Annotated in this window: 52 protein-coding genes (2 of these 52 running past the window's edge); 24 read left to right on the top strand and 28 right to left on the bottom strand. The window is 68.2% G+C overall.

Annotation, left to right across the window (positions count from 1 at the left end):
* Positions 1-1,196: the 3' portion of an iron-containing alcohol dehydrogenase family protein gene (locus tag DVH23_RS06520; protein WP_114576627.1), read on the top strand. 25 nt of this gene lie to the left of the window's left edge; the window shows 1,196 of its 1,221 coding nt (coding positions 26-1,221); the start codon falls outside the window, past its left edge; the stop codon is at positions 1,194-1,196.
* Between the two features lie 23 nt (positions 1,197-1,219).
* On the opposite strand, the gene gcvH is transcribed toward DVH23_RS06520, so the two are convergent.
* Both gcvH and gcvT read right to left on the bottom strand, forming a co-directional pair.
* Positions 1,220-1,603, bottom strand: coding sequence for a glycine cleavage system protein GcvH (gene gcvH, locus DVH23_RS06515; RefSeq protein ID WP_114576626.1), 384 nt, complete (start codon positions 1,601-1,603; stop codon positions 1,220-1,222).
* Complete coding sequence (gene gcvT / locus DVH23_RS06510) at positions 1,600-2,697, bottom strand: glycine cleavage system aminomethyltransferase GcvT (RefSeq protein ID WP_114576625.1); 1,098 nt, start codon at positions 2,695-2,697, stop codon at positions 1,600-1,602. Before gcvT ends, gcvH begins: the two co-directional genes overlap by 4 nt.
* Positions 2,698-2,811: 114 nt before the next feature.
* Between gcvT and DVH23_RS06505 the strand changes: the two genes are divergently transcribed.
* Positions 2,812-3,630 carry a nucleoside phosphorylase gene (locus DVH23_RS06505; RefSeq protein ID WP_114576624.1) on the top strand — a complete coding sequence of 273 codons (819 nt, stop codon included), beginning with the start codon at positions 2,812-2,814 and terminating at the stop codon, positions 3,628-3,630.
* 357 nt (positions 3,631-3,987) lie between these two features.
* Positions 3,988-5,295, top strand: a complete 1,308-nt coding sequence (locus DVH23_RS06500; RefSeq protein WP_114576753.1) for an alpha-glucosidase/alpha-galactosidase — start codon at positions 3,988-3,990, stop codon at positions 5,293-5,295.
* A gap of 27 nt (positions 5,296-5,322) precedes the next feature.
* On the opposite strand, the gene DVH23_RS06495 is transcribed toward DVH23_RS06500, so the two are convergent.
* From DVH23_RS06495 to DVH23_RS06455, 9 genes are all read right to left on the bottom strand, one after another.
* Entirely contained in the window at positions 5,323-7,965 is a 2,643-nt protein-coding gene (locus DVH23_RS06495; protein WP_114576623.1) for a glycoside hydrolase family 2 protein, read from the bottom strand.
* Between the two features lie 42 nt (positions 7,966-8,007).
* Positions 8,008-10,674 (bottom strand): sugar-binding domain-containing protein, encoded by a 2,667-nt coding sequence (locus tag DVH23_RS06490; RefSeq protein WP_114576622.1) that lies wholly within the window; start codon positions 10,672-10,674, stop codon positions 8,008-8,010.
* 32 nt (positions 10,675-10,706) lie between these two features.
* Entirely contained in the window at positions 10,707-12,629 is a 1,923-nt protein-coding gene (locus DVH23_RS06485; RefSeq protein ID WP_114576621.1) for a glycoside hydrolase family 127 protein, read from the bottom strand.
* Between the two features lie 51 nt (positions 12,630-12,680).
* Complete coding sequence (locus DVH23_RS06480) at positions 12,681-13,823, bottom strand: ABC transporter ATP-binding protein (RefSeq protein ID WP_114576620.1); 1,143 nt, start codon at positions 13,821-13,823, stop codon at positions 12,681-12,683.
* 88 nt (positions 13,824-13,911) lie between these two features.
* Positions 13,912-14,544: a hypothetical protein gene (locus DVH23_RS06475; RefSeq protein WP_114576619.1), complete on the bottom strand. Its 633-nt coding sequence runs from the start codon at positions 14,542-14,544 to the stop codon at positions 13,912-13,914.
* Complete coding sequence (locus tag DVH23_RS06470; RefSeq protein ID WP_114576618.1) at positions 14,541-15,410, bottom strand: carbohydrate ABC transporter permease; 870 nt, start codon at positions 15,408-15,410, stop codon at positions 14,541-14,543. The genes DVH23_RS06475 and DVH23_RS06470 overlap by 4 nt, the downstream gene beginning before the upstream one ends.
* Complete coding sequence (locus DVH23_RS06465) at positions 15,407-16,312, bottom strand: carbohydrate ABC transporter permease (protein ID WP_114576617.1); 906 nt, start codon at positions 16,310-16,312, stop codon at positions 15,407-15,409. Before DVH23_RS06465 ends, DVH23_RS06470 begins: the two co-directional genes overlap by 4 nt.
* Before the next feature lie 2 nt (positions 16,313-16,314).
* Entirely contained in the window at positions 16,315-17,622 is a 1,308-nt protein-coding gene (locus DVH23_RS06460; protein WP_114576616.1) for an extracellular solute-binding protein, read from the bottom strand.
* An 83-nt stretch (positions 17,623-17,705) separates the two neighbouring features.
* Entirely contained in the window at positions 17,706-18,476 is a 771-nt protein-coding gene (locus tag DVH23_RS06455; RefSeq protein ID WP_114576615.1) for an SDR family NAD(P)-dependent oxidoreductase, read from the bottom strand.
* 103 nt (positions 18,477-18,579) lie between these two features.
* On the opposite strand from DVH23_RS06455, the gene DVH23_RS06450 reads away from it, so the two are divergent.
* Positions 18,580-19,623, top strand: coding sequence for a zinc-binding dehydrogenase (locus DVH23_RS06450; protein WP_114576614.1), 1,044 nt, complete (start codon positions 18,580-18,582; stop codon positions 19,621-19,623).
* A 94-nt stretch (positions 19,624-19,717) separates the two neighbouring features.
* On the opposite strand, the gene DVH23_RS06445 is transcribed toward DVH23_RS06450, so the two are convergent.
* Positions 19,718-21,211 (bottom strand): alpha-N-arabinofuranosidase, encoded by a 1,494-nt coding sequence (locus DVH23_RS06445; RefSeq protein WP_114576613.1) that lies wholly within the window; start codon positions 21,209-21,211, stop codon positions 19,718-19,720.
* 170 nt (positions 21,212-21,381) lie between these two features.
* Here DVH23_RS06445 and DVH23_RS06440 point away from each other — a divergent pair, with 170 nt between their 5' ends.
* The gene (locus DVH23_RS06440; protein WP_114576612.1) at positions 21,382-23,451 is read left to right on the top strand and encodes a helix-turn-helix domain-containing protein; all 2,070 of its coding nucleotides are present in this window, start codon (positions 21,382-21,384) and stop codon (positions 23,449-23,451) included.
* 315 nt (positions 23,452-23,766) lie between these two features.
* On the opposite strand, the gene DVH23_RS06435 is transcribed toward DVH23_RS06440, so the two are convergent.
* A complete protein-coding gene (locus DVH23_RS06435) occupies positions 23,767-24,543 on the bottom strand; it encodes an SDR family NAD(P)-dependent oxidoreductase (protein ID WP_114576611.1) in 777 nt (258 codons plus the stop codon).
* Between the two features lie 672 nt (positions 24,544-25,215).
* On the opposite strand from DVH23_RS06435, the gene DVH23_RS06425 reads away from it, so the two are divergent.
* Positions 25,216-27,429: a PQQ-dependent sugar dehydrogenase gene (locus tag DVH23_RS06425; RefSeq protein ID WP_114576609.1), complete on the top strand. Its 2,214-nt coding sequence runs from the start codon at positions 25,216-25,218 to the stop codon at positions 27,427-27,429.
* A gap of 86 nt (positions 27,430-27,515) precedes the next feature.
* Positions 27,516-28,211: a plastocyanin/azurin family copper-binding protein gene (locus tag DVH23_RS06420; protein ID WP_114576608.1), complete on the top strand. Its 696-nt coding sequence runs from the start codon at positions 27,516-27,518 to the stop codon at positions 28,209-28,211.
* A 4-nt stretch (positions 28,212-28,215) separates the two neighbouring features.
* Here DVH23_RS06420 and DVH23_RS06415 read toward each other — a convergent pair whose 3' ends face one another.
* A complete protein-coding gene (locus DVH23_RS06415) occupies positions 28,216-28,464 on the bottom strand; it encodes a hypothetical protein (RefSeq protein ID WP_114576607.1) in 249 nt (82 codons plus the stop codon).
* Positions 28,465-28,546: 82 nt separating this feature from the next.
* Here DVH23_RS06415 and DVH23_RS06410 point away from each other — a divergent pair, with 82 nt between their 5' ends.
* Positions 28,547-28,747, top strand: coding sequence for a hypothetical protein (locus DVH23_RS06410; RefSeq protein WP_114576606.1), 201 nt, complete (start codon positions 28,547-28,549; stop codon positions 28,745-28,747).
* 49 nt (positions 28,748-28,796) lie between these two features.
* Positions 28,797-29,453 carry a TrkA family potassium uptake protein gene (locus tag DVH23_RS06405; protein ID WP_114576605.1) on the top strand — a complete coding sequence of 219 codons (657 nt, stop codon included), beginning with the start codon at positions 28,797-28,799 and terminating at the stop codon, positions 29,451-29,453.
* A 151-nt stretch (positions 29,454-29,604) separates the two neighbouring features.
* Here DVH23_RS06405 and DVH23_RS06400 read toward each other — a convergent pair whose 3' ends face one another.
* Positions 29,605-30,687, bottom strand: a complete 1,083-nt coding sequence (locus tag DVH23_RS06400) for a DNA methyltransferase (RefSeq protein ID WP_114576604.1) — start codon at positions 30,685-30,687, stop codon at positions 29,605-29,607.
* Between the two features lie 31 nt (positions 30,688-30,718).
* On the opposite strand from DVH23_RS06400, the gene DVH23_RS06395 reads away from it, so the two are divergent.
* On the top strand, positions 30,719-31,702 hold the full coding sequence (locus DVH23_RS06395) for a calcium/sodium antiporter (protein WP_342764181.1): 984 nt from the start codon (positions 30,719-30,721) through the stop codon (positions 31,700-31,702).
* Positions 31,703-31,760: 58 nt separating this feature from the next.
* Positions 31,761-32,762, top strand: coding sequence for a glutathione S-transferase family protein (locus tag DVH23_RS06390; RefSeq protein WP_114576602.1), 1,002 nt, complete (start codon positions 31,761-31,763; stop codon positions 32,760-32,762).
* A 21-nt stretch (positions 32,763-32,783) separates the two neighbouring features.
* On the opposite strand, the gene DVH23_RS06385 is transcribed toward DVH23_RS06390, so the two are convergent.
* Together DVH23_RS06385 and DVH23_RS06380 are read right to left on the bottom strand one after the other, a co-directional pair.
* A complete protein-coding gene (locus DVH23_RS06385) occupies positions 32,784-33,551 on the bottom strand; it encodes an NAD(P)-dependent oxidoreductase (RefSeq protein ID WP_114576601.1) in 768 nt (255 codons plus the stop codon).
* 52 nt (positions 33,552-33,603) lie between these two features.
* Positions 33,604-34,863, bottom strand: coding sequence for a Tat pathway signal protein (locus DVH23_RS06380; protein WP_114576600.1), 1,260 nt, complete (start codon positions 34,861-34,863; stop codon positions 33,604-33,606).
* Between the two features lie 85 nt (positions 34,864-34,948).
* On the opposite strand from DVH23_RS06380, the gene DVH23_RS06375 reads away from it, so the two are divergent.
* Positions 34,949-35,404, top strand: a complete 456-nt coding sequence (locus DVH23_RS06375) for an SRPBCC domain-containing protein (protein ID WP_114576599.1) — start codon at positions 34,949-34,951, stop codon at positions 35,402-35,404.
* 24 nt (positions 35,405-35,428) lie between these two features.
* On the opposite strand, the gene DVH23_RS06370 is transcribed toward DVH23_RS06375, so the two are convergent.
* Positions 35,429-36,082: an HAD family hydrolase gene (locus DVH23_RS06370; protein WP_114576598.1), complete on the bottom strand. Its 654-nt coding sequence runs from the start codon at positions 36,080-36,082 to the stop codon at positions 35,429-35,431.
* A gap of 57 nt (positions 36,083-36,139) precedes the next feature.
* Here DVH23_RS06370 and DVH23_RS06365 point away from each other — a divergent pair, with 57 nt between their 5' ends.
* The 6 genes from DVH23_RS06365 (at position 36,140) to DVH23_RS06335 (ending at position 42,842) form a co-directional block, all read left to right on the top strand.
* The gene (locus DVH23_RS06365) at positions 36,140-36,595 is read left to right on the top strand and encodes a DUF6735 family protein (protein WP_232833707.1); all 456 of its coding nucleotides are present in this window, start codon (positions 36,140-36,142) and stop codon (positions 36,593-36,595) included.
* 517 nt (positions 36,596-37,112) lie between these two features.
* Positions 37,113-38,279, top strand: a complete 1,167-nt coding sequence (locus DVH23_RS06355; RefSeq protein ID WP_114576595.1) for a BMP family protein — start codon at positions 37,113-37,115, stop codon at positions 38,277-38,279.
* A 4-nt stretch (positions 38,280-38,283) separates the two neighbouring features.
* On the top strand, positions 38,284-39,864 hold the full coding sequence (locus tag DVH23_RS06350) for an ABC transporter ATP-binding protein (RefSeq protein ID WP_114576594.1): 1,581 nt from the start codon (positions 38,284-38,286) through the stop codon (positions 39,862-39,864).
* The gene (locus tag DVH23_RS06345; protein ID WP_232833706.1) at positions 39,861-40,991 is read left to right on the top strand and encodes an ABC transporter permease; all 1,131 of its coding nucleotides are present in this window, start codon (positions 39,861-39,863) and stop codon (positions 40,989-40,991) included. Before DVH23_RS06350 ends, DVH23_RS06345 begins: the two co-directional genes overlap by 4 nt.
* Positions 40,988-42,040 (top strand): ABC transporter permease, encoded by a 1,053-nt coding sequence (locus DVH23_RS06340; RefSeq protein ID WP_114576593.1) that lies wholly within the window; start codon positions 40,988-40,990, stop codon positions 42,038-42,040. Before DVH23_RS06345 ends, DVH23_RS06340 begins: the two co-directional genes overlap by 4 nt.
* Before the next feature lie 283 nt (positions 42,041-42,323).
* Positions 42,324-42,842 (top strand): DUF21 domain-containing protein, encoded by a 519-nt coding sequence (locus DVH23_RS06335; RefSeq protein ID WP_114576592.1) that lies wholly within the window; start codon positions 42,324-42,326, stop codon positions 42,840-42,842.
* 129 nt (positions 42,843-42,971) lie between these two features.
* Here the strand turns inward: DVH23_RS06335 and DVH23_RS06330 are convergent, their stop codons facing one another.
* Positions 42,972-43,259, bottom strand: a complete 288-nt coding sequence (locus DVH23_RS06330; RefSeq protein WP_114576591.1) for an amphi-Trp domain-containing protein — start codon at positions 43,257-43,259, stop codon at positions 42,972-42,974.
* Between the two features lie 217 nt (positions 43,260-43,476).
* On the opposite strand from DVH23_RS06330, the gene DVH23_RS06325 reads away from it, so the two are divergent.
* Positions 43,477-44,115, top strand: coding sequence for an NAD(P)-dependent oxidoreductase (locus tag DVH23_RS06325; RefSeq protein WP_114576590.1), 639 nt, complete (start codon positions 43,477-43,479; stop codon positions 44,113-44,115).
* Position 44,116: 1 nt separating this feature from the next.
* Here DVH23_RS06325 and DVH23_RS06320 read toward each other — a convergent pair whose 3' ends face one another.
* Positions 44,117-44,743, bottom strand: coding sequence for a metalloprotease (locus DVH23_RS06320; protein ID WP_114576589.1), 627 nt, complete (start codon positions 44,741-44,743; stop codon positions 44,117-44,119).
* Positions 44,740-46,494: a TraB/GumN family protein gene (locus DVH23_RS06315; protein ID WP_114576588.1), complete on the bottom strand. Its 1,755-nt coding sequence runs from the start codon at positions 46,492-46,494 to the stop codon at positions 44,740-44,742. The genes DVH23_RS06320 and DVH23_RS06315 overlap by 4 nt, the downstream gene beginning before the upstream one ends.
* Before the next feature lie 91 nt (positions 46,495-46,585).
* Here DVH23_RS06315 and DVH23_RS06310 point away from each other — a divergent pair, with 91 nt between their 5' ends.
* Positions 46,586-47,029: an acyl-CoA thioesterase gene (locus tag DVH23_RS06310; RefSeq protein WP_114576587.1), complete on the top strand. Its 444-nt coding sequence runs from the start codon at positions 46,586-46,588 to the stop codon at positions 47,027-47,029.
* On the opposite strand, the gene DVH23_RS06305 is transcribed toward DVH23_RS06310, so the two are convergent.
* Both DVH23_RS06305 and DVH23_RS06300 read right to left on the bottom strand, forming a co-directional pair.
* The gene (locus DVH23_RS06305) at positions 47,026-48,084 is read right to left on the bottom strand and encodes a S66 peptidase family protein (RefSeq protein ID WP_114576586.1); all 1,059 of its coding nucleotides are present in this window, start codon (positions 48,082-48,084) and stop codon (positions 47,026-47,028) included. The genes DVH23_RS06310 and DVH23_RS06305 overlap by 4 nt on opposite strands.
* A gap of 55 nt (positions 48,085-48,139) precedes the next feature.
* Complete coding sequence (locus DVH23_RS06300) at positions 48,140-48,922, bottom strand: HAD-IIA family hydrolase (protein ID WP_114576585.1); 783 nt, start codon at positions 48,920-48,922, stop codon at positions 48,140-48,142.
* A gap of 81 nt (positions 48,923-49,003) precedes the next feature.
* On the opposite strand from DVH23_RS06300, the gene DVH23_RS06295 reads away from it, so the two are divergent.
* Positions 49,004-49,483 (top strand): hypothetical protein, encoded by a 480-nt coding sequence (locus DVH23_RS06295; RefSeq protein ID WP_114576584.1) that lies wholly within the window; start codon positions 49,004-49,006, stop codon positions 49,481-49,483.
* Here the strand turns inward: DVH23_RS06295 and DVH23_RS06290 are convergent, their stop codons facing one another.
* Together DVH23_RS06290 and DVH23_RS06285 are read right to left on the bottom strand one after the other, a co-directional pair.
* On the bottom strand, positions 49,484-49,627 hold the full coding sequence (locus tag DVH23_RS06290) for a rubrerythrin-like domain-containing protein (RefSeq protein ID WP_114576583.1): 144 nt from the start codon (positions 49,625-49,627) through the stop codon (positions 49,484-49,486).
* Positions 49,628-49,823: 196 nt separating this feature from the next.
* Entirely contained in the window at positions 49,824-50,906 is a 1,083-nt protein-coding gene (locus DVH23_RS06285) for an LLM class flavin-dependent oxidoreductase (RefSeq protein ID WP_114576582.1), read from the bottom strand.
* Between the two features lie 179 nt (positions 50,907-51,085).
* Here DVH23_RS06285 and DVH23_RS06280 point away from each other — a divergent pair, with 179 nt between their 5' ends.
* Together DVH23_RS06280 and DVH23_RS24155 are read left to right on the top strand one after the other, a co-directional pair.
* A complete protein-coding gene (locus DVH23_RS06280; RefSeq protein WP_114576581.1) occupies positions 51,086-52,426 on the top strand; it encodes a metallophosphoesterase in 1,341 nt (446 codons plus the stop codon).
* Positions 52,427-52,492: 66 nt separating this feature from the next.
* The gene (locus DVH23_RS24155) at positions 52,493-52,669 is read left to right on the top strand and encodes a hypothetical protein (RefSeq protein WP_198667861.1); all 177 of its coding nucleotides are present in this window, start codon (positions 52,493-52,495) and stop codon (positions 52,667-52,669) included.
* Here DVH23_RS24155 and DVH23_RS06275 read toward each other — a convergent pair.
* Entirely contained in the window at positions 52,662-53,618 is a 957-nt protein-coding gene (locus tag DVH23_RS06275) for a transcription initiation factor IIB family protein (protein WP_114576580.1), read from the bottom strand. The genes DVH23_RS24155 and DVH23_RS06275 overlap by 8 nt on opposite strands.
* Positions 53,619-53,992: 374 nt before the next feature.
* Here DVH23_RS06275 and DVH23_RS06270 point away from each other — a divergent pair, with 374 nt between their 5' ends.
* Positions 53,993-54,589, top strand: a complete 597-nt coding sequence (locus tag DVH23_RS06270) for an ArsR family transcriptional regulator (RefSeq protein ID WP_114576579.1) — start codon at positions 53,993-53,995, stop codon at positions 54,587-54,589.
* A gap of 382 nt (positions 54,590-54,971) precedes the next feature.
* Here DVH23_RS06270 and DVH23_RS06265 read toward each other — a convergent pair whose 3' ends face one another.
* Both DVH23_RS06265 and DVH23_RS06260 read right to left on the bottom strand, forming a co-directional pair.
* Positions 54,972-56,096 carry a Gfo/Idh/MocA family protein gene (locus DVH23_RS06265; RefSeq protein ID WP_114576578.1) on the bottom strand — a complete coding sequence of 375 codons (1,125 nt, stop codon included), beginning with the start codon at positions 56,094-56,096 and terminating at the stop codon, positions 54,972-54,974.
* A 148-nt stretch (positions 56,097-56,244) separates the two neighbouring features.
* Positions 56,245-56,547, bottom strand: partial view of a hypothetical protein gene (locus tag DVH23_RS06260; protein WP_114576577.1) — the final stretch only. Its footprint extends 1,545 nt past the window's final position; only the last 303 of its 1,848 coding nucleotides appear in the window; its start codon lies off the right edge, out of view — the gene reads right to left on this strand; the stop codon is at positions 56,245-56,247.

Genomic DNA, 56,547 nt, shown 5'->3' with positions numbered 1-56,547 from the left:
CGCGGGCCGGCCGGTTCGCCTACGACCCGCCCGCGATCCGCTTCGGCAGGGGCTCCGCCGACGATCTGGCCGAGGAACTCCGAGAGCAGGATCTCGGGCGTGCGCTCGTGGTCTGTGGCTCGACCGTCGGCGAGACGGAGGCGGTGATCGGCCCCGTTCGGGAGGGCCTGGGCGACCGGCTCGCGGGCGTCTTCGCCGAGACTACCCCCGAGAAGCGCCTCTCGACTGCCGCCGCGGCGGCCGAGGCCGTCAGCGAGGTCGGCGCCGACGTCCTCGTCGGGCTGGGTGGCGGGAGCAGCCTCGACGTCGCGAAACTCGCGAGCGTCCTCGCGGCCGACGCCCGTCCGTTCGAGACGGTCGCCGACGAGCTCGAAGAGCGCGGAACGATTACAGTCCCCGACCGCGACCTCCTCCCGATCGTCTCCGTTCCGACGACGCTCGCCGGCGCCGACCTCTCCCAGGGGGCAGGAATCACCGTCGAGACCGACGACGGCTCCGCAACTGGCGGCGTCTCCGACCCCCGACTGATGCCCGCGGCGGCGGTCTACGATCCCGAACTGGTGGCGACCACCCCCAGGAGAGTGCTCGCGGGATCGGCGATGAACGGCTTCGACAAGGGGATCGAGACGCTGTACGCCCCCGACCGGACCCCGATCACCGACGCGACCGCCATGCGGGGGCTCTCGCGGTTCCGGGAGGGCCTCGAGGGGATCGGCGAGGCCGAGAACCCGCCGATCGAAGCGGTCGCGGCGGCCCTCGAGGGCGCGCTCCTGGTTCAGTACGGGATCTCCCGACCCGGCGGCTCGACGCTGTCGGTCGTCCACGCCTTCGGCCACGCGCTGCGCGATCACGGGAACGTCCAGCAGGGCGTCGCCCACGCGGTCGTCGTCCCCCACGTCCTCGCGTACCTCTTCGAGCATACCCACGCCCGCCGGGACCTGCTCGCGGAGGCTCTCGGCGTCCCCCGGGAAGGACGTTCGGAGGAGGCGATCGCGGAGGAAGTCGTCGATCGGGTCGCGAGCGTCCGGGACGCCCTCGGGTTACCGAGTCGGCTCCGGGACCTCGAAGGCGTCTCCCGGGAGACGTTTCCCGGGATCGCGCGGGCGACCCTCGAGGACCGGTTCATGGCGAACGCGCCGCCGGGCCTGGAGCCGACGGCCGGGGGGGTAGAGGAGGTCCTCGAGCGGGCGTGGTAACCGGCCGAGACCGGTTCCCGGAGTCAGGCGATCTGTTTCTCGTACTCCTCGGCCGAGAGGAGGTCGTCGGACTCCGCTTCGGTCTCGACCTCGAGCATCCAGCCCTCCCCGAAGGGGTCGTCGTTGACGAGTTCCGGCGAGTCGAACAGCGTTTCGTTGACGGCCACGACCTCGCCGGAAACCGGCGCGTAGAGATCGGAGACGGCCTTGATCGACTCGATGACGCCGAACTCCTCGCCGGCCTCGATCGTCTCTCCCTCGTCGGGGAGTTCGACGAAGACGACGTCGCCGAGTTCGTCCTGGGCGAAGTCCGTGATTCCGATCCGGACGCGTCCGTCGGCCTCGGCGGGCGCGGCCCACTCGTGCGATTCCAGATACCGTCTGTCGGTTGGTGGTTCGAAGCTCATTGTGTCTCGATAAAGGGCAGCGGTTCGACGCGTGCTTTCTTCGACTGACCCCGGACGACGACCCGGAGCGTCGTGCCGGGGTCGGCGTACTCGACGGGGACGTAACCCAGCCCGATGGCGGCCTCAAGGGTGGGACTCATCGTCCCGCTCGTGACCGCGCCGATCACGCGTCCGTCGGTGTTCGTGATGTCGTAGCCGTGGCGCGGGACGCCCCGATCGACCAGCCGGAAGCCGGCGAGTTCCTCCTCGACGCCCTCCTCTTTGGCTCGCTCCAAGGCGTCCCGGCCGACGAACTCGGTGTCGAGTTTGACCGTGAATCCGAGGCCGGCCTCGTAGGGCGTTCGGGGATTCGACTCGTGGTCGAAGTCCTGGCCCGCGAGCACGAGGCCGGCCTCCAGGCGAAGGGTGTCGCGGGCGCCCAGGCCGCAGGGCTGGCAGTCGAACGCGCCCCAGACCGTCGTCGCCTCCCGCCAGGGCGCGAGGATCTCGAAGCCGTCCTCGCCGGTGTAGCCGGTGCGGGCGAGCCAGCACTCGATCCCTTCGATCTCGAGCTCCCTGGCCTCGAACCGGCCGATGTCGGCGACCGACCCCGTCGAAACCTCGCCGACGAGGTCGGGGGCGTCGGGCCCCTGGACCGCGAACATGGCGTACTCGTCGGTCCGGTTGTCGATCGTCGCGTCGAGTTCCCACTCGTTTCGGTGGTCGATCCAGCGCTCGTGGGTCGCCTCGTCGTTGCCCGCGTTGGGGACGAACAGATACGCCGCCTCGCCGTCCTCGTCGGGAAAGCGGTAGACGACGGTGTCGTCGATCAGGAGCCCCTCCTCGTCGGTGATCGTCGTGTACTGGGCGTCGCCGACCTCGAGGACCGTCACGTCGTTGGTCGTCAGCCGGTTCATCAGCCGGGTCGCGTCCGGTCCCGTGACGTGGATCTCGCCCATGTGGGAGACGTCGAAGATCCCTGCTTGCTCCCGTACCGCCTCGTGTTCGGCGCGGATCGAGTCGAACTCGACCGGCATGTCCCAGCCGCCGAACTCCGTGAATTTCGCGCCCCGCTCGGCGTGGAGCCCGCGCAACGGCGGCGTCTGAAGCGGCATACCCCCACTCACTCCCTCGGGGTAGTAATGTCTTTTCGTCGGGAGCGATTCGCCCGGTCGCCCGGCGGATCGACGTCCCGCACGTATATGCCGCCGCCGCCGCAAGTCATCTCCATGCCAGGCGACAGCGAGGACCCGAACGCGGAGGTACAGTACCATCTCGAGGTCGGCCCCGAGGACGTCGCCGATAGCGTCCTCCTGCCGGGCAACCCCGAGCGCGTCGAAAAGATCGCCGGCTGCTGGGACAACGGCGAGGAACGGGCTCACCACCGGGAGTACCGCACCGTCACCGGCAGCCACGAGGGAACGCCGATCTCGGTCACCTCGACGGGGATCGGCAGCCCGTCGGCGGCGATCGCCGTCGAGGAGCTCGCCCGGGTCGGCGTCGACACGCTCATCCGGGTCGGCTCCTGTGGATCGATCCGCGAGGAGGCGTCGGTCGGCGACCTCGTGATCACCACCGGCGCGGTCCGCCAGGAGGGAACCAGCGAGGAGTACGTCCGCGAGGACTACCCCGCGAGCGCCGATTACGAGGTCGTCTCGGCGCTCGTCGCCGCCGCCGAACGACTGGGATACGACTACCACACCGGGATCACGATGAGCGCCGACTCCTTTTATCCGGGCCAGGGACGACCTGGCTTCGAGGGCTTTTCGGCCGCCGGAAGCGACGACCTCGTCTCCGATCTCCGGGAGGCCAACGTCACCAACATCGAGATGGAGGCCAGCGCCATCCTCACGCTCGCGTCGATCTACGGTCTGCGGGCCGGCGCGGTCTGTAGCGTCTACGCCAACCGCGAGACCGGCGAGTTCCGGACGGAAGGCGAACTCCGGGCCGCAGAAACCGCCTCGCTGGCGGTTACCCTTCTGGCCCGGATGGACGAAGTGAAACGAGAGGCCGGCGTCGATCGATGGCACGCCGGCCTCTCGGTCTGAGATACGAAATCGGACTATTCCCAATTCCATCCTGATTTCGTATACTTCGTTCGTCCGGGTGGCCTGATTCCGTTTTCCCGAGATACGGACCCATACGGCGAGAAAGCGGTCGATATCGAGCCTGGACCGAAACAGACGAATATTGGCCTCGACACGGCAGTATGTGCCCACTGACGTTCCATAATGCTCTGTATCCGAAACAGGATCGATCCCATACGGAACCATAGACATACTTAGACCATCTATTAACCCATACTGGTAGTTATGGGGTGGTCGCTTTCGACCACCCGTCCCGAAACGCCGGTCGAGACGGACAACGACGGTACCTTTATGCACGCCAACTCAGAGGGAACTCACATGCCACGGATCGTGTTTATCGGAGCCGGAAGCATGGTGTTCGCGAAGACGCTCGTCGGCGATCTCCTCTCGTTTCCGGAACTCGCCGACAGCGAGATCGTCCTGATGGACGTCGACGAGCATCGACTCGAGCAGACGGCCCGCGTCGCCCGCGCGATGGTCGATAACGGCGACGTCGGGGCGACGATCGAGGCGACGACCGACCGCCGGGCGGCTCTGGAGGGTGCCGACTACGTCCTCAACATGATCAACGTCGGCGGCACCGAGCCGTTCGAAAACGAGATCCGCATTCCCGAAAAATACGGCGTCGAGCAGGCGATCGGCGACACGTTAGGGCCGGGCGGGATCTTCCGTGGACTGCGGACGATCCCGACGATGCTCGACATCGCGGCGGACATGGAGGAACTGTGTCCCGACGCGCTCCTCCTCAACTACACGAACCCGATGGCGATCTGCTGTGGAGCGATCCACGAGGCGACCGACGTCGAGACCGTCGGCCTCTGTCACAGCGTTCCCCACACGGCCGAAGCGATCGCCGACTATCTCGGGGTGGCCCAGGAGGAACTCGACTACTGGGTCGCCGGCATCAACCACATGGCGTGGTTTCTCACCCTCGAGCACGACGGCGAGGATCTCTATCCCCGACTCCGGGAGGCGATGGCCGACGACGAGATCTACGAGCGCGACACGGTGCGCTTCGAGATGCTGAAACACTTCGGCGCGTTCGTCACCGAGTCGAGTCACCACATGAGCGAGTACGTCCCCTACTTCCGGACCGATCCCGACACGATCGAGGCGATGACGGGGACCGACTACGCCGGACGCATGGAGACCGCGACCTACCTCGAGGGCTGGAAGGAACGCTCAGACGACCGGGACGGTGCCCTCGCCGACGTCGATACGGAGGACGTCACGATCGAACGCTCCGAAGAGTACGCCTCCCGGCTGATCCATTCGCTCGAGACCGACACCACCCGCCGGCTGAACCTGAACGTCTCCAACCGGACGGGCGCGATTTCGAACCTCCCCGACGACGTCTGTGTCGAGGTCCCCTGCCTCGTGGACGGGACCGGCGTCCACCCCTGCTCGGTTGGCGACCTCCCGACCGAACTCGCCGCACTGGACCGGACGAACGTCAACGTCCAGCAACTCGCGGTCCAGGGCGCCGTCGAGAACGACCGCGACGCCGTCCACCGGGCGGTCAAGCTCGACCCGCTGACCGCAGCCGAGCTGTCCTTGGGCGAGATCCACGAAATGACCGAGGAGCTGCTCGAGGCGAACGCGGCGTACCTCCCGGAGCTGGACTGAACGAGGGCGCCGCGGGACCGATGCGGACTAAGGGGGGCCTTCGAGGAGGTCCGCGAGCAACGCCCGTCCGACCGGCTGGCTCCCGGAGCCGGTCCGGAGCGTACACGCCGTGACGGTACCGTCGCCGACCTCCCGGGTAGAGACCGCCGCCGCCCGGTTCGAGAGCCAGCCCTCGACGTAGCCGAGGCGAATCTCGTCGTCGTCGGCCCCTTCCGCTACCGCGTATGGATAGCAGCCCTCGAGCTCCCAGCCCGGGACCCGGTCGACGTACTCGGGGAGGTCGACGGCGTAGAGAAGCGAGGCCACCAGGTTCCAGCTCTCGGTTTCGGGCAGCTCCCGGTAGGCGAAGAACTCGTCGTCGGCCATCGAGCCGTCGGCGTCGGGGACGACGACGACCCGGCCGCCGCTCTCGGCGAACTCCCGAACACCCTCGTCGGGATCGACGACGACGGCGACGTCGCTCTCCGCGAGCGCGTCGGCCGTCTCGAAGCCGAGGCCGGCGACCCGCGAGGCGAGAGCCTCCCCGTCGGCGTAGACCGCGAGATCGCCCCCGGGAGCCGGCTCGGGAACGGCAGTGACCGGCTCGTCGTTGTCCGGGGCCCCCGGATGGGAGACGCGAACCTGGTCGCACAGCGGTGCCTCCGTCGGCGGGACCGCCGTTGAGATCGCGCCCTCGATCCGCTCGGTGGCGAATCCCGGAACCGAGACCGGGATCGTTCCCGACTTCTCGAAGACCGACCACTCGACTTCGCCCTCGAGGGGCTCCGCCGAGTCGTTGACGATGACGAGATCCGCCTCTAGCTCCCCGCCGGTCTCGAGGGTGTGGGCGCCGAGGTCGATTCGGAGCAGTCTCTCGCTGTTGACCCGGGCGAACTCCTCGGCGAAGGCCTTCGGCTCGCGGCGGTAGTCCAGAATTCCGTTGAACTCCCACTCGATGTCCGAGAACTCCGTGATGACGTAACCGTCCACTCCGTCGTGGACCCGCATCCGCTCGATGACGTCTTTGATCGAGCGGTACTCCCGGTACTGCCAGGCCGTCGCGAGATCCGACCAGTCGTCGAAGACGTCGGGAAGCGGCGATTTCTCGAAGCGGTCGCGGTAGCCCGCGGGCCGTTTGAGCCCATCCAGGAACTCGTGGTCGTACCACGGCGGCCGTCCTCGATAAAACTCCTCGATCGCGGGCGCGTCGCACATCCCCCAGGTGCCGAACTCGGAGACGATCAGGGGGGCCGCGGCGGGATCGGTCCCGGTCGCTGCGTAGTTCTCCTCGGGCGAGGTCGCGAGCGCCTCGAGGCGGTCGTCCCACGCGCCCGCTCGATCGGGACTGACGAAGTACTCGTGGTAGTCGTTGACGTCGGTCGCGACGTGGGCCCAGCCGGAATTATCGCAGACCAGCCGCGTCGGATCGCACTCGCGGGTCTCCTCGTAGAGGTCCACGAGGTACTCCTGTTTGGCTTCGTCCTCCCACAGCGAGGTCTCGTCGTCGAGTCCCTGGGGGTTGCCGATCCCCCACTCCTCGTTGTAGAGGCTCCAGATGGCGACGCTCGGCCGGTTGTAGTCTCTGTCTACCATCCCGAACAGCTGATCGCGGACCTCGCGGCGCGAGCGCTCGGTGTGGACCGTCGGGTTCGCGGGCTCCTCCCAGACGAGCAGCCCCTGGCGGTCTGCGGCCTCCAGAAAGTCGGGATGAGCCGGCTTGATGTGTTTTCGCAACAGATTGAAACCCAGATCCTTCGCGAGTTCGACCTCGCGGGCGAAAAGGTCGGGCTCGAACGGCCGGTAGAAGGTTTCGGGATAGTAGCCCTGGTCCAGAGCACCCCGGATCGGGTAGGGCTCGCCGTTCAGGTGGACCTGGCCGTCGTCCACGTCGACGCTTCGCATCCCGAAGTAGTCCTCGTAGCGGTCGACGACCTCTCCCTCGCGCTCGAGGGCGACGCCGACGTCGTACAGTGCGGGCTCCTCGGGCGACCAGTAGTCGGGGTCTGCAAGCGCGATCGTCGTCGAGCCCTGGCCCCGCTCGATCGGCGCGTCGGCGCTCGCGACGACGTCCCCCTCCCGGCGGAGTTCGATCGCCGCCGACAGCGCCGTCGTCCCCGTCGCTCCGGACCCGATCACGTCGACGGCGACCGAAACCGAGTCGTACGCGAGGTCGGGCGTCGCCCGGAGACCGGCGACCCGCAGTGCCGGGACGACCTCGAGGGAGACCGGCTGCCAGATCCCGCTGACGCGGGTGTACCAGGGTTCGCCCTGTTTCCCGTGGGGGATCTCGCTCAGGTCATCGGGGTCGACCACCTCGACGACGAGCTCGTTCTCCCCGGCGGTCGCGGCGTCGGTGGCGTCGACGGCGAACGGGAGGTACCCCCCGCGGTTCGAGCCGACCTCCTCGCCGTTGACCCGGACCGTCGCCTCGTAGTCGACCGCGCCGAACCGGAGGAGCACGCGCTCGCCCGCTCCGGGGTCGGCCGCGAACGTCCGGCGATACCAGGCCCGCCCGGTGTACTCCCGATAGGCGTCCAGTTCCTGCCAAGCGTGGGGAACCTCGACGGTCGTCGCGCGGTCGGGCCAGTCGGCCCCCGGCTCCGACCAGCCCGCCGTGCGGCCCTCGTCGTCGGGATCGGTGACGAACTCCCAGCTCCCGGTAAGCGGCGTCTCCCGCCGGTGGTTGCTCATGAACGACCGTCGGTTGTACGGGGTCCCCAAAGAAGGTCCCGATCAGTCAGCCCCGGCGAGGTGGGAAATCAGTCCGAGGGTAAGCGCCGTCACGACCGGGTGGGTGCCGACCTCGCCGCGGAACGTACAGGCGATGAGCCGGCCGTCGCCGACCGGCCGTTCGACCAGCGACCCGCCCCAGTCGGCCAGCCACCCCCGGACGTGGCCCGCGTGGACGACGTCCTCGTCGGGGTCCGGCTCCGAGACGACCGCGTAGGGGTACGCGTCCTCGAACTCCCAGCCCAGACGGGCCTCCGGAGAGAGCCCGTCGAGCAGCGGTGAGTCCTGGTAGAAAAAGGAGGCCGTGCTGGCCCGGCCGTCCGTCCGGGCCAGCTCCCGGAACTCGAAGCAGTCGCTGTCGGCCATTCCACCGTCGTCCCGGGGGATTTGGATGGCGGCCCCGCCGCGTTCGACGAACTCCCTCACCTCGCCGGCGTCGCTCGTGAACGCGACGTCGGCCCCCTCGAGCCGGTGGGTGACCGAAACCCCCGCCCGCGAGAGCGCGGCCGCGAGCCCCCCCTCGGCGTAGACGACAGGCTCCCGGGGGACCGGAAGCGACGAGGGGACGACCGTGATCGGCTCCTCGCAGGCGAGGTCCCCGCCCGCTCCGTCCTCGACGACGACCGGCTCGGTCCGGGGCTCCTCGAGAGCGGGAACCGGGAGGGCGATCGGATCGCTCTCGGCGACCGAGTGGGCGGGTGCCGTCAGCCGACAGGTTCCCTCGGCTTCGCCGAACCGCCACTCGAACTCGCGGGCGACCTCGCTGTCCGTGTCGTTGACGAGCGCGAGCTCGAGTCGGCGGCTCCTCCCGCCCCAGGCGACGTGGGAGTCGACGGTCGCCACGAGGGCGACCTCGCGGTTGATTGCGGCGAGGCGGTCGGTGAACCCCTTTGGCGCCCGGCGGTAGTCGAGGAGCCCGTTTGCCTCCCACTCGACGTCGGTAAGCTGGGTCAGGACGTACCCCGAGACCTCCTCGCGCCGGCGGAACTCGCCGATGGCGTGTGAAAGCGAGTCGAGCGCACGGCGCTCCCAGGCCTTCCGCAGCGCGTCGAGCGAGCCGAAGACGCTTTCGAGGCCGGTCCGCTCGAAGCGGGCCTCGACGTCGCTGGGTCGTTTCCTCGCTTCGGCGGGGAACTCACCGGCGAACCAGGGCGGCTCCCGGCCGTAGTGCTCTGCGAGCGCCTCGACGTCGGGCAGGGCCCAGCACCCGAACTCCGAGATCACGACCGGGGCGTCGGGCTCGGCCCACCGGCGGGTCGCGTAGTTGTCCCCGCGGTGGTGGAGCAGGTGTTCTAAGGCCCCGCTCCACTCGGTCGCCCGGTCGGGGCTCGCGACGTAGCGATGGTAGTCGTTGAGGTCGGTGTCGACGTGGGCCCATCCGGAGTTATCGCAGACCAGCCGCGTCGGGTCACGCTCCCGGACGGCGTCGACGGTCGAGGCGAGGGCCGCCTGCTTTGCCTCGTCGGTCCAGAGAGGCTCCTCGGCGGGGTCGTGGCCGATCCCTCGCTCCTCGTCGTAGACTCCCCAGAGCACGACGCTCGGGCGGTTGTAGTCCCGGTCGATCAGCCCGAACAGCTCTTCTTCCGTGGCCTCCCGCGACCGGTCGGTGTACCGCGTCGGGCCCGCGGGTTCGGCCCAGACGAGCAGTCCCTGGCGGTCTGCGGCCTCCAGAAAATCGGGACGGGCCGGCTTTCCCTGTGTCCGGACGAGATTGAAGCCGAGGTCCCGGATCCGCTCGACCTCGCGCTCTGCACTCCACCCCGCCGGCGGCCGGTAGAGCGTCTCCGGGTAGTAGCCCCGGTCGACGACCCCTCGAAGCCGGATCGGCTCGCCGTTGAGGAGGAGTCCGCCCGCACCGTCGCGCTCGAGCGCCCGCATCCCGAACGTGTCGGCGTAGCGGTCGACGACCGCTCTCCCGGCCCGCAGCGTGACCTCGAGGTCGTAGAGCGCGGGCGCGTCGGGCGACCAGTAGTCGGGGTCGTCGAACTCGAGCGTCACGCTCCCCTCCGGGCCGGCGCTCGCCAGGGCCGCGACCGATCCCCCCCGGGTCGCCCGGACGATCGCCCGAAGGTCCTCCCCGTCGCGTCCTCCGGGATCGACCTCGAGGGAAACGGTCGCCGTGTCGCTCTCGAGGTCGGGCGTGACCCGGGCGTCGACGACGTGGCTCTCGGGACGGAGCGAGAGCGAGACCGACTGCCAGATCCCGCTGACGCGGGTGTACCACGGCTCGCCCTGGTTCCCGTGGGGGATCTCGCGTAGGTCCTCGGGGTCGTGGACGGCGACGGTGACGGTGTTCTCGCCGGCTCCGAGCGCCTCGGTCACCTCGAACTCGAAGGGGAGGTAGCCGCCGCGGTGGTCGCCGACCCGCTCGCCGTCGACCCAGACCGTCGCCCAGTAGTCGACCGCGCCGAACTCGAGGAACGCCCGGCGGGAGTCGAGGGCGCCCTCCTCGAGGTCGAACGAGCGGTGGTACCACGCGGTCCCCGCGTACCCCCGCAGGTCGTCGGTCTCCTGCCAGACGTGGGGAACGTCCACGGGATTGGCCTCGGTCACCCAGATCGCGGGCTCGGTTCCCCATCCCGCGGACATCCCGACTGCGTCGGGGTCGACGTCGAACAGCCACTCCCCGTCGAGCGATCGCGACCGTCGGGGATCGCCGTCCTCTCGCATACCACGTCCTCCGGCCCGGGACGGTTAAGTGTTCACTCCCCGGTGCGCGGACTCGTCGTTCGGAGCCAGACGGCCATCTCGCCGGGTTCGCGCTCGTCCCACGCGTAGTAGGGGACCGCGGTGATCGGCTTCCGGACCCGCTCGGTCGGCGCCTCGCGGTAGAGTTCGCCCTCCCATCCCCCCATCTCCGGCGCGCTCGCGTCGGCCTCGACGGCCACGACGCCGCCGAGGAGGTCGGGCCGGTAGTCGGGGTCGAACGTCGTCTCTCCGTCGAGGACGTACTGCGAGAGCGGCCGGTCGTGGTCCGCGCCCTCAAGACAGTAGACCAGCGGCCCGCGGGCGAGCGCGACCCGGCCGGCGTCCGCTTCGACCGCGGGGTGGGCCTCGAGCCGGCGAACGGGCTGACCGAAGACGATTTCGACCGTCTCTCCGGACCACTCCCGGTCGATCTCGGCGTAGCCCGCCCCCTCGACTCCCACGGGCTCGCCGTCGACCGCGACCTCCACCTCCCGACACCAGCCGGGGACCCGGACGGCGAGGGTGAAGGCGGTCGGTTCGGCCGTCTCCACCGCCAGGGTTACCTCGCCCTCCCAGGGGTAGTTCGTTCGCTGAGTCACGGTCACGTCGCGTCCCCCGATGTCGGTCTCGAGTTCGCTGCCGACGAACTGGTTGACGTACACCGTCCGGTCGTCGGTCGCGTAGAGGTAGTCCTCGAGGGAGGCAAACAGCCGCGCGAGGTTCGGCGGACAGCAGGCACACTCGAACCACCCCTCGCGGTGGTGGTCGCCCGCGCTCTCGAGGCGGTTGTCGTAGAAGAACTCGGTGCCGTCGAGCGAGATCCCCGCGAGGACGGCGTTGTACAGCGTCCGCTCGATCAGATCCTGATACTTCGCCTCGCCCGTCAGTTTGAACAGCCGGTGGTTCCAGAAGACGCTCCCGATCGCCGCACAGGTCTCGGCGTAGGCCGTGTCGTTCGGCAGGTCGTAGTCGTCGGTAAAGCGCTCACCCTCCCGGCTGGATCCGATCCCGCCCGTGACGTAGGTGCGTTTGTGGGCCATGTTCTCCCAGAGAGCCTCGAGATGGGCGAGATACTCCTCGTTCCCGGTTTCTGCGACCACGTCGGCGACCCCCGCGAGGAAGTACGTCGCGCGGACCGCGTGGCCCTCGACGGCCACCTGGTCTAGGAACGGGGCGTGGGCCTGGGCGTAGCTGCCGTCGTAGGCGCCGTCCTCGTAGAACACGTCCCGCGCGTCGGTCGCGATCCCCGCCTCGTAGCCCGCGATCTCCTCGATGGTCTCGAACTCCTCCTCGAACCGCCCGCGGCCTCGTTGCTCGACGAAGTACTCAGCGAGGTCGACGTACCGCTGCTCGCCCGTGACCCGGGCAAGGGAGACGAGCGCGAGTTCGATTCCCTCGTGGCCCGGCGGCCCCTCGACCTCGTCGCCGAACGTCGAATCGACGTGGTCGGCGAGCCGTATCGCGACCGCCAGGAACTCCCGGGAGCCCGTCGCGCGGTGGTGGGCGACCGCAGCCTCGATCAGGTGGCCCGCACAGTAGAGCTCGTGCATCGTGTTGAGGTTGGTCCACCGCTTGTCAGGGTCTTTCAGGGCGAAGTAGGTGTTCAGGTAGCCGTCGTCGTCCTGGGCGTCGGCGACCAGCCCGACACAGTCCTCGACCCGTCGCGCTAGGTCGGGGTCGTCCTCGCTCGCCAGGACGTAGCTCGCGGCTTCGATCCACTTGTAGAGGTCCGAGTCGGCGAACCACATCCCCTCGAACCCGCCCGCTTCGCCGGCGGCCGCCCGCCGGAAGTTCTCGAGACAACCCGTCTCTACGAGCTGGTCGTACTGGTACTCGAGGGTCCGCTCGCGATTGGTCTCGAGACGGGGGTTCCAGAACGGATCGTCGATCGTCACGGCCGGGAGCGCCGGCGCCGTCGGTCCGGAAGCGTCTGCCATCGTCGGAAAAACCGTCCGCGGGCCTAAAGCTCTTCGCGACGAACGCCCGGTTCAGGTGGCTTCCTCGGTCCGCGGGGCAGCCTCGCGTTCGCGTTCGCGCTCGACCAGCAGGTTCTCGCCGGTCCGGCGGTCGAAGAGGTGGATGTCGTCGGGGTCGAACGTGATCTCGACCCGGTCGCCGACCGACGGCTTGATCGCGCCGCTCACCCTGACACAACACTCCTGACCCTCGATGTCGAGGTAGACGAAGTTGTCGCTGCCCGCGACCTCGACGACGTCGACGGTCGCGGCGATCGCGTTCTCGCCGCCCCCGAGGGTGATGTCCTCGGGACGGATCCCGAGTTCGAGGTCGTCGGCCCCGCGGGCCGTCTCCGCGATCGAGGCCGGAAGCTCGTAGGTGAAGCCGTCGCCGACGAGCCGGGAACCCTCGAGACTGACGTCGAAGAAGTTCATCGAGGGGCTCCCGATGAAGTCCGCGACGAACCGGTTTGCCGGGTTGTCGTAGATCTCCTCGGGGGTCGCGAACTGCTGGAGTTCGCCCGCGTTCAGCACGACGATCCGGTCGCTCATCGTCAGCGCCTCGTGTTGGTCGTGGGTGACGTAGATCGTCGTCGTCCCCAACTCCTCCTGGAGCCGTTGGAGCTCGGTGCGCATGTGGACCTTGAGCTTGGCGTCGAGGTTCGACAGCGGCTCGTCCATCAGGAAGATCTTCGGGTCCCGGACGATCGCCCGCCCGGTCGCGACGCGCTGTTGTTGGCCCCCCGAGAGCTCGCTCGGCTTGCTGTCTAGCTGGTCGCCGATCCCCATCATCTCGGCGGTCTCCTCGACGCTCCGGTCGATCTCCTCGTCGGACATGTCCGTCGTCAGCTTCAGGCCGTAGGACATGTTCTTCCGGACGCTCATGTGGGGGTAGAGCGCGTAGTTCTGGAACACCATCGCGATCCCCCGGTCCTGGGGTTCGACCCCCTTGATGCTCCGGTCGCCGATCCGGATGTCGCCGCCGGTGATCGACTCGAGGCCGGCGACCATCCGCAACAGCGTCGACTTCCCCGATCCCGAGGGGCCGACGATGGTGATGAACTCGCCGTCCTCGATGTAGGCGTCGAAGCCGTCGATCGCGACGAAGTCGTCGCTGTAGACCTTCCGGACGTTCTCGAACGTTACGGACGCCGTCTCGTTGGTACTGTTGCTCATTGTCGTGTCTCCGTCTGATTCCGCCTGCACTGGCGCTGGTTCGCCCGCGTTCGGGGAGTCCATGCGTGGCCGCTCGTCCGATCACCGGTCACTGTCGGACACCTCCCTCGAGGGAGTCGGTCCCGGAGACTGTCGCGACGAACTCGACGTGGAGCGCGCCGGCGACGCCCGCGAACAGCAGGGCCACGGCGACCATCAGGACCGACGTGAACGCGAACAGCGCGACCGTCACGGTGCCGAGTGCGGCCGCGCCGACCGCGTGGCGGGCCGTCCAGAGGTAGCCCTCCCGGACGGCCGCGAGCGCCGATTTCCCCTCGGCCAGTCCGAGCAGCGTCGGGATCGAGACGAGCCAGGCGTACAGCCCGGCGTAGCCACAGCCCAGCGCGAGCAGGCCCGTCGCGACCGTCCCGCTCGCGAGGTAGGCGAGCGCGTAGTTCGCCGCGAGCGCGACCAACACGACCGGGACGAGCCCCAGCAGCGTCGCGTGGACGAACTGGCCCCGGACGGTCGCGAGGACCGCCGGCCGGTCGACGCGGCCGTTCTCGCGAAGCGACAGGACGGCGCGGTAGGCGCCGACGGTCGCCGGACCGATCGTGACGACCGGCAGGGCCGCGAGGAACCAGCCGACGCTGATCGCGACCACCGCGGGGAGGTTCTCCCAGGTCAGGCGGGTCGTCCGCCGGAGGGAGGCGTACATCGGGTCGAGTTCCGCCCCCGTCATTTCGTCGTCCCCTGCATTTCGACCGCCTGGACGAGCTGTTTTTGCATCACCAGAAAGACCAGGAGCAACGGCACCGACGCGATGACCGCCGAGGTCATGATGACGCCGGGCTCGGTGACCCCGAGGTTGTCCTGGAGGGTCACCAGCCCGATCGGGAGCGTGTACATCGTCTCGCGCTGGAAGATCAGCAGGGGCCAGACGAAGGAGTTCCACGTCCAGATGAAGATGAACAGCCCGAGTGCCGCAAGCGGCGAACGCATCAGCGGCAGGACGATGTGGCTGAACACCCGCAGGCGCGAGAACCCGTCGAGGCGTGCTGCCTCCTCGAGTTCCTCGGGGATGTCCTTGAAGAACTGGACGAGCATGAAGACCCCCAGCGGGTTGGCGGCGCTGGGAAGCACCACGCCCCACACCGAGTTGACCAGCCCGAGTTCGCTCGCGATGATGTAGACCGGAACGAGGTTGATGATCCCCGGCACCATGAAGCTGGCCACGATGACCCCGAAGATGACCCGGCGGCCGGGCCACTCGAGGCGGGTCAGCGAGTAGGCGATCATCGCGTCGACCACGATCACGAACAGCGTCGTGACCCCCGCCAGGATGAGCGTGTTGACCGTCCACATCCCGATCAGGGAGTTGTCGATCAGGTACTGGTACCAGTAGGTCGTCACCTCCCAGGGGATCAGGTAGGGCGTTTCCGAGTAGACCAGCTCGCGAGTCATAAAGGACGTCGCGAACATGTACCAGTAGGGGATCAAGAACAGCGCGGCCGTTCCGTACAGACCGACGTACAGCGCGATGGTCCGCAGTCGGGTGTTCGTGAGCGAGACGCCGTCGAGCAGGCCGCCGCGTGTATCGGTACTCATCGTCTATCACCCGCGAGGAAGTAGTAGTTGGTCGCCGAGATGGCGATCAGGATCATGAAGAGGACGTAGCCGACGGCGGCGGCGTAGCCGAACTGCCGGCTGGTAAAGGCCGTCTCGTAGAGGTAGAGGACGACCGTCGTCGTCGAGCTGGAGGGGCCCCCGTCGGTCATGATGTAGGGCTGGCCGAACACCTGAAAGGAGCCGACGAACGTCACGATCACGACGAACACTAACGGATTTCGCATCTGCGGGATCGTGATGTCGCGCATCATCCGCCAGGTGCTCGCGCCGTCGAGTTTCGCCGCCTCGTACAGCCGGTCGGAGACGTTCTGGCGGGCGGCCAGCAGGATGATGAAGTTGAAGGCGAGTTGCCACCAGACCGTCGCGATGGCGATCGCGGGCATCGCGAGATCGTAGGAGGTCAGCCAGTTGCCCCCGCCGATGTAGTAGGCGACGAGCCCCGAGGCGTTGAAGATCTCCGTCCACAGCAGGCCGACGACCGCGACCGTCAGCACGTACGGGCTGAAGAAGATCGTCCGCAACAGCCACTTGCCCCGCACGTCGCGGTTGACCCCGAGGGCCAGAAGCAGGGAGCCGACGATGATCGGCGGCACCGTGAGCACGACGAAGTAGACGGTGTTTCGCAGCGCCGTCCAGAAGTCGGGGTCCCCGACCAGCGTCCGGTAGTTCTCAAGGCCGACGAACTGCGACTGGGCCGGCGCGAGGGCGTTCCAGTCGTGGACGCTCATGTAGAGTGCAATCGCGAGCGGACCGAACAGGAACAGGAGCGCGGTCACCAGATACGGGATCGCGAACGTCGTTCCCGCGATCCACTCCCGGGTCGCAGACCGGGTGAGGTCGATGCGTCCCGACTCCTCGTTCGATTGGGTTGATCCTGCCATAGTTACTGATCGAACGTCCTCCTGACGCCCGTCGTGGCCGTCTCGATGGCCTCCTCGGGCGTGATGTTGCCCGTTCGCATGTCGTCTAAGGGCTGGTAGATCGCCTCCATGTACTCCTGGACGTTCGGCGTCGCGGGCGGACGGATGTACTGTCCGGAGTCGACCATCCCGTAGAACGTCTCGAGGGTCTTATCCCAGGTGTCCGAGTCGCGGAGCTGGTCGCTCTCGATGGCCGCCTGGCTCGCAGGGAGGTGGCCGGCGTCGTACCCCCACCTGGCGTTGAACTCCTGGGTGAGCAGCCGGATGAACTCGATCGCGTCCTCGAGTCCTTCCTGGCCGCGTTCCTCGCTCTCGGGGATGATCAGCATGTGGCTGTCCCCGACCGTCACGGGGTCGTCGGCGCCGGGCATGACGAACGGCTCGGCCATGCCGAACTCGAACCCGGCCTCGCGGACGACGCTGATGTGCCACGTGCCCTCGATCTTCATCCCGACCTCACCCCGGTTCCAGGCGTTCCAGCCGGTGTCGGGATCGGTGGGTGCCCACTCGTGTTCGTGGACCCAGTCGTACATCTCCTGGACGACGGCCCTCCCGCTTTCGGTGTCGATGGCGGGCTCGTACTCCTCGGTGATGAGCTGGCCGCCGAGCCCGTGTACCATCATCCGCATCGTCTCGGCGCCGTTTACTCCCCCCGGGTAGTCAAAGGCCCAGTAGTCGGTGTTCTCGGCGATGGTGCGTGCGGCCTCGGCGAAGCGTTCGGGCGTGTTCGGCGGCTCCTCCGGATCGAGCCCGACCTCCTCGAAGATCTCCTTGTTGTAGTAGAGTCCGAACGGGTGTGTATCGAGGGGGACGGCGAGCTGTTCGCCGTCGACGACCCCGCCCTGGGCGAACTCCTCGAGGTAGGGGTCGGTCCCGATTTCGTCGGTCACGGGGACGAGACTGTCCTGATAGACCATCATCATTCGGGAGTGCATCACCGCGACATCGGGGGGATTGCCGCCGACCATCGAGGTGTAGAGCCGGCTGTAGTGTTCGTCCCACGGGACCCGCTGGCGGTTGACCTGGAGGTCGTACTCGCCGCTCTCGTTTATCCCGTCCACCATCGACTCCATGGTTGCGCCGTCGCCGCCGCCGAACAGCGTCCAGTACTCGATTCCCTCCTGGGCGCTGCCGACGTACCCCGTACAGCCGGCGAGGCCGGCGAGGCCGGCGGCGCCGCCGGCCTGAAGGAGTCCGCGGCGGCTCACCCGGCAGCGATCGGTCGTGTCTGGGGGAAGCCCGATCCGCTCCCCGATCTCGTCCGGTGGCATACGAGCACACCAATTAAACATGAACGTATATACGTTGCGATGGAACACGGCCCACGCGAACACGCCACAGGATTCGCGCCGGCTCAGAGCGCGCTGTCGGCGAACCCGCCGTCGACGGTCAGCACCTCTCCCGTGACGAACGAGGCGGCGTCGCTGGCGAGGTAGATCGCCGCCCCGACCAGCTCCTCGCGGTCGCCGACCCGGCCCAGCGGCGTCCGCTCGTCGATCGTCCGCCGTTTCTCGGTTCCCTCGGCGTACGTGTCCTCGTTCTGGGGCGTGATGAAGAAGCCGGGCGCGATCGCGTTCACCCGGATCTCGGGCGCGAGTTCCTTCGCCGACGCGCGGGTCAGCGCCTCGACGCCGCCTTTCGCTGCGGTGTAGGCCGGGAGGTCGGCCATCGCGAGCCGCGCGGTCAGCGACGAGATGTTGATGATGGCCCCTTCCCCCATCGCGGGCGCGAACGTCTGGGTCACCCGCCGGACGCCGTCGAGGGCGACGCTCGTGACGAACTCCCAGTCGTCGTCCTCGATATCCAGAAGGGCTTTCCGGCTGATCGCCCCCTGGGAGGCGACGACGGCGTCGATCCCGCCGAGTTCCGCCTCGGCCGTCTCCCGGAGCTCCTCCAGGGAGTCGCCGTCGGTGACGTCACAGGTCACGCGCGTGGTGTCTGCGCCGTGGCTCTCGATGAGATCGGCGGTCTCGGAGACGGCGTCCGCGCCCCGGCTCGAGGCGATCACGTCGGCGCCGTCGGCGGCGTAGCCGACCGACATCGCCCGTCCCAGCCCGCTCGTGCCGCCGACGACCACGATTCGCTTTCCCGCGACCGACACCGGCGTGTGAGTATAGTCCTCCATACGCGGGCATTCATCGGGGTCGAAAAGAACGTTCGGGTCCTCCGCGGGTCACGACGATGGGGGATCCACCGAAGCTATAACCCTCGCGTACGGACCGGGGCACATGCGCGGACTCGCCAAGACCGACCGTACCGAGGGCGCGATGGAACTGATCGACGTCGACCGTCCCGAGCCCGGACCGGGCGAGGCGCTCGTCGAGGTCGCCTACGCCGGCCTCTGTGGCAGCGACGCCGGCATCTACGAGTTCGAATCGGCCTTCGAACGGATGGAACTGCCGACGATCATCGGCCACGAGTACGCGGGAACGGTCGTCGAAACCGGCACCGACGTGGCCGAGTACGAGGTCGGCGACCGCGTCGTCGAACGCCCGATCCGGGGCTGTGGGGAGTGTTACCAGTGTCGGATCGGCGAGGAGAACGTCTGTCGGAACTCGACCATCACCGGCGTCGATCACCACGGCGCGTACACCCAGTTCGTCGCCGTTCCCGAAGGCGCGCTCCATCCGATCCCCGACGGCCTCGCGCTCGCGGACGCCGCCATCGTCGAGCCCACGAGCATCGGTGCCCGTGCGGTCATCCAGAACTCCCGGACGAGTCCCGGCGACCGCGTGCTCGTGGCGGGTCCCGGCCCGATCGGCCAACTCACCGCCCAGATCGCCCGCGCTCAGGGCGGCGACGTCGCCGTCGCGGGCGTCGGCCAGGACGCGGAGTACCGCCTTCCCCTCGCAGAGGAGTTGGGCTTCGACACGATCAACGTCGAGGAGGCAGACCTCGACGCGATCCGCGAGGAGCGCACCGACGGCGTCGGCTACGACGTCGTCTTCGACACGACGGGTCATCCCTCGGGGCTGACGATGGCCGTCGACGAGGTCCGCAAGGGTGGCCAGATCGTCCTCGTCGGCCAGACCGGCGAGACCACGATGCCGTACTCGCCGCTCGTGCGAGGGGAGATCGACCTCCAGTGTTCGTACGCCTCGATGTACGAGGACTTCGAGCGCTCGCTTCGCATGATCGATTCGGGCACCGTCGACACCGACAGCTTCGTCGACGACCGCTTCTCGCTTCTGGAGGCGGACGACGCCTTCGAGGCGTTCGTCGCCGGCCAAACGTGTAAACCCCGGTTCGACGTCTCTGAACTTCACGCCTGATCGGTCCGTCCGTTCTCCGGTTCTTCTCACACGGAACGCCGCCTCCGACACAGCGATCGCTGGCAGACGTGAACACGAAACGGAAACGATGGGATTACGACAGCGAGAGCGTCGCGACCGACGCTGCCGGCAGCTCGACCGTTACGGTACCTCCGTCGAGGTCGGCGTCGAGATCCGCGGGTTCGAACTCGGCGGCGTTGTCCTTGCTGACCTCCGCCTTGGGGTCTTGGTCGCCGAAGAGGAGTTGGCCCTCGACGGCTTCGGGATCGGTTCCCTCGAGAGAGACCGTCACCGTGTGGTCCTCCCGGCAGTCGCGGTTGGTGAGGGTGACGAACGTGCCGTCGTCGCCGGTCGAGGCCGACCCGCCGACCAGCGGGAGTTCCTCGTCGTCCTCGAGTTCGCGCGAGGGGGTGTCGACGGTCGTGCGGACACCCTCGTTGCCCTTGTGGGGGGCATAGGCGTCGAAGACGTGGTAGGTCGGGCGGGCCCACGCCTCCTCGGCGTCGGTCTCGACGAGACACTGGAGGACGTTGATCGTCTGGGCGATGTTCGTCATCGTCACGACGTCGCTGTGATCGTTGAACACGTCGAGGACCACCGCCGCCGACAGGGCGTCGAGTGCGGTGCCGGGTTGTTCGAGCCCGTTCTCGGAGACGGCTTCCGTGTGCCAGGCGCCCCACTCGTCGATGATCACGCCGATGTCCCGCGTCGTCGCGACCGCGTTGATCGCGCCCGCGATCCGGGTGATGTGGTCGTCCATCTCGAGGGCGCCCGCGAGGAACGAGTCGAAATCGTCCTCGTCGGCTTCGGCGACGCTCATCGTCCGCCCGTAGTAGTGATGGAAGGTGAGGTGATCGAGCGGGAAGTCCGCACCCCACGCGGACTTCGAGACCTCCTCCAAGAACCGACGGTTCCACTCGTGGTCCTCGAACCCACACGCGATGAGCTCGAGGTCGTGATCCAACATGAGCCCCGACTGGGTGCCGACGTAGGTCGCAAAGCGGCGGTACTCGCGGGCGTACTGCTCGGGACTCATCCGGCCGCCACAGCCCCAGTTCTCGTTGCCCAGGCCCCAGTACTTCACCTCGTAGGGGTCGTCGTGGCCGTTCTCGCGCCGGCGGTCGGCGAGTTCGGTGTCGCCGTCGTAGTTGCAGTACTCGACCCAGTTCGCCGCTTCCTGGGGATCGCCCGAGCCGACGTTCGCCGCCAGATAGGGTTCGGTGCCGACGTCCTCGCAGAACTGGAGGAACTCGTCGGTGCCGAAGGCGTTCGATTCTTCGGGAAGCTCCTCGGGACCCTGCGCCCAGAAGAGGTTGCGCCGGCGCGGGCGCTCGTCTTTGGGTCCGACGCCGTCCTCCCAGTGGTAGTCGTCGGCGAAACAGCCCCCGGGCCACCGGAGGACGGGGATCTCGAGGTCGGCGAGCAGTTCCTTGACGTCCTCGCGGACGCCCTCGCCGTCGGCCTCGTCGGCCTCCCAGATCCCCTCGTAGATACACCGCCCGAGGTGCTCCGAGAAGTGGCCGTGGGTCTCGGGGTCGATCCGTCCGATCGTCGCGTCGGTATGCACCGTGAACTCTGCGTCCGACATGTGGACTACCGTTTCCCCACACCGATCATAAATGGTCGGGTTCCGGCGGGCGAGCCGCAAGGATAAGGCCGTCGGCCTCGAACCGAGGCCATGGCCCACGCACGCACGAACCGGGACGTCCGACGGCGGCCCCCGAGGTACTCGACCGATCGGCCCCGGACGGGAGGGCGATGAGCGGGGGGACGGACGCTGGCGACCGTCCCGACCGCGAGGGCGAGGTGTTGTACGGCCCGCCGGAGTGGGCGCCGGTCCCCGGCGCGATGTACCCGACGGTCGTTCGGCTCGACCACGACGACCCGGAGACGCTGCTTGCCACCTTCGAGTGCTACGAGACGACCGGGAGCGACGGGACCGAGGAGCCGTTCTTCCCGATCTACCGGAGCACCGACGGCGGCCGGACCTGGAACGAGTTCGCAGAGCTCCGCGACACCCAGCACGGTTGGGGGCTTCGATACCAGCCGGTGCTGTTCGAAGTTCCCGAGCGCCTGGAGGCCTGGGAGACCGGAACCGTCCTCGCGGCGGGCAACGCGATTCCGGCCGACCGCTCGGAGACGAGTATCGACCTCTACGCGAGCGAGGACGGCGGCCGGAGCTGGACCTACGTCAGTACGGTCGCCGCCGGCGGGCGGGCCGTGCCGGGTCGCGGGGAGTCGCCGGTCTGGGACCCCGAACTGGGGGTCGACGCCGACGGAAACCTCGTCTGTTACTTCTCGGACGAGCGCCACTCGGGGAAGGGCTACGACCAGCTCGTCGGCCATCGCGTCAGCGAGGACGGCGGCCGGAGCTGGGGCCCTCAGTCCATCGACGCGGCGATCGACGACGGCGAGTCCCGGCCCGGACGGCCGGTCGTCGAACGGCTGCCGACCGGAGGGTACGTCCTCGCGTTCCACGTCGACGGCCCGACCCACGGCGGTGGCGTCTTCCTGAAGACCTCGCCTAACGGACGCGATTGGGGCGAACCCGACGACCTCGGTGCCCCGGTCAGAACCGACGACGGGCTCCAGCTCAACGAGGGGCCGTACGTGACGTGGGTGCCCGACGGCGCCGGCGGTCGGCTGGTCGCCGCGGGAAAGACCCTCCGGAACCGCCACCGGAACGCCGTCGAAGGGAGCGGGAGCGTCCTGCTCGCGACCGACGATCTCTCGGGCGAGGGGCCCTGGACACCCGTTCGGGCCCCGCTCTCGTTCGCCGACGAACTCGAGACCGGCCACCGGTCGGTCGCCTGGACGACGCCACTCGTTCCCGTCGGCGACCATCTCCTCCAGTGTACCTCGACGTACGCAGCCCACGGCAAGACCGAGATCAGGTACGCCCGGGAACCCCTGGAGACGCTCTTCGAACCCGCCGACATCGCCGGCGAGGAGCGATCGTCCGGCTCGAGCGGCCCCGCCAGTCGGCCCGACCGCGAGGGGAGGGGGTTCCCGGAGCGACCCTCCGGCGAGGACGCGGAACCACACCACGTCAAGTCGATCGTGAAGACCTTCGAGCTGCTCGAGGCCGTCGAACGGGAGGGGCCGATCGGCGTCACCGAACTCGCCGGCCGGACGGGGATCGCAAAGAGCTCGGTCTACAAGTACCTCGACACGCTCCGCCACCTCGGGTTCGTGACGAACGAGGACGGGCAGTACGCGACGTCGCTTCGATTCTTCCGGTTCGGACAGCGGGTCCTCTCGCGGTACGAGATCAACGAGATCGCCCGCCCGCGCATCGAGACCCTCGCCGAACGGATCGGCGAGACGGTGTCGCTGCTCGTCTGCGAGGCGGGTGACGCCGTCTACCTCCAGACGACGGGCGAGGGCGGCCCCGGCGGGATCGAGCCGGGCCACCGGCTCCCGGTCCACCTCTCGACCGGCGGCAAGGCCATCCTCTCGTACCTGCCCGACGACCGCGTCGAGGGGATCCTCGAGGCGGCCGGCGCCGAGGTCGATCGCCGGAGCCTCCGGACCGAACTGGAGCGAGCCCGGGACAACCGGGTCGTCGTCGACCGGAAGACGACGAACCGCCTGGAGTACAGCGCGGGGATGCTCGAGGGAACGCGCCACGGAGCGGGCCAACAGCGCGTCGACGAACGCCTCCGCCGGGTCGCCGTCCCGATCCGGGACGGCGAGGACCGCGCGATCGCCGCGATCGAGGTCGCCGGCCCCGAGTTCGGCGTCGACTCGCGGCGCCTCGAGGAGGACGTCGTTCCGCTGCTGGTCTCGACCGGCAAGTCGATCGAGATCGACCTCCTGAATCGGTGATCTATCGGCTCGTATCTCATTGAGAAACACCCCGATACCGACGGCTTTCCCGGATCCGTCGGCGTCTCTCCGACGTGCCCGACGGCTACGTGACGCCCATACGGCTGTAATACCGGTCGCGTTCGTCGTTTCGTCCCTCATTGAGAAACGACTTCCGGCACGTCGGGCGACCACGGATGCGGATCACCTCGGAAGGGGTCCCACCGGTGGCCCGGCGGGGGGAGACCCGTCGCTCGTCGTCGGTATAACAGTGGTCTCGAGGAACCCGCTGCCGGCGCCCTCCCGGCCGGAAGCGGTCGACACTCCCGGTGCCGGCTACCGGTTGTCGTGCTTCCAGCTGTCGATCGGGACCTGGCCGCCGTCGACGCGGAGCTCGTGGCCGTTGACGTAGTCGCTGGCCGGCGAGGAAAGGAACGTGACCGCGTCGGCGATCTCCTCGGGCTCTGCGTACCGACCGAGGGGGTTCAGCTCCCGGATCTGTTCGTGGGTCTCTGCGGTGAAGTCGTCGGTCATCCGCGTGTTCACCCAGCCCGGCGCGACGGCGTTGACCCGGACGCCCTCCCGGCCCAGCTCGAGGGCCAGTGACTTCGTCAGTCCGAGAAGGCTGTACTTCCCGACGTCGTACTCGGGGGACATCCCGACGCCGTTTTTCGTGTGGATCGAGGTCACGTTCACGATCTTGCCGTAGCCCGCCTCGGCCATCTCGTCGGCGACGGCGTCGATGCAGTTGATCGACCCCCAGAGGTGGACGTCGAGGTTCTCCCCGAACAGCGAGGTGTCGTCGTTCTCGAGGAACGGCCCTGCCGCCCCGATCCCGGCGTTGTTGACGAGGATATCGACCGGTCCCAACTCCTCGCGGACGTCCTCGGCCATCGAATCGACGGCGTCGGCCTCGCTCACGTCGGCGGCGAACGCCGCGGCGGTGCCGCCCGCCTCGGAGATCAGTTCGACCGTCTCCTCGGCGGGTCCGTCCTCGAGATCGTTGACCGCGACGCTGGCGCCGTGGTCGGCCAGCGAGCGTGCGATCGCCCGTCCGTTGCCCCGTCCGGCGCCGGTCACGAGCGCGACGCGATCGGAGAGATCGGTGTCCATGGCGGGCGTTCAACACCCGTCGGGATAGTCGTTTTCCCTGAGGTAGTGGTTCGGCCTGTCCGCCCGTCCGGTATCCCTCGCGTATGGGCGAGCGGCCCGACGACCGGCCCGATACCCGTCGGCCCGTTCTAGTCCGCAGGGAACGCGACCGCTCGACCGGCGAACCCGTCACGCCGACAGCGACCGGTTATCAGAAGTACGTCTTTATCGAATTAGTATATACTTACTGATGTACTACGCCAACCTCCTCCGAACAACACGCTCGAACGCCCTTCGGGACCCAGATCGTGGGAATCGGCCGTCGAAGGGTGCGCGTCCCGAGTCTGAATTCGGGTTCGAAATCGAAAGCATTCGGGGTTCCGGACGGTTCGATCCGGCGCGGACCGCCACCGGTCGGGAGACGACCCGCCCCTTCGAGGCCGGCGCCCCTCGAGCGCGGTTTCTTCGATGAAACTGGGCAGAACTATTCGAATCCATTTCTGTATTCGAATTCGATAGGATTGCTGAGACCGGCGAGCCACGTCGGACCGGAGCGCGGCGGTCGTCGGGGCACCCCGAGGACGGCCCTCGAGTAATCGGTCGTATCCGACCGTCTCGAGCCCCAAAGTCCCGTTACCGCTCGAAACGGCGACCACGAGTTATGCCGCCCAGTGACGAGGACGGATCGGAGACATGACAGCGAACCACCGCACGCCGCCGTCGATCGACCGACCGTCGCGCCGGACCTTCCTGAAGGCGACCGCCGGCACCGGGATCGCTGCGGGACTGGCCGCCACCGGGACCGCCCAGGAGCTCGAAGGAGGCGAGATCGAACTCGGCGGTCTCACCGCCGGCTGGGAGGGCCGGTCGCCCGAGGACATCGCGGGCGAGACGAACCCGACGCTCTCGCTTTCCCCCGGGGAGACGTATACGATCACGTGGGAGAACGTCGACGGCCTCCCCCACGACCTCGTGATCCTCGACGACGCGGGCGAGGAGATCGTCGGGACCGAGATCATGGACGCAGAGGGCGAGACGTTGAGCCTCGAGTTCGAGGCCACGGCGGAGATGGCCGAGTACTACTGCTCGGTCCATCCGACGACGATGCGCGGTTCGATCGAGATCGGCGAGGACGACGCCAACAATGGGGCCGCGAACGAAACCAACGAAACCAACGAGACGGACGGGGAGGACGTCGCGGAGGACGCGACGGAGATCATCGGCGAGGGGCCGACGGTCGGGCTCGAGCGCGTCGCCGAGGGGTTCGTCTCGCCGGTCGGCTTCGAGGTCGCGCCCGGCGAGGACGACCGCTACTACGTCCTGGATCAGCCGGGCCAGATCTACGTCGTCGAGGACGGGACCAGCGAGCTCTTCCTCGATCTCTCGGACCGGATGGTCGACGTCGGCGCCGCGACGGGCGGCGGGTTCGACGAGCGGGGACTGCTGGGGATGGCGTTCCATCCGGAGTACCGGGACAACCGGCGCCTGTTCGTCTACTACAGTGCGCCGCTCCGTGATGGGACGGGAATCGACGCCGGCGATGACCTCCTTGAGGAGGACACCGACGACAACGAGACGGTCGATAACGAAACCGACAACGAAACGACCGAGGGGGAGGACGACGGCGAGGAGGACGACGAAGGGTACAACCATACCGCCGTCCTCGCCGAGTTCGAGGCGACCGGGAACTTCAACTGTGCCGACCCGGACTCCGAGCGAACGCTGCTCGAGGTGCCCGAACCTCAGTTCAATCACAACGGGGGTCCCGTCCTCTTCGGGCCAGACGGCTACCTCTACTGGGCGCTCGGCGACGGCGGCGGCGCCAACGACGACGAGTTCGGCCACGTCGAGGACTGGTACGCAGAGAACGCGGGCGGGAACGGCCAGGACACGACCGAGAACCTCCTGGGCGGGATCCACCGGATCGACGTCGATAGCGAGGGCGACGACGGCGAGCCCTACGGGATCCCCGAGGACAACCCCTTCGTCGGCAGCGACGAGGGGCTGGACGAGTACTTCGCCTGGGGGCTTCGCAACCCCTGGCGGGCGTCGTTCGACGGCGACGGACGGCTGTTCGTCGCCGACGTCGGCCAGAACCTCTTCGAGGAGGTCGATGTCGTCGAGTCGGGCGGCAACTACGGCTGGAACGTTCGGGAGGGCATCGAGTGTTTCAGCACCGAGTCGCCGAACGACCCCCCCGAGGAGTGTCCCACGGAGACGCCGGCGGACGTCCGCGGCGGCGAGCCTCTGATCGATCCGGTCATCCAGTACCCCCACCAGGTCGGCGACGAGACGATCGGAATCTCGATCACCGGCGGCTACGTCTACGAGAACGACACGATCCCCGAACTCCAGGGCACCTACGTCTTCGGCGACTGGAGCGACTCCTTCGGGGCCCCCTCGGGGAACCTGTTTCACTCGCCCGTCGAGGAGTACGAGCCGATCGCGGGCCGCACGGAGGAGGAACTCTGGGACATCAACCGACTCTCGGTCGCGAACGCGCCCGGCGAGGAACTCAGCCGGTTCGTACTCACCTTTGGACAGGACAACGACGGCGAGCTCTACGTCCTGACGACCGCCCGATACAGCGACGGCGAGACCGGCGAAGTGTTCCGGATCGTCCCCGCCGACGAGGGCGAGGAGATCGGCGCCCCAGAGAACCCGATCACGCCCCAGGCCGAGGAGACGGACGACGAGGAGGAAACGGCCAACGAGACCGACAACGAGACGGCGGAAGACGAGACGGAGGAGATCGGTAACGAGACCGCGAACGAGACTGTCAACGAAACCGAAAACGAGACGGTCGGGAACGACACCGGCAACGAGACCATCGGCAGCAACGAGACCGGGAACGAGACGGCCAACGAAACCGAAAACGAGACCGACGACGGAGACGACGGGTTCTGATTCCCCGAGAAGGGGGCGAGAGCCCCCGAACCGTGTTCGGGAACGGGAGATCGAACGCCGTCAACGGGCAATCGACTCGAGGATCAATGACTCGACCGACACGCCGATCGCGACGGAACGCACTCCGGCTGATCGCGGGGTCGGGCGCCGCCGTCCTCGCCGGCTGTGGAGCCCCCGAGAGCGGAGACGATGGTAACGGGGCCGGTCCCGAGGAGGGGGAGGAGCCGGGAGACGACGAAGAGACGGGAGCGGACGAGGAGCGGGAGACGCCGACCGAGGAGGACGGGGAGAGCGACGACGAAACGCAACAGGAGGGGGCCGACGGTGGAGCCGAGGGCGGTGGCGGTGAGGAGAGTGGCAATGAAGACGAAGAGGGAGCCAGTGAGGGGGGAGAAGACGGTGCAGACGGGGACGACGGCACCGGGGACGGCGCCGCAACCGGCGAGTGGACCGAGGGAGACGAGATCGTGCTGGACGGCTTCACCGCCGGCTGGGAGGGCGTCGAGCCCGCGGCGATCGAGGGGGAGACGAACCCGGCGCTCGTCCTGACCGGGGGAGCCGAGTACGACCTCGTCTGGGAGAACGCCGACGGCCAGCCCCACAACATCGAGATCCACGACGACGACGGGGAGATCGTCGACGACTACAGCACCGAGATCGTCGAGGAAGAAGGCGAGACGCAGACGCTCACGATCGAGGCCACGGCGGAGATGGCCGAGTACGTCTGTATCGTCCACCCGACGACCATGGTCGGACCGATCGAGATCGACGACGACGGCTGATCCGCTACTCCCGGTAGTCCGCCCGCCCGGTCGCCGCCCAGTAGGCCTGGGAGACGACCGTGACGGCGAGGATCGCCGCGAGGAGGCCCCCGACCGCGATCCCCGCTCCTCGGCCGAGCAGGTAGCCCGCGAGCGCTCCGCCGACGACGACGAGGACGACCGCGCCGGCGACGAGCTCGAGTACCTCCCGCAGGCTCCGGCGGCTCGTCGACACGTCGACGTACTCCTCTTCGATCCGGTCGATGACGCCCATCGGGGACGAGTAAGACGTCGAGAAAGGAGACGGTGTCGATCCCGAAAGCCACGTTTATCCGTCCGAGCGGCGATGGGGAGGTATGGAAGCCAGACTCCGACTCGACCGTGCGTTGACTCGAGCGCGTTACGCAGCCATCGGCGCGGCGGCGGGCGCCGCCGTCGGCGGGCTGTTCGGCCGATCTGCCGCGAGCACCGGCGGCGCCGTCGGCGCGCTGGCCGGCGCGACCGTCGGCGAGGTCCGCGCGGGCGCCGACGGCCTGATCGACGTTCGAAACGAGTAGTTCCCTCGCGGGACCAACGTATTTCACCCCCCACCTCGTAGCCGGTGGCATGGAGTTCGTTATCGTGGGCTACGGGCGGGTCGGATCGCGGACGGCACGCATCCTGGAGGGCGAGGGCCACGGGGTCGTCGTCGTCGACAATGACCACGGCCGGATCGAGCGCGCGGAGGGCGACGGCTTCGCGACCGTCCAGGGCGGGGGCGACGACGAGGACACCCTGCTCGCGGCGGGGATCGAGACGGCCGACGGGATCGGCGCGTTCACCCCCGACCTGAACGTCAACTTCGCGGCCTGCATGGTCGGGACCCACCACGGCTGTCGGACAGTCCTCCGAATCGACGAGGACTACCGCGAGGACATCTACGAGCAGTACGCCCGGGACGTAGACGAGGTCATCTACCCCGAACGCCTCGGTGCTGCGGGCGCCAAGACCGCGATGCTCGGCGGCGATTTCAACGTCGTCGCCGACCTCGCGGCGAACCTCCAGTTGACGGTGATCGAGATCGACGACGGCTCGCCGGCGGTCGGCCGGCGGATGAGCGAACTCGACCTCCCCGAGAGCGCCCGGATCTACGCCCACGGGCGGGCCCACGAGCCGCTGACGATCCCGCTTCCGGGGACCGAACTCGACGCCGGCGACGAGGTCGCGGTCATCGCCGAGACCGACCGCGTCGGCGACGTCCGGGCGGCGCTGCTCGCGGGGTAAGGGAAGGCGCGCAGGGAAGGATGGGAGAGAAGTACGGTGCGCGCCCGCCAAGAGGTCGGGCCGGGGAGATCATAAAAGTGCGTCAGACGGGGCGCTGACGGCCGTCACGCGCCTTGGGGCGCCCGAGAGACGGTCGCCAACTGCGACGCGGTCAGCCGGCCCGGAAGACGAGGACGTGTTGGTGGACCATCGAGGGGACGAACGCGTGGGGATAGCCGTAGACGTGGAGGTCCTTCGAGGGGTCGTACCAGATCAGATCCGCCGCGAGCGACAGGTCCGTCGCGCCGTCGATCGCTTCGGCGAGCTCCGCCGAGAGGAACTCGTAGGAACTCCCCCGGTACATGTCCCCGATGAAGACGACCGCGTGGGCGCCCGGCGCGAGGACGTCCTCGAAGGCCGCGAAGGCGTCGGCCATCGTCTCGAGCCACTCTTCTTTCGTCGTTACGGACCCCTCCTCCGGAGCTCTCTCGGCGGCGAACGCACCCAGCTTGCTCTCGCGGGTCTCGCGCTCGTTCCGGGTCTGCTCGCGCTCGTCCATGTCCCAGTAGGGGACGTCCGTGAGCAGGAGGTCTACCTCCCGGTCGACCTCCGCGACGAGCTCGAGGCAGTCGCCGTGACGTAGCTCCTGGTCGGCCAGCGGGGGCTCCCCGCGGGCGCGACGGTCGGCGTTCTCGCGCTCTAGGACCTCCCCGTAGAGATCGATCCAGCGCTCGACGCGCTCGAACCCGATCGCCTCCCGGAGGCCGCTTCCCTCGTGTTCACAGAGGCTCGCGCCCAGCAAGGTGCCCCCGACGCCAGCGAAGGGATCGAGGACGAGGTCGCCGGCTTTCGAGAACCGGCCGATCAGCTCCGCACAGAGACGGGGCGGTTTCTGGCCGCCGTGTTCGCTCCGCAGGTCGTGCTGGAGGTCCGGAGGATACCCCTCCGCGAGTACGGACTTCGTCGCGTACTTCCACTCCCGGCCGGTGAGGTCGTTGACGGCGTTGCGCTCGTCGTAGATCCCGCGGCCCTCGACGTATCGCTGGTGGTCGGCCAGGTCGTCGGTATCGACGACCTCGCCGTCCTCGACCGGAAGAGCTTCCAAGCGGGCCCGGTCGGCGTCGAAGCCGCCCTCGCTGTCGGTGACCAGGCGACTCTGGCGGTAGCGTTCGTCCTCCTCCTCGTCACCGTCGTCACCTCGCCGCTCGCTTCCGCCACCGTCGGTCCCGTTTCCCTCCCCACCCTTGTCGCTCATACCCGGCCTCTCGCTTCCGAGGACAAAAGTGGTGCTTTTGTGTGGAGGCGTCGAGGTGCCGACGATGGCCTTCCTCGATCCGCTCGCGATCCTCGCCGTCCTCGCGGCGGTCGGCGCGCTCGGCCTCGGCGCTCGCTGGTTCGTCGGGGCGGCGAGCAGGCTGGCGACCGCCGCGGGGATCTCCCCGCTGGTCGTCGGGCTCACCGTCGTCGCTTTTGGCACCTCCGCCCCGGAGTTCGCCGTCACCATCGAGGCCGCCATGGAGGGGCGCCCCGAACTCTCCGTCGGGAACGTCATCGGGTCGAACGTCTTCAACCTGGGCATCATCCTGGGAAGCGTCGCGCTCCTCCGGCCGTTCGCGGTCGCCGAGTCGTTCGTCCGTCGGGACGCCCTCGCCATGGGCGGGGCGACCCTGCTCGCGATCGTCCTCGTCGTGGACGGGTCGGTGGGTCGGGCCGAGGGCGCCCTCCTCGTCGCGGGACTGCTCGCGTACCTCGGCTGGCTGATCGCCGCCGGGCGGGCGCCGGCCGGCTCGAACCCGGAGCCGCCGGCCGAGGGCGATGGCGGGATCGACCTCCTCGATCTCGGCCGGCTGATCGTCGGAATCGCCCTCGTCGTCGCCGGCGGGCAACTCCTGGTCGGGACGGCCGCCGACCTCGCGCGCACGGCCGGAATCTCCGAGTGGGCGATCGGCGTCACCGTCGTCGCCGCGGGCACCTCCGTCCCCGAACTCGCGACCTCGATCGTCGCCGCCCGCCGGGGCGAGGTCGCGATCGCCGCGGGCAACGTCGTCGGCTCGAACGTCTTCAACCTCCTCGGAGTGTTGGGAGTCGCGGCCGTCGTCCACCCGCTGTCGGTCGCCTCGGACCCTCGCCTCGGGCTGGCCGTCCTCCTCGCTCTGACCGCCGTCGCGACCGCCCTGCTCGCGACCGGACGGCGCCTCACTCGGCCCGAGGGCGGGCTCCTCGTCTGTGTCGCCGTTTCCTACTGGATCCTCGACGCCCTCCTCGGGTAACCGCCGGGTGACGCCGGGGTCACCGGGAGCCCTTATAGCTCGCGTCCCGAGGGGAGGTATGAACATGCTCGTCGATGGCGAGTGGCGAACCGACGCCCACGAGATGACCGACGACGACGGCTCGTTCCAGCGCGGGGAGACCACCTTCCGCGACGAGATCCGGGACGAGCCCGACACACGATTCCAGCCCGAGGCCGGGCGCTACCACCTCTACGTCTCCTACGCCTGCCCGTGGGCCCACCGGACCCTGATCGCCCGCCGGCTGCTCGGTCTCGAGGACGCGATCTCGGTCTCCGTCGTCGATCCCTTCCGGGCCGACGACGGCTGGCAGTTTTCCCCCGAGAAGGAGGGCTGTACCGAGGACCCGATCCACGGCGCCGACTACCTTCGGGAACTCTACGTCCGGGCCGACCCCGACGCGACCTGCCGGGTAACGGTACCCGTGCTGTGGGACCGGAAGGAGGACACCATCGTCAACAACGAATCCGGGGAGGTGCTCCGGATGCTCGACACCGAGTTCGGCGACGTCGCCGAGCGGGACGTCGATCTCTACCCCGAGGGCTACCGCGAGGACATAGACGAGATCATCGAGGCGATCTACGACCCGATCAACAACGGCGTCTACCGCGCGGGCTTTGCAACCGAACAGGAACCGTACGACGAGGCGATCGACGACCTCTTTTCGGCCCTGGATCGCTGGGATTCGGTCCTCGAGGATCAGCGGTATCTCGCGGGCGACCGCCTCACCGAGGCGGACGTCTGCATGTTCACGACCCTGGTGCGGTTCGACCAGGTGTATCACACGCACTTCATGTGTAACGCCAACCAGATTCGGGACTACGACACCCTCTGGCCGTACCTCCGGGATCTGTACCAGACCCCGGGTATCGCCGAAACCGTGAACATGGACCACATCAAGGAACACTACTACACGACCCACCCCGACGTCACTCCCAACCGGATCGTCGCGCGGGGTCCGGACCTCGAGTTCGAGGCGCCCCACGGCCGCGACGAACTCGCGGGCGGGCCGCCGTCGGCGCTGGTTCCGGCGGACGACTGAACTCCCTTTCCCGACTGCGTCTCAGCCGTCGAGTATCGCCGCCGCGTCGTCCTCGGGGTGGTAGCCGAGTTCGAGGGCCGTCTCCGTCAGCGAGAGGAATCGCCCCTCGTTGGCCGAGACGGCGTGGGCGGTGACGGGGTTCGACTCGAGGGTCGCGGTCGCCGCGGCGTTGATCGCGGCCCGGCAGTCGGCGGGACTGAGCCACATCGCGCGGGCGTAGCGTCCGCCGGGGTCGTCGCTCTCCTCGACTCTGTCGGCCAACTCCTCGGGAGTGAGCAGCCAGCCGATCCGCAGGGAGACGACCTCGAGGCCGTGGCGGGCGGCGTAGTAGCTGCCCATCGCCTTCCCCGCGACCTTCGTGACGCCGTAGTAGGTGTCGGGAGCGGTCGGGTCGTCGGGCCGGACCGCTTTCGGGCGCTGCTCGGTGGACTCCGACCGGTCGGGCGAGGCGACGTTTTCCATGTTGACCGCGTGGTTCGAGGAGGCGAAGACGACCCGGTCGAGACCGTTCTCGCGGGCGGCCTCGAAGGCGTTGTAAACTCCCTCGACGTTCGGGCCCGCGAGCTCGTCCCACTCGGCGTCGGGCGAGGGGTTGGCCGCGAGATGGACGAGGACGTCGGCGTCCGAGAGCGCATCGGCGAACGCCTCCCGGTCTTCGATCTCCAACAGGTCGCTCTCTAGGTCGTCGGTCTCGCTGTGGGTGAAGAGGGCGAGGTCGTGGTCGGGAAACGCCTCGATCGCCTCCCGGCCGACGGAGCCGGCCGCGCCAGTGATCGCGATTCGGGTCACGGCCGAACTGGAACGGCCGCGCGGAGGACTCGTGCGCGCGAGCGACGGCTCGCTACTCGGGGTTCGGTCGCGGGAGAGAACGGTGGCTCCGCGGGGGAACGAGGTAGTTCGCCCGCCGCCGAACGTCGACGTACTGGAGGATGCCGTTGTTGTTCCGGATGCCCGTCGCCGAGTCGAGGTCGGTCCCGTTCATCGCCGCGCGGGTGTCGACGAAGTCGGCGATCGACCGCTGGAGCGAGAGGAAGTGGGTCGCGGCCTCCCCGCCGTCGCTCGAGGAGAAGTCCCGCCGGAGGAGGAGTGGTTCGTCGCCCTCGCGGACCCGGTGGACCTTCTGGGCGTGGCCGACGACGCCCCCGCTGGCGGACTCCTCGGCCGACGGACAGTCCTCGATCCCCGTCGAGTCCCCCAGGTTCTGGCCGGCGCCCTCGACGCGGCCCTCCTCGGCGTGGGCCGGACAGAACATCTTGCTCACCCGCTGGTCGCGGCTATCCTGGAGGTACCACTGCCTGAGATTGAGGTCGATCTTCGAGAGGTGCTCGGTCGTCCCGCCGGCGAACGGTCCGTCCTCGATCGTCACCCGATCCTCGCTCGCCTGGTTGTGCGTGAAGCCGGACTTGAACCCCATCCACAGCGGCGCGTCGTCGTCGATCGGCTCCTCGTCGGCGATTTCGGCGATCTCGTCCTGGTGGTCGGCGGGGAGGCCCTCGCCGTTGAACCCCGACCGGCGCCCGACGACCTCGAGGACCCCCGAGAGGTCCTCCTCGACTGCGATGCCGTTCAGGTCGTCGAGTTCGCCCTTCAGGGCCTCCTCGACTCCCATCAGGGCGTGGCCGTGGTTGCTCGCGAGGTGAAGGAGCGCGTCGCTGTCGTCGAGCGCGGGGTCCTCGAAGGGGGCCAGCCGCTCGGGGGCGGGGAGGTCGACCGACTCGGGGAGCGCGTCGTCGAACCGCCCGAAGTACGACGGGGAGTAACCGAGCGTGAAGCCGATCCCGCCCTCGCCGCGCTCGTAGGCCCGTTCGACCGTTCGGAGGGCGCTCTCGACGACCTCGCGGTCGCCCTCTATGTCGTCGCCGACGTACTCGAGGTCCAGCAGGACGTTGTGTTCGAGGCCGACGTCGTTGCCGTGTTCGTCGGTCGGGAGGTACTCGTTCCAGGCGTGCTGGCGCTCGGGGAGGGCGTCGGGGTCGGTCGAGGCCTGGGGGAGGTCCTCGCTGGCGCGGTCGAGGCACGCCGCGAGCGCGCTCGCGCCGCCGATGGCGACGGCGCTTCGCACGAACGCACGCCGGGAGATCCCGGGGGACCGTGCGGGCATGGACGGTGGTCGGGCCCGAGCGCTAAAGGGGGTTGTGGTCGGGGCGACCGGCAGGGCGAAGGGGCCAGGGGTGGGAGGGATACACATGAAACGGATCGAGCGCTTCCGGGAGATCGCAGCCCCGCCCGAAACCGTCTGGGAGATGCTCCTCGAGTTCGAGGCCTATCCGGAGTGGAACCCGTTCGTCACCGAGATCGAGGGTCGACCGGTCGAGGGCGAGGAGCTCCGGGTGCGGATCGAGCCGCCGGACTCGCGGTCGATGACGTTCTCCCCGACGGTGGTCGCGGTCGATCCCAGCGAGCGCTTCGCGTGGCGGGGCCGGCTTCTCGTCCCCTTCGTGTTCGACGGCTTTCACGAGTTCCACATCGAGCCGATCGAGGGCGGAGACGGCGAGGCCGACCGGACGCGCTTTCTCCAGCGCGAGACGTTTCGCGGGGTACTGGTCCCCTTCGTCCTCGACGAGGACAGCGTCGGCGCCGGCTTCGAGGCGATGAATCGTGCGCTTGCCGAACGCGCCGAGGCCCGCGCCGCCACCGTCTGAGGGGGCTCCCGTCCGACGCCCGGGCTACCGGGAGAGAAGCGACGGGATCGCCTCGAGGGAGTCGATCTCGTGGGTCGGTGCCCGGGAGAGGGCATAGCCCTCGCGGTGGGACCGGCGGATAAAGGCAGAATCGATCCCGCAGGCCGCCGCGGCCTCGATGTCGACCCGGCTGTCGCCGACGTACAGCGGGTTCTTCGCGCCCAGGTCCCCGATCGCCCGCTCGACGTAGTGGGGCCGGGGCTTCTTTCGCTCGATCCCCTCTATGGTCGGCTCGCGGCCGTACCAGGGCGAGAAGTCCTCGAGGCCGAAGTGGTCGACGATCGTCCCGATCGTCTCGTGTTGGTTGTTGCTCACGATCGCGCGGGGGACCGATAGCCCCTCCAGGGCGGCGACGTCCTCGTAGAGGGTCTTCCGGCCGGCCCGGATCGCCTCGGCCTGGACGTCGATCGCCGCCCGCTCGCGGGCGTCCCAGAGCGCGGTCGGGTCGACGCCGCGGGCGTCGGCGACTCCCTCCAGGCCCTCGACCGTCGGCGCGAGCAGGGTCTCGACGTCCTCGGCGGTCGCGTCCGCGACACCGACCTCCGCGAAGGCGTCCTCGATCGCCCGCCGGAGCGCCCCGCGCTCGGTCGGGGTCGTCAGTACGCCGTCGTTGTCGAAGACGACTGCGTCGTATCGCATCCGGCCTCGGATACTCGCCCCACGGAGTTGACCGTTTCGACCCGGGGTTCAAATGCGATGGGGAAGCCAACGCCCCCGATGGGCCACAGGGCGCTTGTCGCCGTCGCGCGCGGGGACGACCGGTACGACCTCCGGGAGAGCCGGTGGGGCGGCGAGGACCTTTCCCTGCCCGGCCCCGGGGCGACCGATCCCCTCGTCGCGGACGTCCCCGGCGATCGGGTCCTTCCCGACCACGCGGATCCCTGGCGCTACGAGGCGCTGTTCGTCGTCCGCTCGGCGGTCGCGAGCTACCGCGTCCGCCCGCTCGGATGGTGCGTCCGGCCCCCGATCCGGGGCGCGATCGTCGCCGTCGACCCTGCGGCCGACTGCGAGTTCCGGACCTGGTTCCGGGCGACGAAATCGGTCCTCGGCGATTGTGTCGATGCAGGTTTGCTCGACGAACGCGTGGCCCAGTCGTACCTCGAGGGACGGCTCCGTGTGGCGTACCCCGCTAGGGGCTATACGTTCGGGTAGGGTCGTTCAACCGTTACGGTGTATGCCCATCGTGGTCCGATGGGTCGTGATCCGCAGTTCCGGTTGGTTTCGCAAACCCCAATGATTATGAAATGACGGCTGTAACACGATTGTATGTTGAATGGTTTTCGGGACTACTTTACGTACGACCCGAGTAGCCGGGCAGCGGCAATCAGTTTGATGGGGTCGTCGTTCGTACTGTTTCTCTTCCTCACCAGTCCCGATTTCGAAAACCCATACTATCTCTTCGGGGTGGTCACGATGGTCTTCGCGATCCTCTCGTCCGTAGTTATCCTGGCTTTTGACCAAAGGTCGTGGTTGTGAGAGCCATGTCGCGTACATGCCGTGTAGTTACAGGCGCCCGATTCGTCCACCGAGGGCCGCCGATACAGTCTCGGTCGCTTCCGGCGAGACTCGCTTGCCGGGCGTCGCCACAGATACGACCGGCCGTCTCTCCCGACCGGAGACGACGCGTCAGAAGATACACTTAATGTGATCGGTCACTCACATCCGAGTAATGCAACGACAGACGCACGCAGACGGTGGGTCCGACGGGGGGAACGTGGATTCGATCGACCGGCGAACGGTGCTCGCCACGGGCGGGACGGTCATCGCGGGCGGGATGCTCGCGGGCTGTCTCGGCGGCGACGGCGGCAACGGCAACGGAAACGACAGCGGCAACGGGAACGACAGCGGCAACGGGAACGGAAACGGCGGCGGTGGCGCCGACGAGATGGCGATCATCTCGAGTCCCGCTGGGTTCGACGACAACGCGTTCAACGACAACGCCCTCGACGGACTCGAGCAGGCCGCCGACGAGTTCGACTTCGCGGTCAACACGATCGAGGAGACCGAGGAGGCCCAGTACGAGTCGGTCCAGGCCGACGCCGCCGACCAGGGCTACGACCTCATCGTCTGTGTGAGCGACAACCACACGGACGCGCTGACGACGAACGCCGAGGACTACCCCGATCAGAACTGGATGCTGATCAACAACGTCGTCGACACCGGGAACGTCTCGGGATGGATCGAGATGAACAACGAGATGTCGTTTCTCGCGGGGGTCGTCGCCGGCGTGATGACCGGCGAGGAGTTCGAGACCGACGCGGCCGCGACCGATCCCGAGAGCGCGACCGTCGGCTTCGTCGGCGGCGAGGAAAACGACCTGATCCAGGCGTTCGAGCAGTCCTACGTCGAGGGCGCCGAGTGGGTCAACGAGGACGTCGAGGTGCTGACCGGCTACGGCGGCAGCTTCAACGACCCGAGCGGCGTCGAGGACGTCGCTTCCTCCCAGATCGACGACGGGGCCGATATCGTCTGGCACGCCGCTTCGGCGGCGGGCGCGGGCGCGTTCTCGGCCGCCCAGAACAACGGCCGGTTCGGGATCGGCGTCGACGTCGACCAGTCGGTGACCGAAGAGCAGTACGCCGACATCATCATCGGGTCGGCGGTCAAGGCCTTAGACGAGGCGACCTATCAGGTCGCCCAGTCGGTCGTCGAGGGGACGTTCGACGAGATGGTCGGCGAGCAGAACCTGAGCCTCGAAAACGAGGGGATCGACTTCGTCATCGGCCAGGAGTTCGAGGACGAACTCCCCGACCGGGTCCAAGAGGAGATCGACAACGCCAAACAGGGCTTTGCCGACGGCGAGATCGAGCTGAGCTGTGGCCCGACGAGTTGCTGAGCGAATGGGCGAACGCGACACCGCGGCGGTCAGACTCGAGGGGATCACCAAGCGGTTCGGCGACGTGGTCGCGAACGACGACGTAGACTTCCGGCTCGAGGCCGGATCGATCCACGCGCTGCTGGGCGAGAACGGGTCGGGGAAGACGACGCTGATGAGCGTCCTCTACGGGCTCTACGACGAGGACGACGGCGAGATCTACGTCGACGGCGAGCGCCGGACGTTCGACTCGCCGCGGGCGGCGATGGACGCCGGCGTCGGGATGATCCACCAGCACTTCCAGCTCGTCGAGCCGATGACGGTCCTCCAGAACGTCATCCTGGGCCACGAGCCGACCGAGGGGGGGCTGGTCGACGACGAGAGCGCGAGACGCGAGATCCGGGAGATCTGCGGGCGCTACGGCTTCGAGCTCCCGCTCGATACCCCGATCGAGGACCTCGATCTGGGCGCCCAACAGCGCGTCGAGATCGTCAAGAGCCTCTATCGCGGCGCCGAGATCCTGATCTTAGACGAGCCGACGGCCGTGCTCACCCCCCAGGAGGTCGACGCCCTGATCGACGTCATGCGGGACCTCCGGGCGGACGGCCGGTCGCTGATCTTCATCACGCACAAGTTAGACGAGGCCCTCGACGTCGCCGACCGGGTCACGGTCCTGCGGGATGGCGAGGCGATCGGTACCGTTCCCGCGGTGGGGACGACCGAGGGGGAGCTGGCACGCATGATGGTCGGCCGGGACGTCCTCTTCGACCGGCTCGACCGGGAGACGAGCCCCGGCGAGGCCGTCCTCGAGGCCGAGGACCTCTCCGTTCGGGGAGATCGGGGTCGCGAGCAGGTCGCGGGCGTCGATCTGACCGTCCGTGAGAGCGAGATCCTGGGGATCGCGGGCGTCCAGGGCAACGGCCAGCGCGAACTCGCCGAGGCGATCGTCGGGCTCCGGAGCGTCGAGTCGGGGACGATCGGGCTCGACGGCGAGGAGATCACCGTCGAGAGCCGCCGCCAGCGGATCGAACGCGGGATCGCCTACATCCCCGAGAACCGCCAGACCGAGGGACTCGTCCAGGACTACGACCTCGTCCGGAACGCGTTGCTGGGCAACCAGACGGTCGAGCCCTACGCCAGTCGCGGGATCGTCGACTGGCGGGCCGTCGAGGGCCACGCCGAGTCGGTCGTCGAGGAGTTCGACGTCCAGCCGGCCGCGACGGACGCCGAGGCGGCCTCGCTGTCGGGGGGGAACCAACAGAAGTTCATCGTCGGCCGGGAGATCGGCCACGACCCCGAGTTGATGGTCGCCTCCCACCCGACCAGAGGGGTCGACATCGGCTCGATCGAGTTCATCCACAACCGGCTGATCGAGCTCCGGGACGCCGGGCTCGCGGTGCTCGTCGTCTCCTCGAAACTCGAGGAGATCCGGAAGCTCGCGGACCGGATCGCGGTGATGTATGAAGGCGAGTTCGTCGGCGTCGTCGACCCCGACGCGGTCACCGACGAGGACCTCGGCCTGTTGATGGCCGGCGGCTCCCTCGAGGAGGCGGACGACCGGCCCCACGAAAGCGAGCTCGAAGACGAGGGGGGTGTCGTCGAGTGAGCGACGCGCGCTCGGGGCTCCGGCCGGCGATCGATCGGCTCGCGGATCGGGCCCTCGAGGCGACGATGGTCGAGCGGATCGCCATCGCCCTCGCCTCGACGCTGCTCGCGCTCTGTATCGGGCTGGTCATCGTCGCCGCGGCGGGCTACGACCCGGTGCGCTTCGCGAACCAGCTCCTCGTCGGCTCGTTCGGCGGCGAGCGGGCGATCTCGCGGACGCTCCGGTACTCGACGCTGTTCGTCCTGACGGGGGTCGCGGTCGCGGTCGCCTTCCGTGCCGGCGTCTTCAACATCGGCGTCCAGGGCCAGTTCGTCGTCGGCGGGTTCGCGACCGTCGTCTCGATCGTCGGGCTCGCGCCGTACCTGCCGGCGGGGACGGCCGCCGGCTGGCTGTTGATCGTCGTCGGAACGCTCGCCGGGGTCGTCGCGGGCGGGCTGTACGCCGCGCTTCCGGGGGCACTGAAGGCCTACCGGGGAGCCAACGAGATCATCACCACGATCATGCTGAACTTCATCGCGACGGGGTTCGTCGGCTGGCTCGTCGCCGGACGCTTCAGCGACCCCGAGGTGACCGCGATGCGGACCCGGCGGCTTCCCGACAACGTCGAGCTTCCGTCGGTGATCTTTTCGGACCCGAACCTCTCGATCGTCGGCCTGGTCGCCACGCTCGCGGTCGTCGCGGCCGTCGCACTCCTCATGAGCCGGACGAGTTTCGGCTACGACATGGTGACGAGCGGCCACCAGGGGGCCGCCGCGACCTACTCGGGCGTCGACGCCAAACGGATGATCGTCTCGACGATGACCGTCTCGGGGATGGTCGCCGGGCTCGCGGGCGCGGTGTTCGCGATCATGATCCAGGGCTACTACACCGACCCGAACGGGGTCGGTAACTACGGCTTCGACGCGATCGCCGTCAGCCTGCTCGCGGCGAACAACCCCCTCGGAGTCGTCCCCGCGGGCCTGCTCTTCGGCGGGCTCGAGTCCGGTGGCTCTCACATCCAGATCAACAGCGACGTCCCCGTCCAGTTGATCGACGGCATCGTCGGGCTCGTCGTCCTCTTCGTCGCGGCCCCGGAGCTGTTCCGGATGGCCGCCGCCCGGACCGGCCTCGGGGGTGACCGGCGATGAGCGTCGCCGACCGACGCCTCCGTTTCGGCGGACTGGTCGCGCTCGCCGCCGTCGTCGTGATCGGTCTCGGGGCGGTGGCGAGCACACAGTTCGATATCGCCCTCGAGCGGCTCATCACGGTCGGGTTCGTCAACCGGTCGCTCGAGATGGCGACCCCGATCGCGCTGGCGGCGATCGGGGGGCTGTACGCCGAGAAGAGCGGCGTCTTCAACATCGGGCTCGAGGGGTTCATGATCGTCGGAGCGATCGCCGCGGCGGGGCTGCTCTACGGGCTCGGCGGGACCTCGCCGACCCAGGCCCACGTCTGGCTCGCGATCGCCGGCTCGATGGCGATCACCGCCTGTCTGACCGTGGCCTTTGCGGCCCTGTTGATCCGGTACAAGGCCGACCAGATCGTCGCCGGTCTCGCGGTGTGGTTCATCGGCCTCGGCTTCGCCCCCTTCGTGGCGGCGATGATCTGGGACAGCAGAAGCAGTCCAGGGCTCGCGAGCGTCGACGACGTCGCGGTCCCTGGCCTCAGAGAGCTTCCAGTGGTGGGCTCGATCGTCTTCGACCAGTCGCCGCTCGTCCTGTTGACCGTCGTCGTCGTCGCCGTCGCCTGGGTCGTCCTCTATCGGACCCGCTACGGCTACTGGATCCAGGCGGCCGGCGAGAACCCCGAGGCCCTCGACACCGCGGGGATCGACGTCGACCGCGTCCGGTACGCGACGGTGATCTTCTCGGGGGCGATGGCGGGACTGGGCGGCGCCGTCCTGCTCGCCCACGCCGGCAACTTCGTCGGAACCGGCGACACGATGACCGACGGCCGGGGATGGATCGCAATCGTCGCCTACCTCTTTGGCAACTACAACCCGGTCGGGGCCGCCGCCGCCGCGTTGCTCTTTGGCGCCCTCGACATGCTGAACGTCCAGTTCCAGACCGTCGGCATCGAGGTCTCCTCGCGGCTGGTCAACCTCCTGCCGTACGTCGCCGTCCTCGTCGTCCTCTCGGCGTGGGGGAAGACCCGGATGCCCTCCTCGGTCGGCGAGCCCTACGAGAGCGAGGACTAGGGGTACGGCACGCCGATTTCGGCGAGATCCCATCTCGCTCGTGATTTCGTCGGTGAACGAGCGGACTATACGATCCCTCTCCGTCAGCAAGCCGTGTACTGTCCTCGAGTAGGGATCTGTCGCGGACTCGTGTGTTTTGGAGCTCCGGGGAGTATCCCCTATCGATCCGTTCTCGACGCTCCACACCGGATGATTTCAATGGAGACCGATCTGATTCTCGCGTTACATCGCGCCTGCAAATCAACCACCCGTATTCATACACCTATCGGCGTACGAGTCACGTATGAGTACATACTTGACCTTGGTCTCATCGCTTCTCGCAGTTGTAGTTCTATTGTTATTAAGTGCGTTCTTTTCCAGCAGTGAGTCAGCAATCTTTTCGCTCCAGGATGAATGGATGCAGAGCGCTACCGAAGACAGGACAAGCGAAAGCCGAACACTCCAACAACTCCGTGCGAACCCGCATCGACTCCTCGTCACGCTGCTGGTCGGAAACAACCTCGTCAACATCGCCCTTACTAGCATCATCACACTTCTCGTCGCCCGGGTCGTTCCCCCTGGGTTCACCGTCGTGATAGCAACACTCAGCGTGAGCGTTCTCATCCTCGTCTTCGGAGAAATCGTACCGAAATCCTACGGTCTCGGCCATGCAGAGTCGTGGAGTCTACGTGTCGCCCGCCCGATCTCGTACATCGAACGCGCATTGGGTCCACTCGTTGCGATGTTCGATATCGTCACTCGGTGGTTGACGGCACGTATCGGGGGCGATCAACACATCGAGAACCCATATCTCGATGACTGATCAGCCGTACTTTCCGCAGGTTCTCGCCCTCCTATACTAACCGATATATTTCTAGCTCTAACGCAGATGTATCCAGCTTGGAAAATTCAGAGGGTGCGCGTGCCGTGCCGAATCCACAGCGCTAATCGATCACTCGATTTCTAGCTGGTCGCTCCCACTCTCTTCTTTACTATCGTTCTCGTCCCATTCGAGTTCGAACTCGAGACTCAATTCACCGGGGCCGTCCGTTGGTCCCTCACGTTCGGCTTTGACCTCGAACGTCGGGCGAGCTGGAGGCTCCATCGTTAGGGAATCGGCTCCCGAATTCAGCGTGATATCGCCCCCTTGTTCTAATTTCTCGGCTACACGGTGAAGGTACGATGCGATCTCCTCTCGACTCTGATCGCTTTCCGATTTGAACAGCACTTCTTCGGGCATATCGAGACATACACCGCCCATGTTGATAACTACACTCCTCTGTTGAGATCTCTTTGTTGCATCCCCTGTATGTCGCACCAGCGTAGCGGTTCGCTCACCACCATCCACTGATCTCTCGTTAGTACCGCTCCGCAGGCGCGGACCGCTCACGAGCGCGTTCGGCGACCGCCGTCGCCCGTCGGGAAAACCTCTTGTGATCGCTCGACGATCCTCGGGTATGGACGTCCTCCTGCTCGGCGCCAGCGGACGGATCGGACGGCGAATCGCGGCCGAACTGCTCGACCGGGGACACGCGGTCACGGGCGTCTCCCGGAGCGGGACCGTCGAGGGGATCGACCACGCCCAGTTCACCGCGATCGCGGGCGACGCGACCGACCCCGACCAGATCGGCCGCCTCGCCGCCGGCCACGACGCCGTCGGGTCGGCGCTGGGGCCGGGCGAGGACGACTCGCCCGCCGTGCTCGAGGAGATGATGCGAGCCACTATCGAAGGCCTGCGGCGCGCGTCGGTCGATCGGCTCGTCTGGACGGGCGGCGCGGGCGGCCTGGAGGTCACGCCCGGCACGAAACTCGTCGAGACCGAGGAATTCCCCGACGACTGGGAGGACCTCGCGCGGGCCGCGATCGACGCCTACGAGGTCCTCCGGGAGGCCGACGACCTCGAGTGGACCTACCTCGCCCCCGCGGCGATGATCGAGCCCGGCGAGCGCACCGGAGAGTACCGGACTGCCGACGGCGAGCTGGTCGCCGACGACGACGGCGAGAGCCATATCTCGATGGAGGACTTCGCCGTCGCCTTCGCCGACGAACTCGAGAACGCCGACGCCCTCTACACCTATCTCGGGGTCGGCTACTAGCTCACCAGAGCCCGAACGTCAGCAGGAAGCCGACGACCAGCAGGAGGCTCGGGACGAAGACGACGAGGAAGATCGGGGTGCTCCACTCCCTGACGGAGGCGCCGTCGAGGGGGCCGAAGGGAATCATGTTGAACGCGGCCAGAAAGAGGTTGATGAGCACGCCCAGGTGGCCGATCGTCCCTAGGAAGCCGGGCGCGAAGAGGAGGGGGGCGAAGAGGGCGGCGAGGGCGTGGTTGGTCAGCGGCCCCGCGAGCGCGATCAGGCCGTTCTCCCGGACCGTGATCCGGCCGCGGTGGTAGACTGCGCCGGGTGCGGCAAACAGGAAGCCGACGAGCGCCGAGAGGACGGCGAGGGCAAGCATCTGGTAGTCCGCCCGGAACTCCGCAATCTGGCCGAACCGGATCGCGACGACCTTGTGGGCGAGTTCGTGCAGCAGGAAGCCGACGCCGACCGTCGGCAGCGAAAGCGCGATCATCGCGGCGAACGCCCCGGGCTCGAAGGCGCCCACGGTGGGGGGCTGGAGCAGGAGCGCGAAGGCGACGCTCAGCGTGAGCCAGGCGAGCCCGAGGTCGAACAGCTCCCGGTTCGAAAAGGAGAGGCCCGCGGGCCGTCGGTGGCTCTGGCTCATCCGCCGATCGCCCCGCCGATCAACTCGGCGCTGTTTCTGGCGCCCTCGACGAGTTCGCCCATGAGCGCGTCGATCCCGCCGAACTCCGGACCCGCGAGCCAGGGGAGGACGACGACCACGAACAGCAGGGACGCGATCATGCTCCCGATGTTCGTCAGCGCGACGATCACGATCAGCCGGAAGAGGGGGACCTCGAGCATCTCCGCGAACGCCTCCTCCAGGGCGAGTTCGGTGTCGTCCATGATCTCGTTCAACCGGCCGATGTCGCCGACGTTGATCGGCCGGTAGCGGAGTTCGACGTAGCCGGCGAACCAGCCCGGCGCCAGTAACGGATTGATGCTCGTGAGCCAGGCGACGGCGCCCCCGACGGTCGCGCTCGCCCACCGGGCACCCGCGAGCCGCGCGAGGGTAAAGGCGAAGATCCCGTTGAACAGGAACCACGCGGCGAACAGCTGCAGGAGGAAGGTGTCGCGCACCCCGGCCATGATCAGGAGGCCGAAGAAGGCGACGAAACCGACCGCCATCAGGTAGCCGAATACCTTCAGGACCGAGAAGCGCCGGCCCGAGGCCGTTCCCGTGATCGACTCGAGGGGAGGAAGCCCCTCGGGGTTCGCGAGGTGGGCTTCTATCCCCGCCTTGTGGCCCGCGCCGACGACGGCGACGACGTCGACGCCCTGCTGGCGAAGCGCGTGGAGCTTGTGGGCGATGTAGGCGTCGCGCTCGTCGATCAGGGCCTGGGCACCCCGCGGGCTGAACTGGCGGAACTCCTCCATCATCGCGGCGACGACGTCGCCGTCGGTCATCTCCTCGATAGCGATCTCGTCTAGCTCCTCGACGTCGCTCGCCGAGTCCGCGAGGACAACCCCGAGGACGGCTCCCGCGAGGCCGCCGAGCCCGACGCCCGCGAGGACGCCGACGAGCCCGCGGACCGCGAGCGTGCCGGCGCTCTCGAAGGCCGCGGCCGAGAGCGGACCGACGAAGGTCCCGGTGGCGACGACGGCGAGACAGGCCGCGATCCCGACGGCGACGCCGCTTGCCGCCTGGACGAGCAGCCCCCGCCCGAGGGGTGGGATGACGAGCAGGCCCAGGAAGACGCCCCCGAGGACGCCGACGCCGACGGCGCCGGCATACTGGAGGACGCCGGGATCGGTGACCCCCAGGGCCAGCGCGCCCCCGAGGCCGACCATCGGCGCGAGGACGGTCGCGGCGACGAGCCCGGTGACGAGGCCGAACCCGGCGCCGAGCGCCGGAGCGATCGTCCGGGGGTCGGTCGCACCCATCGCGAGCCCGCCGACCATCCGCACTTTCTCGGCCATCGAGAGACGGGTCCAGAACCGTTGCATCGTCACCTGGATGTCCCGATCGACGAGCGCGACCCCGGCGCCGGTTCGGCCGGCGGCCTCGATCGCTGCGCGCATGTCCGCGCCGGGCTCGATGTCGAAGCGTTCGCCCAGCCTGGACTGGACGTAGGAGAGCATCCAGTAGGCCAGAAACTGGAAGACCGTGTTTCCCGAGAGGAGGTCTCTCGCCTCGATGTCCTCGGGTGCGCCACCCTGGAGCTGGCGATAGCGGCCCTCGTCGAGTTCGACGGCGACGACGTCCGGCCGTTCCCGATCGACGGTCTCGTGGACGTCCTCGACGCTCGCGTGGGAGACGTGGGCGGTCCCGAGGACGGTGACCTCGCCCTGTTCGGCCTCCGGCGGCGCGGTGTCGGGGGCTTCGGGCACGGTCGGATCGCCGCCGTCGGTCATTGGTGCGAACAAGTCGGCGATGGCTTTTACCAGTGTCGAAGCGGGTCACGGACTGGAAAGACCCTTCTTCTCGCTCCGACAAACGCAGTCGATGGTCGCCCTCTCTGACACCTACATCGAGAACCGCGAAATGGTCCTTCCTGATCACGCGAACACGATCGGCACGGTCAGCGGCGGGCCCCTCATGGCATGGATGGACGAGGTCGCCTCGCTGTCGGCGATGCGCTTCGCCGGCGAGACCTGCGTCACCGTCGGCGTCTCCCGGATGGAGTTCGAGCGGCCGATCCCGGTCGGCCGGACCGCCTTTCTCACCGCCCACGTCTACGCGGCCGGCGAGACGAGCGTTCGGGTCCGGGTGCGAGCCGACAGCGAGGAGCTACAAACGGGCGAGCGGGAGCCGACGACCGAGGCCTACTTCACGTTCGTCGCCATCGACGACGACCGCGAGCCGGCCCCCGTCCCCGAACTCACTGCGTCCACCGAACGCGGACGCCGCCTGCGCGAGGAGGCCATCGCGGGCGAGAACGACGACTAACCGCCGGGGAACGCGACCCGTTCCTGTTCGGGGTCGATCTCAACCCGACCGCCGATCGGGATCGGGACGGTCGGCCAGGCGTGGCCGAACTCGAGGCCGGTGACCACGGGCGCATCGGGATTGTACTCCTCGAACACCTCGATCACGGCCTCCCGCTGGCGCCTGCGATACTCTTCCCGAGCCTCGGGGGGGTTCGACTCGAGGTGGGTGCGCGCGGGTGGGCGCCCCACGAGGACGCCCGCAAAGCGCGCGAGGAGACCGCGCTCGCCGAGCGCCCGCAGGACGCCCGCGACCCACGCCGGATCGGGAAGCTCCTCGGAGGTCTCAATGGCGAGCACCGCACCGTCGAGGCGCTCCTCGTCGGGGAGGTCGAGCCCCGAGAGCAGGCGCTGGTCGATGATTTCGAGGCAGCCACCCCAGACGCGCCCGGAGACCGCGCGGTCGCCGCCGGCCCACGTCCACCCCGGGCTCGACTCGGTGTCTCGGGGCTCCGCGAGGGAGTCGGGATCGGTCCAGTCGCCGGGCTCGTCGGTGAACCGCTCGGCGGGCTCGACCTCGCCCAGCGAGTCGGCAAAGAGCGCGCGCTCGACGTACTCGCGGGTATGGTCGAACAGTTCGCGGTCCATCGCGAGTTCGACCATCACCGCCGGGCCGTAGAAGGAGACGATCCCAAGGTTCCACAGCGCCAGTTCGAGGTGGGTGTTGTCGCTGTAGCCGTAGAACCGCGTCGGGTTCTCCCGCAGGACCTTCCGATCGAGATGGTCGAGGATCCGGACCTGATCGTTGCCGCCGATGACGGCGATCACGCCGCGGATCTCGGGGTCGGCGAACGCCTCCTCGATATCGCGGGCGCGCTCCGCGGGGTGGTCGTAGAGATAATCCGCGCTCTTCTCAGCCGTCGGGAACTCGACCGGCTCGAGGTCGAAAACCTCTCGCAGTCGCTCTATGCCGAGGTCGTAGACGTGTGGCGCGTCCTCCCTCGGGTTCGACGCGGGCGCGACGATCGCGATCCGGTCGCCCCGTTCGAGGGGTGGCGGGGTGACGAACTCGTCCATGTGGGTGAAGTCTTCGAGCGCACCCAAGTAGGTTCTCCCGCCCCGGGAACGCCTCTCACTCCTCGAGGACCCGCTCGATCTCCCCCAGACTCTCGAGGACGTAGTCCGGCTCGACGTCGCTTTCGGCGAGGTCGTCCCGGTCGGTGATCCCCGTCAGGACGAGCGCCGTTTGTATCCCCGCCGCCTCGCCCAGCGCGACGTCGGTGTCGAGGCGGTCGCCGACGACGACCGTCTCGGCGGGGTCAGTGCCGAGGGTCTCGAGGGCGGCCTCGGCGGCGATCGCGGAGGGCTTTCCCAGGACCGCGTCGGGTTCCCGGCCCGCGACGGCCGCCATCGCGGCGAGGATCGCGCCCGAGCCGGGAACCGGGCCCCCGGAGCCGGGGATCGTGGTGTCGGGATCGGTACCGTAGAACGGCAGGTCCCGTTCGAGCGCCGGAATCGCCCCCGCCAGGGTGTCGTACGAGAGGTCCCGGTCGATCGAGCCGACCACGATCCCCGCCCGCTCGGGGTCGTCGGTCACCCGGAGGCCCGCTTCCTCGAGCAGCCTCTCCAACCGATCCTCGCCGACGAGGTAGACCGCCGTTCCCGGGTGGTGTTCGGCGAGATGGGCCGCGGTCACCGTCCCCGAGGTGAGTACGTCGGCGGGGTCGATCTCGAGGCCGTGGGCCGCGAGCCGTTCGACGTAGTGGTCCCCGGCACGCGTCGGGTTGTTCGAGAACAACAGCCGGGAGAGGCCGCGTTCCTCGATCGCTCGAAGCCCCTCGACCGCGCCGGGGATCAGTTCCTCGGATCGGACGATCGTGCCGTCGACGTCGACGATGGCCGCCCGTGTCGTCATCGCTGGACGGTGGGTCGCCGGCGGGTTGAGTGTTCGGGTCCGCTGGGCAATCCTTATCGGTGAACCCCTCGAACTCCGCCCATGGCACTCTCCGTCGAGACGCCCGACCCTCCCGAGCTGTCGGTCGTCGATCCCAACGAGTACGAGGACGCGACCATCGGCGGCGAGGGAAGCGGCGTCGACGCCACCGACGCCGACTACCACAGGGAGGACCTCCAGGCCTTTCTCGAGGAGGGCGCCTGGGAGGAGGCCTTCTCGGAGTGGGCCGACGACGCCGACCTGGAGAAACGGGAGTACGAGATCGCCCGCGACCTGGGGATGTTCGGCGAGTTCGACTTCTTCTGGGACGACTTCGCCGACCGCGTGGGCTATCACGCGCCGGGGATTCCCGAGGACTGGCGCGAGCGCGAGTACCATCCCGACATCGACTCCTGGGGGACGGTGTCGGCGATCAACGCCGAACTCACGGAGTTCGGCCAGATCGTTTCCGTGGTGCTCAAAGAGGAGTACGTCGACTGGGAGGCCGACTACGAACCTCCCGAAGACCTTCCCGACTTCTGATTACTCGCGGGGAACGCCGATGTTTCGGACCCGGCCGCCGCAGTCGGGACAGGCGGCGGGGGTACGCTCGGCGGTCGCCCGGCTCCCGCAGTCCCGGCACTCGTAGTAGCTCCGATCGGACGTGTATGGGTCTTGGTGTACCATACCACGATACGGGGATCGAACGGGAATAGGTGTTTTCCCCAACGATCTTAAAACGATGCCGCAGAACTAGTGGTGTATTATCACTCGCTCCGGCGTGGTGCGTGACGATCGGCGGTTCGACGCCAGTCGGTTGGTCTCTGTGCGGGTACGGCAGGCATCGCTCGCGGTCGACGCGGATGACCCCCGTTCCCGGCTGCTACTGCTCCCGGAAGTAGGGGATGATGGTCTCCTCGTAGTGGTCCATCGTCTCCTCGAAGTCGCCGACGGGGATGAGGACGAGGTGATCGACCCCTGCCTCCGCGAACCGCTCGACGTCGGCGATCGCCTCCTCGGGCGTCCCCGAGACCGTCACCCGGTCTACGGCCTCGTCGGGGATCCGCTCGGCGGCCGCGAGCAGGCGCTCCTCCTGTTCCTCTTCGAAGGCCATCTCGTACATGATCGGCGTCTCCTCGGCGACCTCCTCGTAGCCCATCTTCGCGAGCAGCGGCGGGCGCAGGGCGAGGCTCGTCCGGTTTCGCTCGACGGCGGCCTCGCGGGCGGCGTCGCCGTCCGCGGAGACGGTCGTCGGGACCATCACCGCCCGGTCGATCTCTGTGGGGTCGCGCCCGCGCTCCTCGGCGGAGTCGAGCACCCGCTGGAGATCCGCCTCGTACTGTTCGGGCGCGTGGATCCAGGGGAACCAGCCGTCGGCGACCGCGCCGGCGAAGCCGCGCATCGAGTCGCCGTAGCCGCCGACCCAGATCGGCGGCCCCGACTCTCGGGTCGGCTTCAGTCCCATGTGGGCGTCGGCCAGTTCGAAGAACTCCCCGTCGTAGGAGAGGGGCTCCTCGGCGGTCGAGTCCCAGAGCTCCTCGACGATCTCGACGGTCTCGACGAACCGGCCGAAAGGGTCCGACCAGTCGACGTCCTCGATCGGCGCGAACGTAAAGGCCTCGCCGGCGCCGATTCCCAGCCCCGCGCGCCCGCCGCTCATCTGGTCTATCGTGGCGGTGGCGTGGGCGATCTCGGTGGGATGGCGGCGCACGGAGTCGGCGACGCCGGGCAGCAGCCGGACGCTGTCGGTGCGCTGGGCGATCGCGCCCAGAACCGTAAACGCCTCCCAGGGCGGATCGACCAGGAACTCCTCGGAGCCCGTCGGGTGAAAGAGGTGATCGGGAACGGTGACGGCGTCGAACCCCGCCTCCTCGGCCCGGACGGCGTCGGCGATCGAGCCCTCGACGTCGTCGTAACGGACGACTTGGCAGCCGAAGGCGATCGAGTCGTGACTGGATCGGCTCATGGCGGGTGGTCTCGGGGCCGGCGACTAAACGTTTCCCTCCGAACCCGCCGCCGGTGGCCCGAATCGTCGAGACGACCACCACGGCCCACGCGTCGAGTCGACGGGGTTCGAGGGCCATCGCCTCGAGGTTCCGACGGCGATGACAACGCCTTTTGAGACGGGCCCGGTGGTAGGAGTCGATGACCGCCGACGCCGACGACCGGGTCTACTACGTGATCAGCGACCTCCACATCGGCGGCGACGAGCAGCTCGAGGAGGTGGAGTTCATAGACGAGTTGCTCTCCTTTCTGGAACGCCTCGAGACGAGCGACGAGGAGGCCGAGTTGATAATCAACGGCGACGCCTTCGGGCTCTGGGAGTTCACGACCGTCGAGGGAGTCGAGAAGTTCGATCTGCTCGAGGAGACCTACCCCGAACTGTTCTCCCAGTTCCGTGCGACCGGCGAGTCGGTGCCGATCACGCTGGTGCCGGGCAACCACGACCACGAGCTCGCGGCCTACGACGAGTACGTCGAGCGCTTCGCCGAGTACAACGTCGACGTCGTCCGCGAGCAGTCGATCGACCGCCGGGTCGGCGACCAGACCGTCCACTTCGAACACGGCCACCGCCAGGACCCGAACAACCGGATCGAGGACTGGGGCAACCCCTCCGCGACGCCGCTTGGCTACTACTACAACACCCTCGTGACGAGCCGGGCGGGCCAGCTCTCGGATCGCGGACGGTACAACTGGATGAAGGACGTCCAAGCCGTGACGCCGACCGAGCGGATGCCGATCTGGCTGCTCTCGAAGTACTTCTACCGGGAGATGAACCCCCTCATCCGGTACTCGCTGGTCCCCTTCCTCCTCCTGTTCAACGTCAGCGCGCTCATGGCGGTGCTGGCGGGACTGGACCTCCTCGGGATCTGGTCTGCACCCGTCGAGGGCGCGACCGCCTTCCTCGGGCAGTTCGGCCGCGCCGGGACCGCGGCCTGGTTCTTCCTTGCGGTCAACGCGACCCTCGCCGGCCTCATTCTGCTCGTCGGGATCCCGCTGTACTTCATCCGGCGGGACGTCCGCAAGACGATCGACCGCTTCGGCGTCTTCGAGACCGACCTCACCGTCGATCCCGAACGGCCCTACGAGGCGGCCGCCCGCGAGACCTTCGCCGACGGGGAGACGACGATCTTCTGTTACGGCCACACCCACCGCCCGGGGACCCGGGAGGTCGCCGGCGGGCTACTGGTCAACACCGGCACCTGGCTCAAACGGCTCCACCGCCGGGACGGCGTCATCGGGATCCTCCCCCCGGTCTTCTACCCCTCCTACCAGCTCGCCGCCGTCCGGATCGAGCCCGTCGAGGAGGGGGTTGCCGTCGAGTACGAGCGGATCACAAAACCCAGTCCCGCCAGCGAGGAACTCACCCGGACGGAGCGCTTCTTCACTGTCGGCCGGGAGCCCGAACCCGACCTCCCCGACCGCCACGTCGTCCAATCTGGCCGGGAAATCCCTCGAGAACGCCTTCCCGAACAGTCTACGTGAGCGAACCCGGTCGAGGGACCCGTCCTCGGGAGAAAGGCTATCTTTCCGGCCGTCGTATCCCCGTCCATGTACCGCGCGATCCTCCCCGAGGGACAGGTCGTCTGCGAGCGCTACGAGCGCGACGAGAACGGCGTCGAGCTGTACGACGGCGACGACCGGTTCGTCGCGTTCGTCCCCTACGCGAGCCTCCACGCGCTTCTGGACGAGGAGACCTACGAGAGCGACGAGCGCTCGATCATGTAGCCGGCGGCGCGGCGTCGATCGCCTTGAGCTGTTCCCGGTAGCGGTTCCTGACGGTGACGACGGTCGTGTTCGCGGTTTTGGCGACCGCACGCTGAGGGATCGTCTCCTCACAGAGCAGCCCCGCGGCGTAGATCGCCGCGGCGGCGTACCCCGTCGGCGACTTCCCCGAGTGGAGTCCGAGCGCGGTCGTCTCCTCGATGATCTCGACGGCTCGGGTTTCGACCTCGGTGCTCACCTCGAGTTCCGAGCAAAAGCGCGGGACGAACTGGCGGGGGTTCGTCGGCTCCAGATTGATGTCGAGTTCGTCGGCGATATAGCGGTAGGTGCGTCCGATCTCGCGCTGGTCGACCCGTGCGACGGCCGTTACCTCCTCCAAGCTTCGGGGAATGCCCTCCTCGCGGCAGGCCGTATACAGCGCCGAGGTCGCGACGCCCTCGATCGACCGGCCGCGGATGAGATCCCGGTCTAAGGCCCGCCGGTAGATGACGCTCGCGGTCTCCTTGACCGAGCGCGGGAGGCCCAAGGCGCTGCTCATCCGGTCGATCTCGCTCAGGGCGTACTTCAGGTTTCGCTCGCCGGCGTTCTTCGTCCGGATGCGCTCCTGCCAGACCCGCAGGCGGTGGAGCTGTCCCTGCTTTTCGGCGGACATCGAGTGACCGTTGGCGTCGCGATTGCGCCAGTCGATCGTGGTGGTCAGCCCCCGGTCGTGCATCGCCTCGGTCAGGGGCGCGCCGACGCGGGCGCGATCCTCGTGTTCTCTGGCGGTGAACGCCCGCCACTCGGGGCCGTAGTCGATCGGTTCGTCGTCGACGACGAGCCCGCAGTCCGCACAGACCCGTTCGCCGCGGTCCGGATCGCTGACGACGGTGTCGGTCTCACAGTCCGGACACCGGCCGGTAGTCGTCTCGACCCGTTCGTCGTCGACGTGGGTGGTGATGGACCGCGTCATCGATGGTGGAGAGGCCGTCTCCCCCCGTAAGCGGGCGACATAGTTTCGCGGGAAAGGGATCCTTTCTGCGGGCCGACATCGGGCCGTTCGAGCGCCGTAATCGCCGACCGCGGAACCCGGATCTGGCTCCCGACGGGCAGCGACGTAAGCTCGGCTTTCGCAGGGAGGGGCCCCGACGCTGCCGGCTCGTCGCCGTCGGTCCGTGTGGGTTTGCAACCCCTGCAAAACGTACCCGCGTTTATCACCGAAAGCGTTGGCGTAGGAGGTGGTGAATCCGCTGTGATGCCAACCTCTATCGAACTCGACCAACGATGGAATACTCCTTGCCGATCGACTCCCGTCGCGTTCCGGGGTGGATCCGAGGGGGGAACCTGATGTCCTCGGTCGACACCTCGATTCCCGACGAGATCCGGTCGGTGACCGAGGAGGGAGACACCGACCGACTCTCCAAGGACGTGATCTTCGAACTGCTGAAGAACCGACGGCGGCGGCAGGTACTCGCCTATCTCCTCGAGAACGAGGCGACGGTCACGCTCGGCGAGCTCGCCGAACGGATCGCCGCCTGGGAGAACGACACCGAGGTCGCCGCCCTGAGCTCCGACCAGCGAAAGCGGGTCTACGTCGCGCTCTACCAGACCCACCTCCCGAAGATGGACGACGCGGGGATCGTCGATTACGACCAGGACCGCGGGCTGATCACCCTCGCCGACAACGCCGACCTCCTTCTGATGTACCTCGACACCGAGAACCACTACCGGGACCGGTGGGACCGGTGGTACGCCTCGCTTTCGGTCGTCGGCGCCGTCCTCGTCGCGGGGGTCGTCGTCGGCGTTGGGCCGCTCGCGCTCGCCCCGGTCGCGGCCGTCTCCGGGCTGGTCGTCGCCGCGTTCCTGTTCGTCTCGGCGGCCCACTGCGTGGTCAACCGGCGTCGGCGCCGGACCGTAGACGACAAGCTCTCTCGAGTCGAGTGAGCCGCGGGAAGGACTTTTATCGATCGGCTCCGTAGCTATCACTGGCTCCCGACGCCCGTACCTCGTCCGGAACGGTTCGCGTGCCAGCAACCCGTTCCTGGCCGGGAGCCATACCAACCCGCGAGCGGCGGCGCCGTCCTCCGCGGTACGGTTCACCGCGGTAATCGACTCTTACCGACACGGGTCCGATCTCGTCCGGTGCGTGCCAGCGCGTCCGACCGATGGGAAGCGACGGTTATACTTATGGGTCCGTTGGCGCCGGGAGGATGCGAAAACGGTCGCATAAACCCCGATAAAGGGTCGTTGACCCGGATTCAGTGTCACGAAACCCTGATAGTCCACCCGCCGACCTCGGCCGGATCGGGAGTGAGCGCCCGCGGAATCAGCTCGGCTCCGTCCGCTCCCCGGTCACCTCGTCGGCTCCGGGGGAGTTCGTGACGATCCGCCCGTCGGGCGCGGCGCTCTCCCGGATCGCCTCGAGGGCTCTGATCGTCCATTTGGATTGCTCCAGGGGGATCGGGACCTCGCCGTCGCCCGCGACCGCGCGGGCGAACCGATCGAACAGCGCGAAGTGGGAGGTCGCTCTGGCGGCGGCCTCCCAGCCGCCGGCGCGTTCGGCCGCAACCAGCCGCGCGTTCGAGACCGAACTCGAGAGCTGGGCCATCGAGACGTCGAGGCCGCGCTTCGAGCGGGCGAGCGTCGACCGGGTGTAGTCCTCTTCGACCGTCGAGACCGACTGGTTCAACTCGTCGACGACGACCGCCCGCTCGGTGCCCGAGACGACGTGGAGCCGGAGCGGGAGTCCCCCCGAGAGCATGGTAACGCTACAGAGCGCGCCCGCCTCGGAGACGTACTGGATCCGCGCCCGGTCGTAGCTGAAGCCGCCGTCGTACTCCCGGGAGAGCGCAGTCCGGGCGTCGATCGACGACTCGTCCTCGGGATAGCCCCCGAGCCCGAGGGCGGCATAGATCGGATGGGGGAGTCCCTCCTCGAACTCGCCGCCGGGGAGCTCGAACACCCACGAGCCGCGGTTTTCCGTGTCCGGCGGCGTGAGCCCGCCGTAGATCACGTCGACGCCCCGAATCCGGCCCAGCTCGCCGTCGTCGATCCGCTCTCGAAGCCGCCGGAGCGCGGGATCGAACAGGTGGTTGTGGACCACCGTCGCCGGGACCCCCGCGGACTCGGCCTGGCGCTGGAGCTCCTCTATCTCCCCCGAGTCGAGCGTCGCGGGCTTCTCGATCAGGACCGCGACCCCCGCCTTGATCGCCCGCGAGGCGATCTCGAAGTGGGTCTGGACGGGGGTGCAGACGTGGATCGCGTCGACGTCCGCGAGGACGACCGACAGGTCGGTCTCCGCGTCGGTGTCGAACTCGCTCCCCATCGCCTCCGCGCGCTCGCGGTCGAGGTCACAGACCGCGACGAGGCCGGTTCGCGGGTTCTCGCTTACGCCCGCCAGATGGGTTCGGGCGATCGTTCCGGCGCCGACGACTGCGGTTCGGACGACCATGGGTCGGCCACCCCGAACGTCCGTTTAGTTGTGATCCTCTTACCCCATAGAACGGTCGGTCGTGAAAAAACGGTAGGCGGTGCGTTCGACCGGCCGGCATCGGTGACATGCCGTGGGTCGCCGAACGGGCGGCCCGGGGCCGGGCCGGCTACTGGTCTCTGGCGTTGTACTCGATCGAGACGTCGGCGTCGCCGCGGACGCGACAGGCAGTGAGGTCGCCCTCGAACCAGTAGGCGTCGAGCCAGTTGGCGACGACGCCGCGTACGGCCCCGCCGTCGACGCTGTCCTCGTCGTCGATGGAGGCGCCGCGGTGGTCGGAGCGCTCGACCGTCCCGTCCACCCGGAAGGAGTACGCGGAGGGGGCGTCGGCGTCGGTGCCGTCGACGACGAGCGCGTGGGGAAGCAGGTCCCCGCCGGGGTCCTCGACTTCCTCGCCGTCGACCGAGACCGT

The organism is Saliphagus sp. LR7 (assembly GCF_003344565.1).
Lineage (GTDB): Archaea > Halobacteriota > Halobacteria > Halobacteriales > Natrialbaceae > Saliphagus > Saliphagus infecundisoli.
The sequence above is the reverse complement of the archived record's forward strand: the minus strand, read 5'-3'. Positions and strand labels throughout refer to the sequence as shown.

Coding starts and splice junctions, on each gene's coding strand:
- gcvH (WP_114576626.1), bottom strand. CDS start 1,603: ATGAGCTTCGAACCACCAACCGACAGACGGTATCTGGAATCGCACGAG.
- gcvT (WP_114576625.1), bottom strand. CDS start 2,697: ATGCCGCTTCAGACGCCGCCGTTGCGCGGGCTCCACGCCGAGCGGGGC.
- DVH23_RS06505 (WP_114576624.1), top strand. CDS start 2,812: ATGCCAGGCGACAGCGAGGACCCGAACGCGGAGGTACAGTACCATCTC.
- DVH23_RS06500 (WP_114576753.1), top strand. CDS start 3,988: ATGCCACGGATCGTGTTTATCGGAGCCGGAAGCATGGTGTTCGCGAAG.
- DVH23_RS06495 (WP_114576623.1), bottom strand. CDS start 7,965: ATGAGCAACCACCGGCGGGAGACGCCGCTTACCGGGAGCTGGGAGTTC.
- DVH23_RS06490 (WP_114576622.1), bottom strand. CDS start 10,674: ATGCGAGAGGACGGCGATCCCCGACGGTCGCGATCGCTCGACGGGGAG.
- DVH23_RS06485 (WP_114576621.1), bottom strand. CDS start 12,629: ATGGCAGACGCTTCCGGACCGACGGCGCCGGCGCTCCCGGCCGTGACG.
- DVH23_RS06480 (WP_114576620.1), bottom strand. CDS start 13,823: ATGAGCAACAGTACCAACGAGACGGCGTCCGTAACGTTCGAGAACGTC.
- DVH23_RS06475 (WP_114576619.1), bottom strand. CDS start 14,544: ATGACGGGGGCGGAACTCGACCCGATGTACGCCTCCCTCCGGCGGACG.
- DVH23_RS06470 (WP_114576618.1), bottom strand. CDS start 15,410: ATGAGTACCGATACACGCGGCGGCCTGCTCGACGGCGTCTCGCTCACG.
- DVH23_RS06465 (WP_114576617.1), bottom strand. CDS start 16,312: ATGGCAGGATCAACCCAATCGAACGAGGAGTCGGGACGCATCGACCTC.
- DVH23_RS06460 (WP_114576616.1), bottom strand. CDS start 17,622: ATGCCACCGGACGAGATCGGGGAGCGGATCGGGCTTCCCCCAGACACG.
- DVH23_RS06455 (WP_114576615.1), bottom strand. CDS start 18,476: ATGGAGGACTATACTCACACGCCGGTGTCGGTCGCGGGAAAGCGAATC.
- DVH23_RS06450 (WP_114576614.1), top strand. CDS start 18,580: ATGCGCGGACTCGCCAAGACCGACCGTACCGAGGGCGCGATGGAACTG.
- DVH23_RS06445 (WP_114576613.1), bottom strand. CDS start 21,211: ATGTCGGACGCAGAGTTCACGGTGCATACCGACGCGACGATCGGACGG.
- DVH23_RS06440 (WP_114576612.1), top strand. CDS start 21,382: ATGAGCGGGGGGACGGACGCTGGCGACCGTCCCGACCGCGAGGGCGAG.
- DVH23_RS06435 (WP_114576611.1), bottom strand. CDS start 24,543: ATGGACACCGATCTCTCCGATCGCGTCGCGCTCGTGACCGGCGCCGGA.
- DVH23_RS06425 (WP_114576609.1), top strand. CDS start 25,216: ATGACAGCGAACCACCGCACGCCGCCGTCGATCGACCGACCGTCGCGC.
- DVH23_RS06420 (WP_114576608.1), top strand. CDS start 27,516: ATGACTCGACCGACACGCCGATCGCGACGGAACGCACTCCGGCTGATC.
- DVH23_RS06415 (WP_114576607.1), bottom strand. CDS start 28,464: ATGGGCGTCATCGACCGGATCGAAGAGGAGTACGTCGACGTGTCGACG.
- DVH23_RS06410 (WP_114576606.1), top strand. CDS start 28,547: ATGGAAGCCAGACTCCGACTCGACCGTGCGTTGACTCGAGCGCGTTAC.
- DVH23_RS06405 (WP_114576605.1), top strand. CDS start 28,797: ATGGAGTTCGTTATCGTGGGCTACGGGCGGGTCGGATCGCGGACGGCA.
- DVH23_RS06400 (WP_114576604.1), bottom strand. CDS start 30,687: ATGAGCGACAAGGGTGGGGAGGGAAACGGGACCGACGGTGGCGGAAGC.
- DVH23_RS06390 (WP_114576602.1), top strand. CDS start 31,761: ATGAACATGCTCGTCGATGGCGAGTGGCGAACCGACGCCCACGAGATG.
- DVH23_RS06380 (WP_114576600.1), bottom strand. CDS start 34,863: ATGCCCGCACGGTCCCCCGGGATCTCCCGGCGTGCGTTCGTGCGAAGC.
- DVH23_RS06375 (WP_114576599.1), top strand. CDS start 34,949: ATGAAACGGATCGAGCGCTTCCGGGAGATCGCAGCCCCGCCCGAAACC.
- DVH23_RS06370 (WP_114576598.1), bottom strand. CDS start 36,082: ATGCGATACGACGCAGTCGTCTTCGACAACGACGGCGTACTGACGACC.
- DVH23_RS06365 (WP_232833707.1), top strand. CDS start 36,140: ATGGGGAAGCCAACGCCCCCGATGGGCCACAGGGCGCTTGTCGCCGTC.
- DVH23_RS06355 (WP_114576595.1), top strand. CDS start 37,113: ATGCAACGACAGACGCACGCAGACGGTGGGTCCGACGGGGGGAACGTG.
- DVH23_RS06350 (WP_114576594.1), top strand. CDS start 38,284: ATGGGCGAACGCGACACCGCGGCGGTCAGACTCGAGGGGATCACCAAG.
- DVH23_RS06340 (WP_114576593.1), top strand. CDS start 40,988: ATGAGCGTCGCCGACCGACGCCTCCGTTTCGGCGGACTGGTCGCGCTC.
- DVH23_RS06335 (WP_114576592.1), top strand. CDS start 42,324: ATGAGTACATACTTGACCTTGGTCTCATCGCTTCTCGCAGTTGTAGTT.
- DVH23_RS06330 (WP_114576591.1), bottom strand. CDS start 43,259: ATGCCCGAAGAAGTGCTGTTCAAATCGGAAAGCGATCAGAGTCGAGAG.
- DVH23_RS06325 (WP_114576590.1), top strand. CDS start 43,477: ATGGACGTCCTCCTGCTCGGCGCCAGCGGACGGATCGGACGGCGAATC.
- DVH23_RS06320 (WP_114576589.1), bottom strand. CDS start 44,743: ATGAGCCAGAGCCACCGACGGCCCGCGGGCCTCTCCTTTTCGAACCGG.
- DVH23_RS06315 (WP_114576588.1), bottom strand. CDS start 46,494: ATGACCGACGGCGGCGATCCGACCGTGCCCGAAGCCCCCGACACCGCG.
- DVH23_RS06310 (WP_114576587.1), top strand. CDS start 46,586: ATGGTCGCCCTCTCTGACACCTACATCGAGAACCGCGAAATGGTCCTT.
- DVH23_RS06305 (WP_114576586.1), bottom strand. CDS start 48,084: ATGGACGAGTTCGTCACCCCGCCACCCCTCGAACGGGGCGACCGGATC.
- DVH23_RS06300 (WP_114576585.1), bottom strand. CDS start 48,922: ATGACGACACGGGCGGCCATCGTCGACGTCGACGGCACGATCGTCCGA.
- DVH23_RS06295 (WP_114576584.1), top strand. CDS start 49,004: ATGGCACTCTCCGTCGAGACGCCCGACCCTCCCGAGCTGTCGGTCGTC.
- DVH23_RS06290 (WP_114576583.1), bottom strand. CDS start 49,627: ATGGTACACCAAGACCCATACACGTCCGATCGGAGCTACTACGAGTGC.
- DVH23_RS06285 (WP_114576582.1), bottom strand. CDS start 50,906: ATGAGCCGATCCAGTCACGACTCGATCGCCTTCGGCTGCCAAGTCGTC.
- DVH23_RS06280 (WP_114576581.1), top strand. CDS start 51,086: ATGACCGCCGACGCCGACGACCGGGTCTACTACGTGATCAGCGACCTC.
- DVH23_RS24155 (WP_198667861.1), top strand. CDS start 52,493: ATGTACCGCGCGATCCTCCCCGAGGGACAGGTCGTCTGCGAGCGCTAC.
- DVH23_RS06275 (WP_114576580.1), bottom strand. CDS start 53,618: ATGACGCGGTCCATCACCACCCACGTCGACGACGAACGGGTCGAGACG.
- DVH23_RS06270 (WP_114576579.1), top strand. CDS start 53,993: ATGTCCTCGGTCGACACCTCGATTCCCGACGAGATCCGGTCGGTGACC.
- DVH23_RS06265 (WP_114576578.1), bottom strand. CDS start 56,096: ATGGTCGTCCGAACCGCAGTCGTCGGCGCCGGAACGATCGCCCGAACC.